The sequence below is a fragment of the Methanomassiliicoccaceae archaeon genome (assembly GCA_034928305.1).
Classification (GTDB): Archaea; Thermoplasmatota; Thermoplasmata; order Methanomassiliicoccales; family Methanomethylophilaceae; genus VadinCA11.
The window spans coordinates 57,672-114,348 of sequence record JAYFOZ010000001.1 but is presented as its reverse complement, the minus strand read 5'-3'; the positions used below and the strand labels follow the sequence as shown (position 1 = coordinate 114,348).

The 56,677-nt window shown below is 52.7% G+C and carries 62 protein-coding genes, 3 tRNA genes and 1 CRISPR repeat array (2 of these 66 only partly in view); of the genes, 33 read left to right on the top strand and 32 right to left on the bottom strand.

Annotation, left to right across the window (positions count from 1 at the left end; translation table 11 throughout):
* Both VB016_00635 and VB016_00630 read right to left on the bottom strand, forming a co-directional pair.
* Positions 1–243, bottom strand: the start of a protein-coding gene (locus VB016_00635) for an archaeosine biosynthesis radical SAM protein RaSEA (GenBank protein ID MEA4977051.1). The gene continues 747 nt to the left of window position 1, outside the view; the window shows 243 of its 990 coding nt (coding positions 1–243); it begins with the start codon at positions 241–243; its stop codon lies off the left edge, out of view.
* Between the two features lie 70 nt (positions 244–313).
* The gene (locus VB016_00630; protein MEA4977050.1) at positions 314–604 is read right to left on the bottom strand and encodes a GNAT family N-acetyltransferase; all 291 of its coding nucleotides are present in this window, start codon (positions 602–604) and stop codon (positions 314–316) included.
* Between the two features lie 96 nt (positions 605–700).
* Here VB016_00630 and VB016_00625 point away from each other — a divergent pair, with 96 nt between their 5' ends.
* Positions 701–2,050: an FAD-dependent oxidoreductase gene (locus tag VB016_00625; protein ID MEA4977049.1), complete on the top strand. Its 1,350-nt coding sequence runs from the start codon at positions 701–703 to the stop codon at positions 2,048–2,050.
* Between the two features lie 5 nt (positions 2,051–2,055).
* Complete coding sequence (locus tag VB016_00620) at positions 2,056–2,826, top strand: C15orf41 family protein (protein MEA4977048.1); 771 nt, start codon at positions 2,056–2,058, stop codon at positions 2,824–2,826.
* Position 2,827: 1 nt separating this feature from the next.
* On the opposite strand, the gene mptA is transcribed toward VB016_00620, so the two are convergent.
* Positions 2,828–3,712: a GTP cyclohydrolase MptA gene (mptA, locus tag VB016_00615; protein ID MEA4977047.1), complete on the bottom strand. Its 885-nt coding sequence runs from the start codon at positions 3,710–3,712 to the stop codon at positions 2,828–2,830.
* Between the two features lie 71 nt (positions 3,713–3,783).
* Here mptA and rnhB point away from each other — a divergent pair, with 71 nt between their 5' ends.
* The 3 genes from rnhB (at position 3,784) to VB016_00600 (ending at position 4,907) form a co-directional block, all read left to right on the top strand.
* Entirely contained in the window at positions 3,784–4,428 is a 645-nt protein-coding gene (rnhB, locus tag VB016_00610; GenBank protein ID MEA4977046.1) for a ribonuclease HII, read from the top strand.
* 4 nt (positions 4,429–4,432) lie between these two features.
* Positions 4,433–4,765 (top strand): SCP2 sterol-binding domain-containing protein, encoded by a 333-nt coding sequence (locus VB016_00605; protein ID MEA4977045.1) that lies wholly within the window; start codon positions 4,433–4,435, stop codon positions 4,763–4,765.
* 64 nt (positions 4,766–4,829) lie between these two features.
* Positions 4,830–4,907 (top strand) — tRNA-Met (locus VB016_00600).
* 216 nt (positions 4,908–5,123) lie between these two features.
* On the opposite strand, the gene VB016_00595 is transcribed toward VB016_00600, so the two are convergent.
* Complete coding sequence (locus VB016_00595; protein MEA4977044.1) at positions 5,124–5,657, bottom strand: tetratricopeptide repeat protein; 534 nt, start codon at positions 5,655–5,657, stop codon at positions 5,124–5,126.
* Between the two features lie 98 nt (positions 5,658–5,755).
* Between VB016_00595 and VB016_00590 the strand changes: the two genes are divergently transcribed.
* The 4 genes from VB016_00590 to gatB are packed head-to-tail and all read left to right on the top strand — an operon-like array spanning position 5,756 to position 9,280.
* Positions 5,756–6,292, top strand: coding sequence for a DUF2284 domain-containing protein (locus VB016_00590; protein ID MEA4977043.1), 537 nt, complete (start codon positions 5,756–5,758; stop codon positions 6,290–6,292).
* Positions 6,293–6,348: 56 nt separating this feature from the next.
* Positions 6,349–6,621: an aspartyl/glutamyl-tRNA amidotransferase subunit C gene (locus VB016_00585; protein MEA4977042.1), complete on the top strand. Its 273-nt coding sequence runs from the start codon at positions 6,349–6,351 to the stop codon at positions 6,619–6,621.
* Entirely contained in the window at positions 6,618–7,943 is a 1,326-nt protein-coding gene (locus VB016_00580) for an amidase family protein (protein MEA4977041.1), read from the top strand. The genes VB016_00585 and VB016_00580 overlap by 4 nt, the downstream gene beginning before the upstream one ends.
* The gene (gatB, locus tag VB016_00575) at positions 7,940–9,280 is read left to right on the top strand and encodes an Asp-tRNA(Asn)/Glu-tRNA(Gln) amidotransferase subunit GatB (protein MEA4977040.1); all 1,341 of its coding nucleotides are present in this window, start codon (positions 7,940–7,942) and stop codon (positions 9,278–9,280) included. The genes VB016_00580 and gatB overlap by 4 nt, the downstream gene beginning before the upstream one ends.
* Here the strand turns inward: gatB and aspS are convergent, their stop codons facing one another.
* Positions 9,281–11,101, bottom strand: coding sequence for an aspartate--tRNA ligase (aspS, locus tag VB016_00570; GenBank protein ID MEA4977039.1), 1,821 nt, complete (start codon positions 11,099–11,101; stop codon positions 9,281–9,283). It lies immediately after the preceding gene.
* Positions 11,102–11,165: 64 nt separating this feature from the next.
* Positions 11,166–11,615: an Lrp/AsnC family transcriptional regulator gene (locus VB016_00565; protein MEA4977038.1), complete on the bottom strand. Its 450-nt coding sequence runs from the start codon at positions 11,613–11,615 to the stop codon at positions 11,166–11,168.
* Between the two features lie 83 nt (positions 11,616–11,698).
* Between VB016_00565 and VB016_00560 the strand changes: the two genes are divergently transcribed.
* The 3 genes from VB016_00560 to VB016_00550 are packed head-to-tail and all read left to right on the top strand — an operon-like array spanning position 11,699 to position 13,515.
* Complete coding sequence (locus tag VB016_00560) at positions 11,699–12,898, top strand: DHHA1 domain-containing protein (protein MEA4977037.1); 1,200 nt, start codon at positions 11,699–11,701, stop codon at positions 12,896–12,898.
* A gap of 25 nt (positions 12,899–12,923) precedes the next feature.
* Entirely contained in the window at positions 12,924–13,280 is a 357-nt protein-coding gene (locus VB016_00555; protein MEA4977036.1) for a nascent polypeptide-associated complex protein, read from the top strand.
* A 4-nt stretch (positions 13,281–13,284) separates the two neighbouring features.
* Positions 13,285–13,515 (top strand): HypC/HybG/HupF family hydrogenase formation chaperone, encoded by a 231-nt coding sequence (locus VB016_00550; protein ID MEA4977035.1) that lies wholly within the window; start codon positions 13,285–13,287, stop codon positions 13,513–13,515.
* Between the two features lie 2 nt (positions 13,516–13,517).
* On the opposite strand, the gene VB016_00545 is transcribed toward VB016_00550, so the two are convergent.
* Positions 13,518–14,762 (bottom strand): helicase HerA-like domain-containing protein, encoded by a 1,245-nt coding sequence (locus VB016_00545; protein ID MEA4977034.1) that lies wholly within the window; start codon positions 14,760–14,762, stop codon positions 13,518–13,520.
* On the opposite strand from VB016_00545, the gene VB016_00540 reads away from it, so the two are divergent.
* Positions 14,738–14,992 (top strand): hypothetical protein, encoded by a 255-nt coding sequence (locus VB016_00540; protein ID MEA4977033.1) that lies wholly within the window; start codon positions 14,738–14,740, stop codon positions 14,990–14,992. The genes VB016_00545 and VB016_00540 overlap by 25 nt on opposite strands.
* A 97-nt stretch (positions 14,993–15,089) precedes the next feature.
* On the opposite strand, the gene VB016_00535 is transcribed toward VB016_00540, so the two are convergent.
* On the bottom strand, positions 15,090–16,685 hold the full coding sequence (locus tag VB016_00535) for a mechanosensitive ion channel family protein (protein ID MEA4977032.1): 1,596 nt from the start codon (positions 16,683–16,685) through the stop codon (positions 15,090–15,092).
* Between the two features lie 262 nt (positions 16,686–16,947).
* On the opposite strand from VB016_00535, the gene VB016_00530 reads away from it, so the two are divergent.
* The 3 genes from VB016_00530 to VB016_00520 are packed head-to-tail and all read left to right on the top strand — an operon-like array spanning position 16,948 to position 19,759.
* Complete coding sequence (locus tag VB016_00530; GenBank protein ID MEA4977031.1) at positions 16,948–17,727, top strand: isopentenyl phosphate kinase; 780 nt, start codon at positions 16,948–16,950, stop codon at positions 17,725–17,727.
* Positions 17,724–18,779, top strand: coding sequence for a type 2 isopentenyl-diphosphate Delta-isomerase (gene fni / locus VB016_00525; GenBank protein ID MEA4977030.1), 1,056 nt, complete (start codon positions 17,724–17,726; stop codon positions 18,777–18,779). Before VB016_00530 ends, fni begins: the two co-directional genes overlap by 4 nt.
* Entirely contained in the window at positions 18,776–19,759 is a 984-nt protein-coding gene (locus VB016_00520; GenBank protein ID MEA4977029.1) for a polyprenyl synthetase family protein, read from the top strand. Before fni ends, VB016_00520 begins: the two co-directional genes overlap by 4 nt.
* A gap of 36 nt (positions 19,760–19,795) precedes the next feature.
* Here the strand turns inward: VB016_00520 and VB016_00515 are convergent, their stop codons facing one another.
* Entirely contained in the window at positions 19,796–21,478 is a 1,683-nt protein-coding gene (locus tag VB016_00515) for a mechanosensitive ion channel (GenBank protein MEA4977028.1), read from the bottom strand.
* Positions 21,479–21,530: 52 nt separating this feature from the next.
* Between VB016_00515 and VB016_00510 the strand changes: the two genes are divergently transcribed.
* Positions 21,531–22,391, top strand: a complete 861-nt coding sequence (locus VB016_00510; protein ID MEA4977027.1) for an A24 family peptidase C-terminal domain-containing protein — start codon at positions 21,531–21,533, stop codon at positions 22,389–22,391.
* On the opposite strand, the gene amrS is transcribed toward VB016_00510, so the two are convergent.
* Positions 22,384–23,397, bottom strand: coding sequence for an AmmeMemoRadiSam system radical SAM enzyme (amrS, locus tag VB016_00505; protein MEA4977026.1), 1,014 nt, complete (start codon positions 23,395–23,397; stop codon positions 22,384–22,386). The two genes, VB016_00510 and amrS, sit on opposite strands and share 8 nt — an antisense overlap.
* On the bottom strand, positions 23,384–24,322 hold the full coding sequence (gene thiL / locus VB016_00500) for a thiamine-phosphate kinase (GenBank protein ID MEA4977025.1): 939 nt from the start codon (positions 24,320–24,322) through the stop codon (positions 23,384–23,386). The genes amrS and thiL overlap by 14 nt, the downstream gene beginning before the upstream one ends.
* Positions 24,323–24,412: 90 nt before the next feature.
* Between thiL and larA the strand changes: the two genes are divergently transcribed.
* Genes larA through folP form a run of 3 tightly spaced genes read left to right on the top strand, consistent with a single transcriptional unit; the run spans position 24,413 to position 27,560 of the window.
* Positions 24,413–25,651, top strand: coding sequence for a nickel-dependent lactate racemase (larA, locus tag VB016_00495; protein ID MEA4977024.1), 1,239 nt, complete (start codon positions 24,413–24,415; stop codon positions 25,649–25,651).
* 2 nt (positions 25,652–25,653) lie between these two features.
* On the top strand, positions 25,654–26,751 hold the full coding sequence (locus VB016_00490; GenBank protein ID MEA4977023.1) for a heterodisulfide reductase-related iron-sulfur binding cluster: 1,098 nt from the start codon (positions 25,654–25,656) through the stop codon (positions 26,749–26,751).
* Between the two features lie 5 nt (positions 26,752–26,756).
* The gene (gene folP, locus VB016_00485; protein ID MEA4977022.1) at positions 26,757–27,560 is read left to right on the top strand and encodes a dihydropteroate synthase; all 804 of its coding nucleotides are present in this window, start codon (positions 26,757–26,759) and stop codon (positions 27,558–27,560) included.
* On the opposite strand, the gene VB016_00480 is transcribed toward folP, so the two are convergent.
* Positions 27,545–27,742, bottom strand: a complete 198-nt coding sequence (locus tag VB016_00480; GenBank protein MEA4977021.1) for a DUF2116 family Zn-ribbon domain-containing protein — start codon at positions 27,740–27,742, stop codon at positions 27,545–27,547. The genes folP and VB016_00480 overlap by 16 nt on opposite strands.
* Positions 27,726–27,887, bottom strand: a complete 162-nt coding sequence (locus VB016_00475) for a hypothetical protein (GenBank protein ID MEA4977020.1) — start codon at positions 27,885–27,887, stop codon at positions 27,726–27,728. Before VB016_00475 ends, VB016_00480 begins: the two co-directional genes overlap by 17 nt.
* A 107-nt stretch (positions 27,888–27,994) precedes the next feature.
* Between VB016_00475 and VB016_00470 the strand changes: the two genes are divergently transcribed.
* From VB016_00470 to VB016_00455, 4 genes are read left to right on the top strand one after another with little or no spacing between them, the layout of a single operon-like run.
* Positions 27,995–28,759 carry a ThiF family adenylyltransferase gene (locus VB016_00470; protein ID MEA4977019.1) on the top strand — a complete coding sequence of 255 codons (765 nt, stop codon included), beginning with the start codon at positions 27,995–27,997 and terminating at the stop codon, positions 28,757–28,759.
* Positions 28,756–28,998 (top strand): hypothetical protein, encoded by a 243-nt coding sequence (locus VB016_00465; protein MEA4977018.1) that lies wholly within the window; start codon positions 28,756–28,758, stop codon positions 28,996–28,998. Before VB016_00470 ends, VB016_00465 begins: the two co-directional genes overlap by 4 nt.
* Positions 28,999–29,484 carry a ubiquitin-conjugating enzyme E2 gene (locus VB016_00460; protein ID MEA4977017.1) on the top strand — a complete coding sequence of 162 codons (486 nt, stop codon included), beginning with the start codon at positions 28,999–29,001 and terminating at the stop codon, positions 29,482–29,484. It abuts the gene before it with no gap.
* A complete protein-coding gene (locus VB016_00455) occupies positions 29,477–29,983 on the top strand; it encodes a hypothetical protein (protein ID MEA4977016.1) in 507 nt (168 codons plus the stop codon). Before VB016_00460 ends, VB016_00455 begins: the two co-directional genes overlap by 8 nt.
* Here VB016_00455 and VB016_00450 read toward each other — a convergent pair whose 3' ends face one another.
* Positions 29,984–30,517 carry an SIS domain-containing protein gene (locus tag VB016_00450; GenBank protein ID MEA4977015.1) on the bottom strand — a complete coding sequence of 178 codons (534 nt, stop codon included), beginning with the start codon at positions 30,515–30,517 and terminating at the stop codon, positions 29,984–29,986. It lies immediately after the preceding gene.
* A gap of 1 nt (position 30,518) precedes the next feature.
* Positions 30,519–31,556 carry a TIM barrel protein gene (locus VB016_00445; GenBank protein MEA4977014.1) on the bottom strand — a complete coding sequence of 346 codons (1,038 nt, stop codon included), beginning with the start codon at positions 31,554–31,556 and terminating at the stop codon, positions 30,519–30,521.
* 150 nt (positions 31,557–31,706) lie between these two features.
* Here VB016_00445 and VB016_00440 point away from each other — a divergent pair, with 150 nt between their 5' ends.
* The 5 genes from VB016_00440 to VB016_00420 all read left to right on the top strand — a co-directional run bounded on the left by VB016_00440 (position 31,707) and on the right by VB016_00420 (position 33,197).
* Positions 31,707–32,069, top strand: coding sequence for a 50S ribosomal protein L18e (locus VB016_00440; GenBank protein MEA4977013.1), 363 nt, complete (start codon positions 31,707–31,709; stop codon positions 32,067–32,069).
* Positions 32,070–32,073: 4 nt separating this feature from the next.
* The gene (locus tag VB016_00435) at positions 32,074–32,499 is read left to right on the top strand and encodes a 50S ribosomal protein L13 (protein MEA4977012.1); all 426 of its coding nucleotides are present in this window, start codon (positions 32,074–32,076) and stop codon (positions 32,497–32,499) included.
* Positions 32,500–32,504: 5 nt separating this feature from the next.
* Positions 32,505–32,903: a 30S ribosomal protein S9 gene (locus VB016_00430; GenBank protein ID MEA4977011.1), complete on the top strand. Its 399-nt coding sequence runs from the start codon at positions 32,505–32,507 to the stop codon at positions 32,901–32,903.
* Between the two features lie 6 nt (positions 32,904–32,909).
* Positions 32,910–33,101: a DNA-directed RNA polymerase subunit N gene (locus VB016_00425; GenBank protein MEA4977010.1), complete on the top strand. Its 192-nt coding sequence runs from the start codon at positions 32,910–32,912 to the stop codon at positions 33,099–33,101.
* 23 nt (positions 33,102–33,124) lie between these two features.
* Positions 33,125–33,197: transfer RNA gene (locus VB016_00420), tRNA-Pro, on the top strand.
* Between the two features lie 799 nt (positions 33,198–33,996).
* Here the strand turns inward: VB016_00420 and VB016_00415 are convergent.
* The 15 genes from VB016_00415 to VB016_00345 all read right to left on the bottom strand — a co-directional run bounded on the left by VB016_00415 (position 33,997) and on the right by VB016_00345 (position 53,525).
* On the bottom strand, positions 33,997–35,358 hold the full coding sequence (locus tag VB016_00415) for an aldehyde dehydrogenase family protein (protein ID MEA4977009.1): 1,362 nt from the start codon (positions 35,356–35,358) through the stop codon (positions 33,997–33,999).
* Between the two features lie 8 nt (positions 35,359–35,366).
* The gene (locus tag VB016_00410) at positions 35,367–36,335 is read right to left on the bottom strand and encodes an isocitrate/isopropylmalate family dehydrogenase (GenBank protein MEA4977008.1); all 969 of its coding nucleotides are present in this window, start codon (positions 36,333–36,335) and stop codon (positions 35,367–35,369) included.
* Between the two features lie 52 nt (positions 36,336–36,387).
* Complete coding sequence (locus tag VB016_00405) at positions 36,388–36,858, bottom strand: 3-isopropylmalate dehydratase (protein MEA4977007.1); 471 nt, start codon at positions 36,856–36,858, stop codon at positions 36,388–36,390.
* A complete protein-coding gene (locus VB016_00400) occupies positions 36,855–38,063 on the bottom strand; it encodes a 3-isopropylmalate dehydratase/homoaconitate hydratase family large subunit (protein MEA4977006.1) in 1,209 nt (402 codons plus the stop codon). Before VB016_00400 ends, VB016_00405 begins: the two co-directional genes overlap by 4 nt.
* Positions 38,064–39,188 (bottom strand): homocitrate synthase family protein, encoded by a 1,125-nt coding sequence (locus VB016_00395; GenBank protein MEA4977005.1) that lies wholly within the window; start codon positions 39,186–39,188, stop codon positions 38,064–38,066.
* Positions 39,169–40,245, bottom strand: coding sequence for a thiamine pyrophosphate-dependent enzyme (locus tag VB016_00390; GenBank protein MEA4977004.1), 1,077 nt, complete (start codon positions 40,243–40,245; stop codon positions 39,169–39,171). Before VB016_00390 ends, VB016_00395 begins: the two co-directional genes overlap by 20 nt.
* Complete coding sequence (locus tag VB016_00385; GenBank protein ID MEA4977003.1) at positions 40,205–40,576, bottom strand: hypothetical protein; 372 nt, start codon at positions 40,574–40,576, stop codon at positions 40,205–40,207. The genes VB016_00390 and VB016_00385 overlap by 41 nt, the downstream gene beginning before the upstream one ends.
* Positions 40,577–40,587: 11 nt before the next feature.
* Positions 40,588–45,508: a CRISPR direct-repeat array (repeat unit 36 nt; unit sequence GATTGAGACCTCTATTATTTGTCAACACTCTCAAAC).
* A gap of 72 nt (positions 45,509–45,580) precedes the next feature.
* Positions 45,581–46,261, bottom strand: coding sequence for a type II-A CRISPR-associated protein Csn2 (gene csn2, locus VB016_00380; GenBank protein MEA4977002.1), 681 nt, complete (start codon positions 46,259–46,261; stop codon positions 45,581–45,583).
* Positions 46,258–46,563 carry a CRISPR-associated endonuclease Cas2 gene (cas2, locus tag VB016_00375; GenBank protein ID MEA4977001.1) on the bottom strand — a complete coding sequence of 102 codons (306 nt, stop codon included), beginning with the start codon at positions 46,561–46,563 and terminating at the stop codon, positions 46,258–46,260. Before cas2 ends, csn2 begins: the two co-directional genes overlap by 4 nt.
* Positions 46,541–47,437: a type II CRISPR-associated endonuclease Cas1 gene (cas1, locus tag VB016_00370; GenBank protein MEA4977000.1), complete on the bottom strand. Its 897-nt coding sequence runs from the start codon at positions 47,435–47,437 to the stop codon at positions 46,541–46,543. The genes cas2 and cas1 overlap by 23 nt, the downstream gene beginning before the upstream one ends.
* Entirely contained in the window at positions 47,434–51,435 is a 4,002-nt protein-coding gene (gene cas9 / locus VB016_00365) for a type II CRISPR RNA-guided endonuclease Cas9 (protein MEA4976999.1), read from the bottom strand. Before cas9 ends, cas1 begins: the two co-directional genes overlap by 4 nt.
* Before the next feature lie 477 nt (positions 51,436–51,912).
* Positions 51,913–52,314 (bottom strand): hypothetical protein, encoded by a 402-nt coding sequence (locus tag VB016_00360; GenBank protein ID MEA4976998.1) that lies wholly within the window; start codon positions 52,312–52,314, stop codon positions 51,913–51,915.
* A gap of 342 nt (positions 52,315–52,656) precedes the next feature.
* Complete coding sequence (locus VB016_00355; GenBank protein ID MEA4976997.1) at positions 52,657–52,989, bottom strand: hypothetical protein; 333 nt, start codon at positions 52,987–52,989, stop codon at positions 52,657–52,659.
* A 40-nt stretch (positions 52,990–53,029) separates the two neighbouring features.
* Positions 53,030–53,347, bottom strand: a complete 318-nt coding sequence (locus VB016_00350; GenBank protein MEA4976996.1) for a hypothetical protein — start codon at positions 53,345–53,347, stop codon at positions 53,030–53,032.
* 105 nt (positions 53,348–53,452) lie between these two features.
* Positions 53,453–53,525, bottom strand: a tRNA-Pro gene (locus tag VB016_00345).
* Between the two features lie 116 nt (positions 53,526–53,641).
* On the opposite strand from VB016_00345, the gene VB016_00340 reads away from it, so the two are divergent.
* Together VB016_00340 and VB016_00335 are read left to right on the top strand one after the other, a co-directional pair.
* Positions 53,642–54,322 (top strand): TIGR00266 family protein, encoded by a 681-nt coding sequence (locus VB016_00340; protein ID MEA4976995.1) that lies wholly within the window; start codon positions 53,642–53,644, stop codon positions 54,320–54,322.
* A gap of 9 nt (positions 54,323–54,331) precedes the next feature.
* On the top strand, positions 54,332–54,664 hold the full coding sequence (locus VB016_00335; protein MEA4976994.1) for a hypothetical protein: 333 nt from the start codon (positions 54,332–54,334) through the stop codon (positions 54,662–54,664).
* A gap of 22 nt (positions 54,665–54,686) precedes the next feature.
* Here the strand turns inward: VB016_00335 and rdgB are convergent, their stop codons facing one another.
* Both rdgB and VB016_00325 read right to left on the bottom strand, forming a co-directional pair.
* Positions 54,687–55,244 carry an RdgB/HAM1 family non-canonical purine NTP pyrophosphatase gene (gene rdgB / locus VB016_00330; protein ID MEA4976993.1) on the bottom strand — a complete coding sequence of 186 codons (558 nt, stop codon included), beginning with the start codon at positions 55,242–55,244 and terminating at the stop codon, positions 54,687–54,689.
* A complete protein-coding gene (locus tag VB016_00325; GenBank protein ID MEA4976992.1) occupies positions 55,241–55,858 on the bottom strand; it encodes a KEOPS complex kinase/ATPase Bud32 in 618 nt (205 codons plus the stop codon). The genes rdgB and VB016_00325 overlap by 4 nt, the downstream gene beginning before the upstream one ends.
* A gap of 63 nt (positions 55,859–55,921) precedes the next feature.
* Here VB016_00325 and VB016_00320 point away from each other — a divergent pair, with 63 nt between their 5' ends.
* A complete protein-coding gene (locus VB016_00320; GenBank protein MEA4976991.1) occupies positions 55,922–56,599 on the top strand; it encodes an AIM24 family protein in 678 nt (225 codons plus the stop codon).
* A 39-nt stretch (positions 56,600–56,638) separates the two neighbouring features.
* Positions 56,639–56,677, top strand: partial view of a DNA repair and recombination protein RadB gene (radB, locus tag VB016_00315; protein ID MEA4976990.1) — the start only. The gene runs 621 nt beyond the window's last position; only the first 39 of its 660 coding nucleotides appear in the window; its start codon is at positions 56,639–56,641; the stop codon falls past the right edge of the window.

Here is a 56,677-nt window from a genome sequence, read left to right as displayed (position 1 = left end):
GAATTTTACGAAGGGTTCGCCTTTGTACCTTTCGACTATATTATCTACCTGGGACATCAGGTCCGCTTCGGTCATATCGGGGATCGAGGCCTGTCTGTATCCGCACATTGTGCACCCCCCGGCCTTTGCCCAGCGGCATCCGCTGGTACGCATGATTGCCACCATGGCGTCCACTGTCTTTCCTGACGAAACGTCCTTTTCCTTCCAGACCGCTTCCGGTTCCGACGGGTTCCTTTCCTTCATATCCAGACAACCAATCGCAGCCTGCGTTATATTCTTTCCTAATACCGGAATTGTTGGTTCAAGACCTCGATTAGAGGGGCTGGCCTTGCTTTTCGAGCAGTACGCGAGCGTAAGAACAAAAAGGACGTATCTCCAAACCCTTCTCCTTAGCGTACTGAACTGCGGCCTCCACCAACGCCTTCCCCAGGCCGCAACCCCTGAAAGATGGATCTACGACCGTGTGTTCTATGTCGAATGAGCCAGAATCCAAATTGTACGAAAGGTATCCGGCCTCTTCGCCCTCTACGTAAACTTTGAATATGCAACCTGATGCGTCGTGCCCGATATCTGTGCCCATGCGGTGGCGACTGCATTGAGCGATGATATTGTTTTCTATGACTGAAAAAGACCGTTTGGTGTACGTCGCACCAGGAAACGTTAATATTGGTTTATATTAATCCCCCGTCCGGTAAGCCACATGGCTAAAAAAATAATAATCATAGGCTCAGGGGCTGCTGGCATGACTGCGGCATCCTCGGCCAGAAAATTTGATCCTGCTTCTGAGATAACAGTGATTACCGAGGACGAGGACATTGCATATTCGCCCTGCGCCATACCTTGGGTGCTCGAGGGAAAGAACAGCTGGAACAGCATTGTGATGCACGATACGGCATATTATGCCGAAAAGAAAAACATCAACGTTCTGATACAAACGAAAGTTGAATCTGTTAATGCAGAAACAAAGGAAGTCGTTGCGAAGGGTAAAAAATACGCATATGACTCTTTGGTCATAGCCACCGGCGGTAAGGTTTTCGTTCCGCCGATTCCCGGAGTGGCCCTCGAGGGAGTGTTCAATGTGAGGACCATCAGGGACGGGAAGGATATAGAAAGCCGCATGAAGAAAATAGAGAAAATCGTGGTCGCCGGCGCAGGCGTCATAGGATTGGAAATGGCCGTCGCCCTTCGAAAAGCAGGCAAGGACGTTACCGTCATAGAGATGATGGACCAAGTGATACCGCGCATAGCCGATTCCGACATGGCCGCTCCAGTGCAGAAGCACTTGGAGGACCTGGGCGTTAAAATTGTCCTCAAGGCGCCTGTCGAGGCCGTGCTGGGCGATAAGGTGGTCTCGGCAGTGAAGGCCGCAGGAAAGGAATATCCGTGCGGCATGGTCATCTTCGCTACGGGCGTCCGTGCAAACCTCGATATACCGAAGGAACTGGGACTTGACATCGGTCAGCTCGGCGCCGTGGCTGTGTCCCCGACCCTCCAGCCTTATAAGAGGGGACGCCTGGTGAAGGACATATTCCTTGCGGGAGACCTCATACAGTGCCAGTCTGCCGCAATGCCCGGCCCGACGATGAGCCAGCTCGGCTCTTCCGCAGTCAAGCAGGGCGATGTCGCAGGAAGGAACGCCGCGGGAGACCACGGAATCTTCGGAGAAACCGCCAGTCCGTGGGTCAGCGTGATCGGTGATGTTCAGATTGCCGGTACCGGGCTTTCCCAGGGGCTCGCCTCCTGGTACGGCATATCCACGGTCGAGGGGAAGGCGGAAGGATTTACAAGGGCCAGATATTCGCCGGGCGGGAAGACCCTGATCGTCAAGATAGCTGCCGACCGATCGTCCCACAGGATCGTTGGGGCACAGATAATTGCAGGAGAGGACGCCACGGGCCGCATAAATTGGCTTACTTCGGCCGTCCTCTTCGGAATAACCGCCGAAGACTTTCTCGCGACGGGCGAGAATGCATACTGTCCTCCCACCTCGATGGTCAGAGACGTAGTGCTTTCGGCTGCAGAGGACCTAGTACACAACCTTAGCGGCTGATTAAGATGGACTACGCTGAATACAAGAGAATATACAACGGCCTCAAGACGGCCGCCGATGTAAAGACATTCGAATCCGAAGGCTACGACCGAAGAATGCTCGAGTCGCTTTTCACACAGAAAACATCCAGAGACGTGAAGAAACGTTTCTATGTTGTCAAAAAGAACGCAAAATACATGCTTAAGGACTGGAAAAAGGGAAAGACGCTTATGGAGATCGCCGAAAGCAACCGCTTCCCTCCGATACTCACGGCCATGATGATATTCCAGGAGGATGGCGCCTCCAAAAAGCAGTTCTGGGAATTTGTAAAGGACCCCGATACGCTTGAAGGCGAAGATACGGCCAATGAACTGATGGAGGTCACCGAGAACGACCTGATATACTCCCCCTACGGCACTCAGAAACAGAAGGAGCGGGGAGAATGGGGCGAGAGCCTCCTTCAGAACTGGCTTAACGGCCAGGGCATAGGATACAGGACCGAGAACGACCTGCGCGGGGAATTTGAGAAGACGCCCGACAGCCTCTTGGACAAGCCGATGATGTACGAGGGCAAGAAGATCTATTGGATAGAGAGCAAAGCCTCGTTCGGCGATAATATCGAGTTCAGGTTCAACGCGCGCAAGCAACTCATACCATACACCGAGATCTTCGGTCCGGGCGTCGTGGTTTATTGGGTCGGCTGCCTGGAGGACCTGGAGTTGCCGGAAGGCATATTCGTCTCCGACATCTCGATATTGGAAAAGAAACTTGAACCGATAGAAGAACCGGTCGAGTGAATCACTCGGCCTCTTCTTTCAGCTCGCCCAGTGTGGCTTCCCTCTGGGCGAAAGCATTGTGCTTGTGTATCGATTCTTCCGATTCGCTCCTGACCATGATATCTGTATCGTCAGGAAGGCCCGGAAATCTATCGACTATCCTTTTGAGCACGCCCCTCACGACATCCTCGACGAACTTGGGGTTCTTGTGTGCGTTTATCACGACCCTCCCCTCGTCCTCCCTTTTCAGAAGTTCGTAAGTCGGGGAAGAGAACGATGCTTCGACCAGGTCTATCAGCGTATCGGCCTCGATCTCCTGGTCCTCGCCTGTGGTAACTGTCACCGTGCAGATATTCCTCTGGTTATGCGAAATTACCGGCATTGCTCCGCTGCATTCCATTATCTCCGTAACGGTCTGCTGGGCGCATGGACATGCCGTCATACCGATGACCTCGGCACCGATCGTCTTGCGGATACCTTCGTCGCGGACGGCGGTCGCCTTTGCGATCAGTTTGTAGACCTCGTAGGTCTCCCTTCCGTTAGGCGTCATGCTGGGCTTGAAGTAATCTGTGGTGATGTAAACTCCTGCGACCTTGGCGTATTCATGGTGCACCAGGAGCCTTTCGCACATGTCGGCGGCCACGACCTCCAGGCCGACCACCGGTTTGGATATGCTTTCGAGAACGACATCGGTTAGAACTGCCACGTTGCGTGACATGTGCGAGCCTTTCTGCTCTGCAGGAAGATCTACGAAAATATCGATGGTGCAGTTCAGGGCCCTGTTGAGCTCGTTATTGACTCCCTTCCTTTTCACGATTATGGGTTTTCTGACACCGGTGACACCGACTCGGGTCAATCTGAAGCCCGTGTCGGCCTTTCCGTACTGAACATCACACTTTAAATTCATGTTCTGTTCTGTAGGCACGACTTGACTTAAAATATATATGGTTACTTTTTTTCTGGTATACGGGTGATCTGGTGGTATATTGCGGAATCGATGAAGCGGGCAGAGGCTCTGTAATGGGCCCCCTCATAGTGGGCATCGTACGAACAGATAACGACGAGGGCCTGATGTCCCTCGGAGTAAAGGATTCTAAAAAACTTACTCCCAGAAGGAGGGAGTCCATATACGCCGAGCTCGTCGAGAGCTACGATACCAGTGTGATAGAGATTTCCGCCGAGGAAATAGACAGACAGCGGAATTACATTTCACTGAACGAAATTGAGCTCAACATGTTTACGGAAGCGTTCAATAAACTGTCCGCTGGAACCGTATATGCGGACTGCCCCGATATTAATGAGGGGAACTTCTCCGGATCCATGCGTTCGAAGTGCGGCGGTAGTTGCAGGGTCGTTGCCGAACACAAAGCGGACGACAGATATCCTGTTGTTTCGGCAGCATCTATCGTGGCAAAGGTTACAAGGGACCGCCGCATAACGGAGATTTCGAAAGAGTTCGGCACGAACATAGGCAGCGGTTATCCAAGCGACCGCATAACAATGGATTTTATAGAAAAGTGGATAAAAGAAAACGGACGTGCCCCCGCATATACTAGGTGTTCCTGGGAGCCGGTCAGACGCTTGATATCCCTCGCGGCGAACACCAAGATCAGCGATTGGTGAACATATGACCTTAATGGAACAGATACAGGGCCTAGTAGACAAATTCAATAAGAAAAGCGACGAGGATGAAAAGCTACGGAAAGAACTGGCACATCTCAACAAGACCTTCGCCATTGACCTCGGAACAGAGTTTTACAGCATGAAGCTACAGAATTCCAAGATCACCGATTTCAAGGCCGAGGCCGCGGGCGATTCCGATATCACCGTGATTTCCACCCCTGAGAACCTTCAAGCGATGATCGACGGAGAACTTAGGCCTATGAAAGCCTACATCACCAAGAAGATCAAGATAAAAGGCAACCTGCAGGACCTCATGTTCCTGAAAAAATTCCTCTGAATATTTAATTAATAGCTGTTAACATCATAAAAGATAAATACAGAGTACTGATAGTGCGACGTATAGCGAGGTAGGGTAGCCAGGATATCCCGTCGGGCTCATAACCCGGAGACCGATCGTTCAAATCGATCCCTCGCTACCATCTTTTTATCTAACTTTGAAAGATAATACTCAATTGGATTGCTTTTTCAACGTATGATCGACATAAACTCACCATATGTCTCCTGAGCAGTGACCATTTGCATCTTATGATATTGAATACAATAATCACTGCAAGTGACAGCAGCGGCAAGATACGCTTATTTCCATATCCTTGGTACGGCATCCGTACGCCGAATTAGAGTGTGTCCGTGCCGCTTCAAAGCAGAGATTTTGCTTCCTCGGGGGACATTTCCAACGCCTTGAGCATGTATGAGAGCGCCTTCTTCTTGTAAGGTATAAGCGCCTTGTTTACTGCCTCGGCGGCCTTCGGGTCATCGGGTATCTCGCCATAGTTGGCCATGATTATGTTGTAGTACTCGATTGCAAACTCGGAGTACAGGGAGGGCGCCCTGGATTCGTCCATCTCTGCCGCCTCGTTGTAGAGCTTCTCAGCATCGTCGAACTTGTTGACCGATATGCAGAAGAGCCCGTACGACTGATAATAATCCACGTTCTCGGGGTCAAGCTCGCATGCTTTCTCGTATGCGGTCGCTATCTCTTCCGGCTTGATCTTAGCGCCGAACATTCCGGACGCGTAGTTACCGCACTCGGCGCGAGCATACCAGCACTCGGCGTCTTCAGGGTACTCCTCTGTCAGCTTCTTGAACTGGGGGTATGCCTTCTTGAAATCGCCGTCGTCCATCAACTTCATTGCCGCGGCGATCTTTTTCTCTGCAGTAGCGTCTGCCATGTTATCGACCAGTAAGCGGGCCCTTTGCTTAAATGTTTAACCCTCGGAGTACCAGTAACCGATATATCGCCATTCGGACATACTGCACCGGGTGTCCGATGTACGAGTTCGAGGATAGACTCAGGGAAGAAGGCTTCGAAGTAACTAAGATAGATGTTCCAGAAGCCTCGCCGAAAGCAAAGGAATTCAGGACCCTTTGCGAGAAGAACGAATGCGGAGAATACGGCACTAACTGGGGATGCCCTCCGGGAGTCGGTACTCTGGAAGAATGCGCCGGAGTCCTAAGGTCATATCCGGAATCGTTCCTGGTAATGAAAAGGTATGTCCTGGATCCGAAGAACAAAAAAGAAATGAAACGTGCCAGAGACGATATCAGCGACAGCTGCAGACGGGCCGCTGACATGATCAGGCCGAACGCTCCCGTCAGGGTTCTGGGCGATGGGGGATGCCGTTACTGCGGAGTGTGCACATATCCGGGCGGAGCATGCAGATATCCTCTCCAGAAGATCGACTCGATAAGCGGATACGGCATAGATATGGAGGACCTCCTAAAGAAGATCGGAAAGAAGTTCATCTTCGAAGACAACGCTGCCACATTGAGTTCTATAATCTTTATCGGCAAGGCCAGGAAATGATGTTCCGCTCCGATAAAGGTTATAACAGGTTTGAGCCTTCGGAGGACTGACCGGCAATGGACAGAGAAACCGTGGAGAAAGTCGCACGCAGCGCTCATCTGAAGCTTACTGAAGAAGAGCTTGAAACATTCAGCAGGGACCTGAGCGACATTCTGGGATATTTCGCGTTGCTCGACGAGGCGCCGGACTGCGGGAACTTCGGCATCGACCCGATAAATGTAGCGGACATCCTGAGGGATGACGAGCCCCATATGGAAATAGACCCGGACAAACTGCTAGAGGGGATGGACACCTACGACAACTATGTCAGGGGGCCGAGGCTCCTATGAGCGCCACGTCGATTTTATCTTCACTTTCGAAGATCAACGAAAAATATCAGATGTTCAGAACCATTACCTCCGACACGGAGGTCGGCGAAGCTAAATTCCTTTTCTCCGCCAAGGACAACCTGACCTCAAAAGACATGGAGACCTGTTCGGGGTCCAAGATACTGGAGGGCTACCGCCCGCCGTTCGATGCCACCTCGATAGCCAGGATGAGGGAGGCCGGAGGAATGCTCGTAGGTAAGACCAACATGGACGAGTTCGGCTTCGGTACTTTCTCGACCAACTCGGCGTTCGGCGTTCCCAGGAACCCTTACGGCCCCGAAAGGTCCTGCGGCGGTTCTTCCGGTGGCGCTGCATGCGCGGCGGCCGTTATGGAGGGCCATGTTGCGATAGGCGTTTCCACTGGCGGGTCCATATGCTGCCCTGCGAGCTTCTGCGGCGTTTACGGCATGGTGCCCACATACGGAAGGGTTTCCAGGTACGGTCTGCTGGATTACGGCAATTCACTTGACAAGATAGGCATTATTTCTGCAAAAGCGTCCGACCTTGGAAAATACATCGGCATAATGGCGGGATCGGACCCCAAGGACCCGACATCCTGTATGCAGCCCGATATGGGCGCCCGCAGGAAGCTGAAGTCCGTTGCAGTACCGAAGGACGCTACGGAGGGCGTATCCGAAGACGTCAGAACGGCCTTCATCAACGGATTGGAAACATTGAAAAGCATGGGCGTGGACGTCGCTACCGTAGAGATGCCCTCTTTGAAATACGCCATTCCTGCCTATTATGTAATAGCGACATCCGAAGCCTCTACAAACCTGGCACGTTACTGCGGGATGAGGTACGGACATCAGGAGGGCGACCTTTCGCTAAAGTTCGATGATTACTTCACATCGTTCCGTTCGCAGTATTTCGGACAGGAAGCCAAACGCAGGATACTCCTGGGAACCTTTACCCGAATGGTAGGTTTCAGGGACCGCTATTACTCCAAGGCCCGCATGGTGCGCCAATCGATAATCGAGGAGTACCGTTCCGTCCTCGGCGAATGCGATGCCGTACTTACACCTACGATGCCTTTCGTATCCCCCAAATTCTCGGACATATCGAAAATGACCCCGCTGGAATCATACAAGGCGGACATACTCACCGGACCGCCCAACATTGCGGGGATGCCTCACGCATCGGTACCCTGCGGGTACGACCGGGACGGGATGCCCATAGGGATGCAGTTCGTTGCGGACCAATGGGACGAGGGCGTGCTGTTCTCGGCCGCCGAAGAGTGGGAGAAGAACTTTGAATCTGTCAGACCGGAGGTTTCGATATGAAGATCGGTTTGGAGGTCCACGTACAGCTTCCTACGAAATCGAAGCTTTTCTGCCCGTGCCCTACGACCGATGCTCCGGCGCCCAACACGCACGTCTGCCCCGTGTGCCTGGGATTTCCGGGCGCGAGGCCCATGATGAACGGGAAGGCGATAGAATACGGGATATTGCTCGCCAAGATGCTCGGGTGCACCGTCCGCGACACCACGTGGTTCGCCAGGAAGATATACTTCTATCCTGACAACGTGAAGAACTTCCAGATCACGCAGTACGACCGCCCTCTGGGCGAAAAGGGCATGTATTATCTAAACGGCAAGAAACCGATCCGCATCACCCGTATCCATATCGAAGAGGACCCGGGAAAAATAAAGAGGGTCGGAGACCTCTCCTCGCTCATAGATTACAACCGCTCAGGAATTCCGCTGGCGGAAATAGTTACGGAGCCCGACCTGTCCACGCCTGCAGAGGCCAGGGAGTTCCTCGGTCAGCTGATCCGCGACATACGCCACACCATCGATATCCCGGACGACGGAGAGCGCAGCATCCGCTGCGACTGCAACATTTCCGTGGGCATCGAGAGATGCGAAGTAAAGAACGTCACGGGACTGAAGAATGTCGAGAGGGCCCTCACTTACGAGCTGGTCAGGCAGACGAAGCTCCTGAAAGCAGGAGGTAAAGTGGTCCGTGAGACCAGACGCTTCGACGAGGAGCGCGGCGTCACGATCTCCGTCAGGAAAAAGGAGTTGGAGGCCGACTACGGGTACATCGACGAGCCTGACCTGGGCATATTCAACGTGAAGGAACTTGCCGAAAGATTGAAGATCAAAGAAAGCCCGCAGAACATGACATTGCGCATTTCGAAAGAATACGGGATCGACGAGAGAACAGCCAAGCAGTTCGTATCGACGTCGGTGGAACTGGCACATCTGTTCGAAGAACTTGCCGCCGCCACAGACGCGGAAACCGCCAGGATGTGGACCTCGGGTGCGGTAAGCGCAGGGTGGAAGGCCTTCGAGGCACGCGGCGGAGGAGATACGGCCGAAGTGATATCTTTGGTCGGTAAATTCAGGGCCGGGGAGATTACCGACACCGAATGCAACATCCGGATCAGAGCATTCCTTACCGGCACGGACACCGATGAAGTGAGAAGTGGTTCATCCGACCTTGACTCGATGATCGGCGAATATCTCGACGTCAACCCGTCGGTGATAGAAGACTACCGAAAGAACGAGAAGGCCGCCAACCGCGTGATCGGCCACGTCATGAAGCAGACGGGCGGAGCATGCTCATCAGCAGACATCGTGGATGCTACGAAGAGGTTGATCGAAGAAAGACTCTGATCACTCCTCTTCGCTTTCTTCCGCCGTCTCGAAATCCAGGTCGTCGATGGAAAGGGTCATTATCTGAAGCTCCTCCAGCTTGTCCTCGGGGACTTTGGCGGGAGAGTTATCCAGCAAAGATACGGCCTTCTTGTTCTTCGGGAACGCGATGACGTCGCGTATGGTCTCTTTTCCGAGGATTATTGAAATGAATCTGTCTACCCCGATGGCGATGCCCCCGTGAGGAGGTGCACCGTAACTTAGCGCCTCGACGAAGAAACCGAATTCTTCCTCGATGTCCTCGTCCGACTTGCCCAATTTCCTGAAAACCGCCTTCTGTATCTCGGGATCGTTTATCCTCAGCGATCCGGAGCCGAGCTCGTTTCCGTTCAGGCATATGTCGAAACATGCTCCTCCGCACGCCTTTTCGTCTATGTCGCCCAGAGGCTTCACGAATGGGTGGTGGAACGCATCGTGCTTTCCCGAAACCGGATCCACTTCGAACATCGGACAGTCTACGAGCCAAAAGAACTGGAACACATCCTTGGGCACCAGGTCCAGGTCTTCGGCGATCTTCCTTCTCAGGGCGCCGCCTCCCTCGTAAGTGGACTTCCATGGCCCTGCGACCAGGAAAAGAATGTCTCCCTCTTCCGCTTTCATCTCATTCTTTATGCCTTCGAGTATCTCGGGCGTGAAGTATTTTGTTATGTTGCTTGTGGGGACCCCGTCCTGGATCTTCATCCATGTGAGTCCTCCGAGGCCGACCTTCTTAGCATAGTTGATGTAACGGTCGATATCGTTCCTGCCGACCCTTCCTTTGGATAGCTCGGCCGAGACGTTGATCCCGGCCACGATACCGTCGGACTTCATGATCCTCTGGAATATCTCATACGGGACATCTTTCACGACATCTGTCAGCTTTACGAACTCCAGCCCGTACCTCATATCGGGCTTGTCTGATCCGAAGCGCTCCATCGCGTCCATATACCCTATGCGGGGGAACGGGACCTCGAGCTTCTTTCCATATAATCCGTCCCAGACGAACGAGATAAGACCTTCGATCATATCCTGGATGTCCTTCTCTTCGATGAACGACATCTCCATGTCGAGCTGGGTGAACTCCGGCTGGCGGTCCTTCCTTGAATCCTCGTCGCGGAAGCATCTTGCGAACTGGTAATAACGGTCGATGCTGCCTACCATGAGCATCTGTTTGAACAGCTGCGGCGACTGCGGCAGCGCATAGAACGTGCCCGAATGAACCCTCGACGGCACGATGAAGTCTCTGGCCCCTTCCGGAGTGGAACGTGCCAGTATCGGAGTCTCTACCTCCAGAAAATCTTTCGACTCGAGGTACTGACGGGCAAGGTGCATGAATTTGCTTCTGGTCGTCATCGCCCCGATCATCTCGGTGCGCCTGAGGTCCAGGTACCTGTACTTCATCCTGACGTCCTCGTTCGGGAGGACGCCCTCCTTCTGGTCTCCGACCTCGAACGGCGGGACCTTCGACTTTCCCAGGACCTCGGCATCGGATATCAGAACCTCTATCTCTCCGGTCGGGTTGCGGGCGTCGGCAGTGCCTTCCACCCTCTCCCTTACCACACCGTTAACGGAGACCACAGACTCACGAGTGAATTTTTTCATCACGTCGGATATACGGGACGCGTCGGTCTCTGAGGGAAGGTCTGCGGGGTCGAAGACTATCTGTGTGATCCCGTATCTGTCGGCAAGGTCGATGAAAGCGACCCCCCCGTGGTCCCTGGAGAACCTGACCCAACCCTGGAGGCAGACCTCTTTTCCCAGGTCTGATGTCCTTAACTCTCCGCAGGTGTTTGTTCTCTTCATGTGGTTGATCTCCGAATAAACTGAGGTCTGCTAAACGCAGGAATATATAATAATTATCGCTGACTCATTCATCCACTATTTCGGGTATGAAGTCGAACGGGTCCTTGGCGATGCTGAGGACCACGGCGGTGTTGGTCTTCTTGACCCCGGGCTGCGAGTTTATAAGCTTCACGGTCTCGGAAAACTCCTCTCTGTCGATGCAGGCCACCCATGCGATGGCGTCGCTGTCTCCAGTTACGTCGAATATCCCCACTACCTGAGGGACCTTGCTCAGGTTCCCGAGAACTTCAATGAGATTGTCGGCATATATGTGCACGATTCCCATATATTCGAACCCGAGTTTCATATAATCTATCTTGGCGCGGTATCCGTTTATGATCCCCTTGGCCTCCAGATTCTTGACCCTTTGGATCAGCGTCGTGGGATGGACGCCTATTTGTTTAGCCAATTGTCTATAGGAACCCTGGCTCGATGTGCAAATGAGCTCTACAATCCGCTTGTCTAAGTCATCCATATCACGAAGTCCCGACATCCGGCACCACCGATGCACAAACCCGTTCCGTATATTTATTAGATAGGGACTTGTTTTACCGAAATATGACGGAAGAATTGTTCAGGCACGACGGATACCAATTCGAATTCCAGGCGCGGGTGGCGTCTACCGATGGGGAACTGGTCGTACTTGACCGCACCGCATTCTATCCGGGGGGCGGAGGACAGGTGTGCGACACGGGGATGCTGGACGATGCCCGCGTCACAGAGGCCTTCTACGACAAGAACGGGGACGTGGCACACAGGGTGCCTGGACACAGTTACAGTGTAGGCGACGACGTATGGGGAAGCGTCGACTGGGACAGACGCTTCGACCTCATGATGGGGCACACCGCGGAACATTTGCTGTTCGGTTCCCTCCGAAGAGAGGTCCCGGAGCTGACAATATCGAAAATATTCATCTCGCCTGAAAGCAAGTATGTGATAGTTAACGAAGACATCGGCTGGGAGGACATCCGAAGGGCCGTCGTTTTCGCCAACCGCGCCATACGTGACAACCTGACGGTATCGAGGATAATGATGAGCAGGGACGACCCTGACCTCGCAGACAAGGTCAGGATAAAACTAGACCGCATACCCGAAGGAGAGGAGATCTCGGTGGTTGCGATAGGAGATATAGATTATTCGGCCTGCAGCGGGATCCATGTTATGGAGACATCGGAGCTGGGCATGATCTTCGTCGACAGAAAGGTCTCGGCCGGAAAGGACGGCGTGGCCGTTCACTTCAGGGTCGGAAATGCGGCCGCCGATTCGGCCATGGAACTTGCAGTGACGTGTCTGGAGACCGCGGAGGCCGCTGACAGCAAGCCCGAGGACATAGTAAAAGCCGTGTCTAACATGAAGAGGGAGCTTGAAAACAACCGCGCTTCGCTGAAGGAATCGTCCAAGGCTCTGCTTTCGTCCGTGGAACCCAGAGACGTGAATGGAACATTCGTATATTTCGCCATGGTCCACGGAGCCGACAGGACCGTTATGGCTGAGGCGGCCGAGAAGGTCAAGTCGAAGGGCGGCGTGGCGGCCTTCGTATCCTACGGCGAGACCGTTTCGGCAGTCGTGGCTTCGGGTTCGACCAAAACCGACTGCAGAAAGGTCCTGACCGATGTGCTTGGAAAATTCGGAGGGCGCGGAGGCGGAAAACCGGATTTCGCGCAGGGAGGGATCCCGGACCCCGATAGGGCGAAGGACCTTCTCGAATCCATGGAAGATGCGATCGTGAGATCGCTTTCCTTGAGCAATATTAATTAAACATGCGGACGGTTCAGGTGGTGATATGGCTAAGATAAATCAGCGCCAGATGAAGCAGGCGATGAAAAAAATGGGCATCAGCCAGTCCGAGGTCCCGAACGTTACCGAGATCATAATCAGGACCAGGGGCGACGAGACGGTCATCACCAACGCCCAAGTGATCTGCATCGATATGAACGGTTCCAAGAGCTACCAAATCACCGGAACCGAGATAGTTAGGCCGCTGACGTCCTCGTCGGAGGCTGCCGGACCGCAGATACCCGAGGAAGACATAGAGCTCGTCATTTCGCAGACCGGATGCAACAGAGAGAAGGCCGTAGAGGCCCTCAAAGCAACGGACGGACAGCCGGCTGAGGCAATAATAAAGATAGTTTCGGAGTGAGAATATGTGCCTTGCGATTCCTGGAAAAATTGTTAAGATAAACGATCAAACGGCAGATGTCGATTTCGGTGGCGTGATCAAACAGGCGAACGTTGCGATGGTCGATGCCGAGGTTGGGCAGTGGGCGGTCGTACATGCCGGATACGCCATTGAGATAATGGACGAGGAAGAGGCCCGGGAGACCATAGCTCTCTGGAACGAGGTCCTCGACCACGACGGCGTGAAGTACCAGTAAGCTCAGCGGAACAGCTTTTTTGACAGCATGTTGCCCAGGCCGCGCCCTATTGCGGATGCGGCGTTGCCGACCATTCTGTCGGTGGCCTTCTCGGCATACGACTTCCTTTTCCGTGTATTGGTACTTTTAGGGGAGACCTTCTGCTTTGCGTCGGCCTCCTTGACTTTTTTAATCTCGGCCTTTTCTTCGGCCTTTTCTATGGCCTCGTAGGCTGTATAATCGTCGATCCGCTCCCTGTACTTCTCGTCCAATTCGCTGCCGGATATCATCGCCCTGTAATCTTCGTCGGAGATCTGTCCCAGGAACGATTCGGGAGGCAGTACGAACGCCCTCTCCACCATGCCCGGGCTTCCTTTCTCATCGAGGAAAGAGACCAGAGCCTCCCCTGTGCCGAGCTCCATTATCGCATCCGCGGTCTTGAACTTCGGATTTGCCCGGAAAGTTTCTGCTGCCGCCTTTACAGCTTTCTGTTCTTTTGGAGTGTAAGCACGGAGCGCGTGCTGCACGCGGTTGCTTAACTGAGACAGCACCTGGTCAGGAATGTCGGAGGGGCTCTGGGATATGAAGTAGATGCCTACTCCCTTGGAACGTATCAGTTTGACTACCTGCTCCACCTTTTGTACGAGGACGGGAGGCGCATCGTCGAACAGCATATGCGCCTCGTCGAAAAAGAAAACGAGCTTTGGCTTCTCGAGATCTCCGACCTCCGGTAAGGTCGTGAAAAGATCGTTCAATAGCCACACTATGAATGTAGAATACAATTTAGGATTATGTGCCAGCTTCACGCTGTGCAGAATGTTGACGATCCCTCTGCCGTCCTTGTCCTTTCTGAACCAGTCGTCGATATCGAGAGCGGGCTCGCCGAAGAACACATCCCCGCCTATGTCCTCGAGCGCCATAACCGAGCGCTGGATCGCACCCAGGGACTGCACGCTCATCAGACCGTACTCGCCCTCGTACTCCTTCCTGTTATCCGAAATGAATCCCAACACTGCCCTGAGGTCCTTCGTGTCCACAAGCTCCCAGCCCTCGTCCTCGCATATCCTGAAAACTACTCTGAGAACGTCTTCCTGCACATCGGAGAGGCCCATCAGCCTGGTGAGCAGGTCCGGCCCCATCTCGTCGATGGTCGTCCTGACCGGATGGCCTTTCTCCCCATAGATGTCCCAGAATTCGCATGGGAATCCTGTGTAACTGAAACCGTCGACCCCCCAGCTTTTCGATGCGTTTCTGCATCCCCTCGTTATCTTTCCCGGCCCTGCAAAGGCCGCTGACGTCCCCCTTGATATCGGCCATGAAAACCGGTACGCCCATCGAACTGAACGATTCGGCCATGACTTTCAGCGTGACGGTCTTGCCTGTGCCGCTCGCACCTGCTATCAGCCCGTGCCTGTTGGCATATTTCGGGAGGAGATGGATCCTCGAGTCCCCCTTTGCGATCCAAAGCTTACCGTCGGCGTACATTTCTTTCCTCTGAGTATCGGAGCACGTTCGCGATTAACATACTTTATTCCGATTGGGACGTTTAATGATGTGGAAAATGAGTAAGAAGTTTGTGGGTTTTGATTTATAGTTCACATATCGGGATCTATCATGTTTTCCATGCTTACCCTCACGTCTATCTTCTGATAAGCAATATTTATGCCGTTCTCCCTGAACTCGGCCAGCGCCCGCTCCCTGACCGCCGCTTCGACCGCCCATGTATCCTCATAGTCGTACACAAATGCGGCCAGCCTCAGTTTTATGCCCGATTCCGTTATCTCCGTGGCACGGGCATACGGCATCATGACCGTGCCGTCCTTGATTATCTGGGGCTGGCCCAGCGCCGCATCCACCAGGATGCTCTTGGCCGATGCGAGGTCTGTATCGCGGGTCACCTCGATGAACAGGTTGAATCTGTAATACATGTTATCTCCGGTCATATTGGTGATCTCGCTTGCCGCCACCTTGTCGTTCGGCATCGATATGATCTCCTCGTTCCAGGGATTCTTGAACCATGTTGTCATTATCCCGACCTGCTTGACCTTCAGTTCCATGGATTTGTCGATCCTTACGAAATCGCCCGCTTTGAAGGGGCGGGTGGTCAGCAACGTTATTCCGCTGAAGAACTGCCTGAGCATGCTCTGAGCTCCCAGAGAAATAGCCAGTCCCGCGATTCCTGCACCTGCGACTATGCCCATGAGGTCCGCTCCCATCAATGAGAATATCGATGCGACGGCCACAGTGACGATTATTATCTGACCGATCATCCTGAACAGGGGGATCAGAGTATCGTCCACTCCTCCGGGTTTCACCTCGCGCCCCATCTTCGAAAACAGATGTTCCAGCGAAATGACGTAAGCTCTCCAGAAGATGAGCGCCCCCAATACGACATAGGATATGGCGGCTATCCTGCCCGAGACATCTATCACATACTCCGAGGACCCGAGGACCTTGAGGCTTTCATACACGCCATAGACCATTATCGCTAAAAATATCAGTTTGAAAAGTGAGCCCGTAACTATCTTTCTGGTCTCCCTGTTGCCCTTCATCGGAATGTACAACATGGCCGGGACTATGACCTTGGCCACCGATGCCGCTATTATCGCCCAAAGTGCCAGCGTTATCAATGCCGCTGCTTCGGGAGAGTCCAGGGGGCGAGGCAGGGTGTTGGGTATGATTCCCAATATCTTGTTATAATTTCCATAGGAAGAAAGGCTGGAACTGATTGTAAAATGCAGGTTCTGAGATATATGCACAGGACTGTCGCTTTCGGGACCTTCGACCGTAAGTTGGATGGTGAGGTAGTCTCCGCCCTCCCTCGTGTATCTGTCTGAGAAGAACGTCACTTCGTACGTCTTGGACTCCTTGGACTGTATCTCGACTGCTGTCGGCAGGTCTTCCGTCTTGTAATCCACTGCCGTAACGCCTATTATGTTCATAGTTACGAATCTTCTTTCAGCGGACCTGTTCTCTATTCTTATCTCAACCTCTGCTTCTTCGCCCGCGGCTATTGGGATGGGTTCGTCCACATTGGGAACTTCCCCCATTCGGTTTCCTTCATAGTAGAGGTACATCGTAACATCATTCTCGGCCGGGTCCGCGGCCTCCGACTCCGATGCAAACATCGGAACCGTCAGAAGTACCGCGCATAGGACGGCCAGAATGAAAAGCGGTGTCTTGAACTTCATATAAGTGCAATGTTCTTGTCGTATAAAGAAAAAATCTACCTGATCAATGCGATACGGACGTGATTTTTGTCATTGATATTGTGCGTGTAACATGTTTTGGTTGTTTTCTTTCTTTAGATAACAGAATATTACAAACTGACGTGCGTACAATCGCTTTCCGTTACGTATCGATTGCAGAATGAACTGAAATGAACGTCTGGGTCCGGATTAAGAACTAACGCGTGCAATAAATCTTAAACGTACAGCGAATATGTGTGACCGCATGATAATTATAAAACTGGGCGGCAGCGTCATAACCGATAAGTCCCAGTACAGAAAATTCAATCAGGAAAGAGTCTCGAAGCTCTGCAGGGAGATCAAGGATTCCGGACTCGAGGTCCTGGTGGTCCACGGGGCGGGTTCATTCGGCCACGTGCTCGCAAAGCAATACGGTCTGCAGAACGGTTTCTCGTCCAATGACCAGATAATCGCGGCGGCCCGGGTGCAGTATGACACCAGAGACCTGAGCCAGATGATAGTAAAGGAGATGATATTGGCCGGGATACCGGCCGTATCGGTTGCTCCCGGGTCCTGCTTCGTCATGAATAACGACAAATTGATCGCAACGGATACGGAAGCGATCGAAAGGCTCAATAAACTCGGGATCATGCCCGTGACCTTCGGGGATGTTGTAACAGACCGCACCAAGGGCTTCGGGATATGCTCCGGAGATCAGCTCATGGAGGTCCTGGCGGAACTTTTCGATATCAAAAAGGTGATATTCGTCTCGGACATCGACGGACTCTACACCGCAGATCCGAAAACAAACAGAGAGGCTAGATTTCTCGGCTCTGTCGACCCGGAAATGTTGCAGAGGATTAAATCGGAGAGCGGCGTAGATGACGTAACAGGAGGAGTGCTCTCCAAAATAGAGGCAATGCTCAGAATGAGCACCAAAAACCGTGACTGTGTTCTTGTTAACGGCACGGTAGATGGAAGGTTGGGTGCTTTGCTGAGAGGGGAGACGGTCACCTGTACCATAGCGAGGGGCGGAATTAAATGACACCGATCAACAACAGAAAAGCCGACCACATCAAGATCTGCCTGACGCAGCGAGTAGCTCCTGGCTACTGCTACTGGGACGATGTCAGATTTGTACACAACGCTCTGCCTGAAGTAGATGCGGACGAGATAGATACAAGCATCACTCTTTTCGGTGAGAAGCTCGACTTCCCGCTTATCGTTACCGCCATAACAGGCGGATTCAGCGGAGCTAAAAAAATCAACGCGAACATCGCAGAAGCTTGTGCCGAACTCGGCATAGGCATGGGAGTCGGCAGCGAGAGGGCAGGCGTCGGAGGCGTAGAACCGGAAAGCTACAGCGTAGTGAAAGATTACGACGTACCGCTTATGATAGGTAACATCGGCGCTCCGCAACTCATACCTCAGCACAGCAAGGACATCTTCGCTTCGGATGGCGTCGGCAGAGCTATCGATCTGATAGATGCCGACATCATAGCCGTACACCTGAACTATCTTCAAGAGGCCGTTCAACCCGAAGGGGACACGAATTCCAAAGGCTGTTACGATGCAATACGCGATCTGGCGGTAAAATACCCGATAATAGTCAAAGAGACAGGGGCCGGGATATCGAAAGACGTTGCATCGAGGCTCAAGGGTACGGGAATCCGGGGCATCGACGTGGCCGGAATGGGCGGCACGAGCTTCTCGGGGGTCGAGCTCCACAGGGCGATCGATGCCGGAGACGACATACGCACAGGAATGGGCGAGACCTTCTTCGACTGGGGGATACCGTCCCCGGTATCGCTTATCGAAGCCAGATGCGGCCTTCCTCTCATCGCTTCCGGAGGCATACTTGACGGGATACACGTCGCATGCAGCATTGCGATGGGCGCAAGCTGCGCGGGCATCGCAAACGCTGTGCTGAGAGAAGCGACTGAATCGGCTGAAGCCGTGAAGAACAAATTGACATTGATCAAAGAAGAACTTAAGGCGGCCATGCTGCTGACCGGGTGTTCAGACATCAAACAGCTTTCCAAAGCTAGGTACGTTGTGCTCGGCGAGACCAGACAATGGTTAGAGGGACTAGAATGAACGCAAAGGATTATCTTAAGAAAATTTCGGCCGAGCTGGATGCTCCGATTAAAAAATACATAGAGGATGAAGAGCCGGCAGACCTCATCGAGGCTTCCAGACAGTATCCGTATGCAGGCGGCAAGAGGATGAGGCCGGCAATGGCCATCGCATGTTGCGGTGCCGTCGGAGGAGACGCGTCGAAGGCCGTCCCGTTGGCCGTCGCGGTAGAATATATTCATAACTTCACTTTAGTCCACGACGACCTAATGGACGGGGACGAAAAGCGCAGGGGGATGACCACCATCCACATCAAATACGGAATGCCCACCGCGGTGCTGGCCGGCGATGCGTTGTTCGCCAAAGCGTTCCAGATAATCGCGGACCTGGATGTTCCGGACGATGCCATGAGGGGCATTCTGAAATACGTCACCAAAGCCGTCTGGGACCTTGCGCGCGGACAGCAGATGGACATCAACAACGAGGGGCACATCGTCACCGAGGAAGTGTACATCGAGACCATAAGACTTAAGACCAGCGTCCTTTTTGCCGCCGCGGCCGCCGGAGGTGCGATTGCCGGAGGTGCGGACGATAGAACTGTGAAGGCGATCAACGAATACGCGATCGACCTCGGACTCGGATTCCAGATGTACGACGATTACCTGGGCGTCGCCGGGGAGTCCTCCAAGACCGGAAAATCGGTAGGAAACGACATCCGCAAGGGAAAGTGCACGGTCATGATCACCCACGCGATGAGTCATATCAAGGATGCGAGGGAGCTCAAAGAGTTCAAGGGCATACTGGGAAAGATCGATGCCGACGAGAAAGAGATCGACAGGGCGCTAGAAATCCTCGAAAGGGCTGGAAGCATAAAATATGCATTGGATCTGGCCCAGAGAAGGGTCGATATGGCGATCGAGAAGATCCAGTTCCTGCCCCCGAGTGAAGAGAAAGAGTTCATGATCGAGCTCGCCCGCTTCGCGATAGACAGGGACGTCTGAAACTTCCGGGCCGGGAATTCCCGGCCTTTATTTTTTTCATTCGACCTTTGAGTCTGCTTTGAGTTCCGCTTTCGCGGTCTTTTCCTTCTTCTTGGGTTGAATGACCACTACCTTGTTGTCCTCCGCGGGCTCGGACTTCAGATGGACGTCCATCTGAGGGAATGGGATCTCTATTCCGTTCTCGAGGAACTCTCTGTACACGCGCTCCCTGATCTGCCCGTCGGTAGAGAAGCTGTCATTGTAATCGTAGACGTAAATTGAAAGTCTGAGAGTAACGCTGGAATCTGCCAATGCCGTCATCCTGACTCCGGGCATCGGCACCAAGCCGCCCTTCATGACATTGGGATTGTCGAGTGCCGCCTCCATCATTATGCTCTTCGCCTTGTCTATGTCCGAGCCGTAGGCCACTCCGAAGTAGATGTAGAAATGATAGAACAGGTTCTCCACGCTGTAATTATATATCACTGCCGAAGAGACCATGTTGTTGGGCATCGTGATGACCTGCTCGTTATCCGTATGATAGAACCTTGTGTTCATGACCCCGACGCTGTCCACCTTCAGGACGGTGCCCTCGGTACCGATCCTGACTATGTCCCCTTCTCTGAAAGGGCGGGTCAACAGAAGCGACAGCCCGCTAAAGAACTGGTTGAGCGTGCTCTGTGCGCCCAATGAAAGTGCCAGTCCTGCTATTCCCGCACCTGCGATTATTCCCATCAGATCTGCTCCGAGGGCAGAGAATATTGCGGCGACCGTAACAACGCCGATGGCGATCCTGCCTATCATCCTGAACAGAGGGATCAGCGTCTCGTCGACCCCTCCAACGGATGTGTTGGTCCCGATCTTACGGAAAACGTTGTCGATTATCACCAAGTAGAGCTTCCATGCGATTGTCGCTCCCAGCAGAATATACAGCACAAGAGATACGGTGTCGAATATCTGGATATAGTAGTCGGAAGCACCGTAGACCCTCATCGCCTGACCTATTCCCGCCACGGTGGCAAACATTACGACCATCTTGCCTATCCCGCGCGTTATCTCTCTCCTGGTCTGATTGTTGCTCCTGAGGGGCGCCCAGAGTATTGCCGGTATTACGGCATATGCGGCCACTATGCCCATGATCGCCCAGATGGCCAGCGTTATGATGGCTGCGTATGCCGGCTGATCGAAGGGCTCTCCGAGCGGATTGTTGTAGAGGCCCATGATCTTATTGTAGTAGCCCTCGCTTGAAACTGCGGAAAGAACATTGATCCCTATGTCGATCGATACTGTTTCATTGGTACCTGCGACGGGATCTCCGACCACCATGTTAAGCTTGACCTCGCCGGCCCCATGGGTGTTGGTATTGGGGGTTACGATCACTTCGAAAGTGTAGATCGGGTCCGTCGGAAGAATGGAAACGGGTCCGTCGGCGTCCGTCACGGTTACATTATCAATACGGTCGTTGAATTCCGACTGGTTGAAATAAATGGTCCTCTCGCCGGTGGCTTGTGACTTTACCGTTATGTTTATCTTCAATTCGCTTCCCGAATTGACCTCGATATCGGAACTCGCATCTTCGATGTACTCTTGAAATGTTCCGTTACCGGTGGAATAGGTAATCTCGTAATTGATATCTGCCACGGTGGCAGCGTATGCCTCCTCTGTGTCGGCCAGCGGTACCGCGACCATAACGAGCACCGAAAGCAACGCCGCAACTGCAAGAGGCAGTTTGAATCTCACGGTTGCCCAAATGGACATTGGTTATTATAATATTCTCGAACCATTGCGGGCCGTGATCGTTCCGGAGACCGTGCCGCTGATGCTTTTCATGCTCATAATTGCGGTCCTTGGGTCCGCGGCCCTAAGCGACGTGCGGAGCCGGGAGGTCCACGACCTGCATTGGGCCGCCATAGGCCTGATCGGGATCGCGTTCTGGTTGATCTCCGCCTTGTATCACGGGGCAAAATGGGAATATTTTGCGATGGCCGCAGGTTCCGGGATCATAATGTTCGACATCCTCTGGGACTCGGACCGCTCCAAGACCGTTTCCGTTGCCATATACGGTTCGATATTGGTCTTTTTCCTGCTGCCATATATTGTCTCGCGGTCTGACCCGATTGTGCAGGCGGGGATGACCATACCCGTCTTCTACATTCTGTATATGCTCATGTATCTGGCAGGGCTGCTGAGAGGCGGTGCGGATGCGAAATGCATGATATCGCTTACTGTGGCCTTCCCATTCTATCCGGTGTTCTGGAACTTTCCCATCCTGGGCGTACCGGAAGGTGTTCTCCCTCAGGTCTTCGTGTTCTCCGTCGCGGTGCTGTTCCATGCACTTCTCTTCTCGCTTACCGTGGCATTATACAATGTTTACAGGAATTTGCGGGACGGAAACAAAGGAAAGAGGATGTTCCAAGGTTATATGATGGACATAGACGAGGCCGAAACGTCCCACGTCTGGCCCATGGACGACGCCGACGGCGAAAAACTTTTCAGCACCCCCATATCCGAAGATGCCGCAGACATATATTCCAGGCTCAGAAATTACGGTGAAAGGAAGATTTGGGTCACTCCGATGATACCTTTCATTCTGCCGATATTCGCTTCTGCGCTCTTCGTCGGCCTGGCGGGGAATCTGCTGTTCCTCATCTGACCATGTTCAGCCTGTGCTTGCAGCATGCGCACCTTCTCCCGTCCAGGGCCTCGATGTCCACAAGATATCCGAGACGCTTCACCACGGCGGTGCCGCATTCCGGACAGTATGTGTCGCTTGTCCCTTCGGCCAAGATGTTGCCGATATAAACGTAGTTGAGACCTGCCGATATCGCGGTATCTCTGGCCGCTATGAGCATCTCCGGAGACGTCCACTGAACATCGTTCATCTCGTTGTCCGGATGGAATCTGGTGAAGTGGACCGGCACGTCTTCTGACAGATCGTTCCTTACCCAGACTGCGAATTCGCGTATCTCGGACATACTGTCGTTAAGCCCCGGGATCATCAGGTAGGTTAGCTCGATGTGCACTTTCTGGTCGAAAACCAGTTTTACCGATCTGAGAACGTCTTCGAGGTGCGCACCGCATATCTTCATGTAAAAATCATCGGTGAAGCCTTTGACATCGATATTCATGGCGGATGTTACCTTGCATAGGTCTTTCATGGGCTTTTCGTTAGCAAGCCCGTTCGTAACCAGTACGCAGGTAAGGTCCGGGTCCAGGTCCATGACGTCCATTATGTACTCGTACCAGATCGTCGGCTCGTTGTAGGTGAAAGATATTATGTCCAGCTTCTCGTTCCTGCACATGCCGATAAGTTTCTCGGGAGAAACATAAGTGGTGCGCTTCTTGCCCGTGGAATACTGGGCGATCGCATAGTTCTGACAGTGGCGGCATGACATGTTGCATCCGACGCTACCGACCGAAAACGTCTTGGCGCCCGGATAGAAGTGATAAAGCGGCTTCTTCTCTATGGGGTCCACGCATATTGATGAAAGTTTTCCGTATGTGTAAGCGACGAGCATGTCGTCCTCTCCGTACCTTGAACCGCACTTCCCATAGCTGCCGGGCCTGATGTGGCAGCGATGCGGGCAAAGTTCGCACTTGTAGTATCCTTCTTCCCTGGTGTAATAGGCGGCCTCGACCATCGGATTAATAGATGCCATGACCCAGCACCTCCGTTTTATCTGCGTCGGATATCTTCGGCGAGTTTCCGTTGTCCACTACGCCTATTATCGTGAATGGGGCCCCGCATCCGTAAAGCGCCTTGATCTTATCCTTCTTGAAAGTGAACATAAGCTCGTACTCCCCTCCCCAATAGAGGGTCATTTTGTCCCTGTGTATTCCAAGCAGTTCGCTGACCTCTGCGACCCCCTCGCCTTCCGGAAGGAAATCGCGATGGAACTCCATCCCGACGCGGCTCAGACCGCATATGCTCCAAGCGGCCTCGGCGAGGCCGTCGGAAAGGTCTATGCACGATGTCACGGCACCGGACCCCGAAAGGGCCATGCCTTCCTCGACCCTCGGCATGGGGACTTTGAGAGCTGTTTCGGCCTCCTCTATGTCCAGACCGTGCTTCAACGAGTGCCATCCTGCGGACGGGCCTCCGAGCGGGCCTGTTATCGCCACAAGGTCGCCGGGAACGGCGCCGTAGCGCGTCATCGGGGCCCTGTCCTCCATGCTCCCTATCGCCGTGGCCACTGCGGCGCCTTCGCCCTCCTTCGTGTCCCCTCCGATTATGAACGTGCCGCAGAACTCGGCGCACTGGTCGGCGCCGCTCATTATGTCGTATATCTGCTCCTCATCCATATCTGCAGGAACCATTAGCGAAACGACCAGCCCGTTTGGTCTCGCCCCCATCGATGCAAGATCGCTGAAATTGACGGCGGCGGCCGTCCATCCGAACTGCTCGAAGGTCATCGTATCCGGCATGTGCCTCTTGAACGTAAGTCCGTCAGAGCATATAGCCAGGCGTCCGCTGATGTCTGCAAGTGCGGCATCATCGCCTGGACCGTCTCTTCCTGAGGGACGGACCGCCCTGAGCATCCTGCGTATGATCTCCCTCTCTCCGATCTCACCGAACGACGCCATCTACCACAGTATCCGATTTAGCCCTAATATCCTTTGCACGCGCCCCTGGCGCGGATAAATTTAATAATATACTGTCGATAAGAGCACAGAATGAAGATCGACGTTAAGTATGGAAAGGGTTCGCAACCTACCGAGATACCGGACAGGAATTTCATCGGAACGTTCTATCCCAAGGACGTGAAATGCCTCCCGCCGAACGATGTGATTAGCGAGTCCATCGGAAAACCGATCGGCTCCGAATCCCTGGAATCCTTCCTTAAAGGCGGAAAGGACATCGTTTTCATAATCAACGACGGCACGCGGCCTACACCCACGGCCAAAGTACTGGATGCACTTTCCGAGATAATCGACCTGAAATGTGCCAGATACCTCATCGCGACCGGTAACCACCGTGCCCCCACAGATGAGGAATACGATTTCATGTTCGGAAAGCACTATTCCGGCCTGAAGGACCGTATCGTCGTGCACGACGGCAAGAAATCGGAATGCATCAATCTGGGCACTTCGAAGAACGGCACCCCGATGGAAATCAACAAGGTAGCAGTGGACTCCGACCGCCTCGTCATAATAACAAGCGTGGAGCCCCACTACTTCGCTGGGTACACCGGAGGACGTAAATCTTTCCTGCCCGGAGTCGCGTCGTTCAGGACCATCGAGGCCAACCACAAGATGGCGATGAAGATGGAGGCGCAGTCTCTGGCACTTGAAGGCAACCCTGTCCATGAGGACATGATGGACGCGCTCAAGGCCGTGAGGGGCAAGAAGATATTCTCCATACAGATGATCCTCGACAGGCACCAGAACATATACCGGGCTGTAAGCGGGGACCTGAACATGGCTTTCGAAAAGGCCGTGGAGTTCGCCAACGAGGTGTTCTCCGTGGGCATCCCGAGGAAGGCGGACGTCGTCATCTCGGTAGCGCCCTACCCCATGGACGTGGACCTTTACCAGTCGCAGAAGGCGCTTGACAACGGCAAGTGGGCCCTCAAAGAGGGAGGTAAGATCGTCATGGTGTCGAAATGCCGCGAAGGGACAGGCAGCGCCACGTTCCTCACCCAGCTTTCCAGCTCCAGCGACCCCGAGGTAGTTCTTGAGAACCTGAAAAAGGAATACAAGCTTGGTTACCACAAGGCGGCCAAGATGGCCGAGATCATGACATGGGCCGATGTCTGGGCGGTAACCGACCTGGACCCCGAAATACTTTCAAAAGCGAACATAATTCCTTTCAGCAAGGTACAGGACGCAGTGGACTCCGCGCTTGCGGACGACCCGGATGCGGAATTCCTTGTTTTGATGGATGGAAGCGTCACAATTCCCAGAGTTGAGTAAAGATGAGCGAATTCAAGACAGAGCACCTGGAAGAGGTAAGAAAAGCGGTCAACGTGTGCACGATGTGCGGGTTCTGCAAGAGCGTGTGCCCCTCTTTCAAAGAAATCGGATGGGACACAGCATCGTCCAGAGGAAGAATCACACTCACATACGGAATACTGAACGGGGACATCCCGATAGACGAGTCTGTCGTAAGGAACCTCTACACGTGCACCACCTGCGCCGACTGTGTCAGAAGATGTCCTTCAAAAGTAAATATCGTGGACATCGTAGAGATCTGCCGCTCGGACCTTGTGAAGAACGGCTACATGCTCGACAAGCACAAGGCGATGTGCGACAGCGTCGTCAAATACGGAAACCCGTACCGCGAGGAAAAAGGAGTTGCCGAGACCCTTGGGGTCAAAAAGCACAAGGCCGACATAGGCTACTTCGCGGGTTGCACGGCCACCTACCGTTCGAAGGAGACTTCGAGGTCCACGATGTCCGTTCTGAAAAAGCTCGGTGTCGATTTCACCGTCGTCGACGAGGTCTGCTGCGGGTCCGTACTACAGAGAGTGGGCTTCGACCAGGAGTACATCACAACGATGTTCCAGAGGAACATTGATGCCATCAAAGAGCTTGGCGTCAAGACCATAGTATTCTCCTGCGCAGGATGCTATAGGATGTTCAAGATGGAGTACCCCAAGTATGTAGACGTCCCGTTCGAAATACTGCATATCACCGAGTTCCTGGCGAAAAAGGACCTCAAACTGAAGCCCCTCAACGGAGTCAAAGCCACTTACCACGACCCCTGCCACATGGGCAGGCACTGCGGCATCTACGATGCACCGAGGGAGGTCATCGCCAAGATCCCCGGCCTGGAGTTCAAGGAAATGGAGTACAACCGCGAACTGAGCCACTGCTGCGGAGGCGGCGGAGGCGTAAGGAGCGCGTTCCCGGAAGAATCCCTGGGAATAGCCTCGACGAGGCTCGACGAGGCCTCGTTCGCAGACATGATCATCACCTCCTGTCCATTCTGCGTGAACAACCTTGCTTCCGGCAAGGGCGACCGCAAGATCGAGGTCGTGGACCTTATGGAGCTCATTGACAAATTGATGTGATACGCATGCTTCCGACAAAGTGGAGCGGTGGTTCGATAACGTACGAACGTCCCGTGATAATGGGAATACTCAACGTAACCCCCGACTCTTTTTCGGACGGCGGAGCGTACGCGAAGCTGAACTCCGCCGCAGACCATGCGTTCAGGTTGATCGACGAGGGGGCAGAGATCATCGACATCGGTGCGGAGTCCACACGTCCGGGGTGGAAACCCGTTTCGATCCGGGAAGAGATAGACCGGCTTGTACCGGTCATTAAAGAGATCGCGCCTTCGTGCGATGTCCCCATATCCGTGGACACTATGAAGACCGAAGTTGCCGAGGCCGCCATCGAAGCAGGCGCCAACATGATCAACGATGTCTACGGGCTCAGATGGGAGGGCATGCCCGAACTGGTCGCATCGACAGGCGTCCCGGCGATAATAATGCATATAAACGGCGAACTGGAAAACATGCACTCCGAGATTATGACGGGAAACGTCCTCCCGCAGATCAAATGTTTCTTCGACGAAAGGGCGAGGGTCGCATTGGATGCCGGCGTCAAAGAGAACAAGATCATTCTAGATCCGGGAATCGGCTTCGGAAAGACCGGCGCCCAGAACACGGAGATAATGCAGAGCGCATATTACTTCAGAGGCAAATATCCGATCCTGATCGCTTCATCGAGAAAAAGATTCCTCACCGCCGTCCTGGGCTCCAACGACGATACCGCTTCCGCCAAGGCCGCGGCGATAGCCGTCGACGGCGGAGCCAATATTGTGAGGGTCCATAACGTCAAAGCAGCGAAGGCCGCGCTTTATCGCAAGAGATAAAGCGCCGCGGTGATCGCCGCTACGGCCAACAGCGCCAGCGCGAAGAATCCGATCTCCTTCCTGGATTCTCTCTTGGTACGTGTCTCGTACAGCGACACGCATTCCTCGGAGCAGTATTTCTCATCGGAAGGTATCGGCTCGCCACAGAATTTACAATGCGAATGCTCAGGAAGTTCCGCCACGACGGGCAATGGCGTTCACTGTATAAATCCGGCACACTTTACATCCGAGGCCGAAACGCAGATCGTCCTTCCTGATGCTCTTACCGGACACGTACGGCTGATAGCGGCCCGTGCGCATCGTGTGTGGACCGCCGATGTGCTGCATGCCGCATATGTTCCGATAAAATATGGATCTCGAAAGACGGCGAAAAGCAGTTTGCCGGAGCTCCAACGCCGTATGATTTTTATCATCCGGCCTATTTACCCCCGTTAATGAGAGCTGATGCGCTGGATGCAGACCGGTTCGATCGGATGAGGCGCATCGGATGGATGGACATGGAGCGCATCTCCCGTTCGCGGTGCCTAGTCGTCGGCGCAGGAGCCCTGGGTAACGAGGCGGTAAAATGCATGGTCCTTGCAGGTTTCAGGAATATCGACGTCGTCGACACGGACCATGTCGTGAACTCCAACCTGAGCCGATGCGTACTTTTCCGCGAAGGGGACAACGGCCTTCCGAAATCCGAGGTGCTGGCAGAACGAGCGGCAGAACTGTGCCCGCAAGCGAACGTAAGGGCGATAACTGCGAAGGTTCAGGAACTAGACCGTTGGGACTACGACCTGGCCCTGGGATGTCTGGACAACTTCTCCGCCAGGATGCACGTCAACTCCCACACCGCTTACTTCGGAATACCTTATGTCGATGGTGCGACGGACGGCATGACGGGAAAGATGCAGGTCGTGCTCCCGGGAGGGCCTTGCCTTCAGTGCGCCAGCAACAGCAGCCACGAGAAGATCGCGGACCGGAGGTTCTCTTGCACAGGCAATTCCCATGTTTTCATTCCACATACGGCCGCCGAGATCACGACCACTTCCATAATCGCCGCAATGCAGGTGCGGGAGGCTGAAAAGTTGGCCTCCGGAAGGAGCGACCTCTGTGCCAGTGGCATAACCTATTACAACGGGGAGGCGGGTACCATGGGCAAGGTGGCCCTCGACATTGACCCGGGTTGCCCGAACCACCAGGAGAATAAAAGATGACAATTAAAGTGACAGTGGTGAACTCTGCAGCAGGAGCCTCCATAAGGATGGAGCTGGAACCTTACGAGAAAGTATCTGATATCATAGACTCGGCCGCGGACTACTGGAAAGAGGGAGCGGGTGCTTTCGTCCTCAGGAAGGGGGCGAAGCTCCTTATCGGTTCCAGGACCGTGGAAGAGGTGAATCTTTCGGACGGAGACGTCATAGAGATGATACCTGATCCGGAAGGCGGTCTCTGAATGGGGCTCGTCAGGCCCATACTCATAAAGAGGATCAATAACGAGATCCGGGAGCTGAACAGCTACCTCGGACTTTCGATATCCGAAGTTCCGGACAACGCCGAGTTCCCTGTGGTGCTGAGCATATCGCTTATGAATTCCCCCGCTAAGATCTCCGAGAGCGAGATGTCGCCGGAGCACGGGTTCGACCTCGTCCTTTCGGAAGAATATCCCTTCGAACGTCCAAGGGCAAAATGGAAGACCGAGATATTCCATCCTAACATCATGGTCCCCCGGGACGGGGGGTTCGTATGCGTGAAGACGTTGGACAACTGGAGCTTCGGTTCGAACATAACCTCGTTCGTCGTCGGCGTGGAGAACCTCCTGGCCGACCCCAATCCCATGAGCCCTTACGGCACCGACTCGTGCATGAGGGCGTCCAGGTGGTACCTGGCAAACAAACCCAGGTTCGATGCGCACGTCAGCTATGGTGGGAAGAATGCCTAAAGTGATATCCTCGGAGAAGATCGAACGCGAATACAGGAGACGCAGCGTTCCGGGCGTGCCGCTGTTCATCGGAGAGAAAGTTATATCCCGGATGGCCGACCACGCCGATATCGGGTTCGCCAAAGATAAGGAGGTCATGGGCCTGATAATGGGCCGGACCTTCAGAGATGCAGAGGGCGAGTATTCGATCGCCTGCGATATAGCGACCACGAAACTGGATTCTACCAGCATAAGCGTGAGATTCGACCACGATTCCCTGGAGGGGCTGTTCGAATCCATCGACGGGAGCGCGGGCGACAGCGTGATCGGATGGTATCATTCGCATCCCGGATTCGGATGCTACCTTTCCGACGTGGACATAAGGACGCATTCGGGGATATTCGGGGAGGGCCTCGGGTTCGCGGTGGTGCTTGACCCGGCGGACGAGACGCTGATGGTGTTCACCGTCGAAAACGGGGGCCCTAAGGTTGCTCAGATGGTGGTGGCAGAGGACGGGTGATCAGACCCAGATGGCGTGCCTGCTCTTCATCTGCGCCTCGTCGGTGTCGAATTTCTCCATTAGGTCTGCGACGAAACTGTCGAAGAACAGGAGGACGGAGCCCTCGAATATAGTTCCCAGAGGCGCGTATTTCTGATCGATCTCGCCAGATTTCATCAATATGACCATATCTGAGGCATGCGCCAGCTTGCTCTTCGGGTCCGATGTGAAACATACCACATAGGAGCCTATACGGCCGGCGATGTTGGCCGTGTTCACGACCGAAGCGGTCTCGCCTGTATTGGATACCAGGAGAGTTAGGTCGTTGCGACCGATGATCGGAGTGGCCATCTCGCCTATGAGGTGTACGTCGATGCCTAGTTGCACCAGACGGACGGCGAGGAGCTGTCCGACAAGTCCGGAGCGTCCGGAGCCATAGATGAACACCTTCCGGTTGTCCGTAACGAGCTTGGCGAGCTTTTCCCTGTCCTCGTCGGAGACCGAGGCCGCCGTCTCATGGCATTTCTCGGAAAGATATTCCAGGGCCGGATTCATTTCATTCCCCGGGGGCCTCTGCGGTCGCCTGCTTCTTCATCTCTTTGAGCATCTTGGCCACCTTCTTGCTGAGGACCCTCTCCTCTATGATCCTCATGTACATGGCATCGTGCTCCAGCAACGGGGAGCATGAGATGACCGTGATCTCCGGCCTCACTTCCGTGAGCGCATCGGCGAGCGTTTCGAACTTGAGGTCGCCTTTCTTTATCGGCGTGTATTTCTTTTCCTCGCCGTCGGCGTGCTCCACTCCCGAGAACTGGGAGTATATGCCGCCTTTGCAGTAGGGTTCGACCTTTTCGATAAGGTCTATGAAGTCCTTGATCTCCTTGAGGGACCCTCCGGTGCGCGAGTGGTGATGCGGGAAGTTGATTACGGGGACAATGCCTTCGATGTTGTCGCACATGTCCAATATCTGGTCGAGAGACCCGAATGTCTCCTGGTGGCCTGTCACCTCGATGCCGAGCCTCGGCTTGAGGTTCTCTTCCTGCCACCAGCCCATTATCGCCTCCACATTATCGAATATGCGCGATTCGGTCTCCTCCTTCGAGGCGCCGTTGTATAGGCCGAGGCTGGTAACGACCGTGTCTCCTCCGAGCGCGTTGAGAATGAGCCCGGCGTGCCTGATGCTGTCCATGCACATTTCCGCCAGCGGCGTTTCGGACCCGAGGTCCATGTAATACGGGGTGTGTATCGACATGCTGACGTCCATCCTCTTGGCTATCTCGCCCGTATTATACAGCGAACCGAAGTTGTTGGTTATGCTGGACGACATGTATATCAGCTCGTCGTCCTCCTCTATGGGCACATCGGGCGAGCATATCAGCTCGTCGTCCCTGATGATCTCGATGACGAAATCCTCGACGATATCCCTGATGGTCTTTCCGACCTCTTCGTCTTCAGGGTATCTGCTGAATCTGCTGGGCCTTACCATCTGGACCTCCATAGCGGTGAGGCTCAGGTTGTGAACATCCTCGATACCGTCCTTGAGGGTGCGGCCTTTGCACGAAAGCGGTATTCCCGCAGGTCCGAATCTAATCATGATATCAGCGGTGCTAATGCGAGGACAGTATTAAACATAACGCACATTATCCCGTACGCGTACGACATCTCCCCGCGCATCCGGATTAGACAAGTTTTATAAACAAATCCCGCATACGACAGCCTCACCCAATGTCGGGAGAGTCAGAATATGAAGGTAAGTTTCAAAACAGACCCTTCGCTGATCGCCTTGATCTTCGATCTTAAGGCGACGTCGAGGGAAAACGAAGCTGCCATCTGGCGAGACATCGCGGTTCGGCTTGAGAAACCTAAGAGGAACTGGGCCGAAACGAACCTCAGCAAAATCGAGAGATATGCAAAGGACGGGGAGACGGTTGTCGTCCCCGGGAAAGTTCTCGCAGCAGGCAGCATCACGAAGAAAGTAACAGTTGCGGCTTTCTCCTTCTCTGAGAAGGCGAAGGAAGCGATTACGGAATCCGGCGGAAAGGCCGTGAGCATAAGAGAGCTCATGGACACCAACCCAAAAGGTTCCAATGTCAGGATAATGAGGTGATTGAATGGTGACTTTTATTGACGGAAAGGACCTGATCTACGGCAGGCTTGCAAGCGTTGTCGCAGAGAGGATCATGGACGGCGAGGAGATCATCATTTTGAACTCTGAGTCCATCATAATTACAGGGGCGAAGGAAATGGTGTGCGAGAAGTTCAAGCACCGCACCGAACTTGGTGACGCCACCAAGAGAAAGGGACCTTTCTACCCCCGCAGGGCGGACCTGATATTCAAGAGGTCCGTAAGGGGAATGATCCCCTGGAAGAGCTCCAGCGGAAGGGACGCCTACAGAAGGCTCCACGTATACGTTGGAATACCCAAGCAGTTCACCGAAGTTAAAACCGAAGTGCCTGAGCTCGCTAAGAAGAAGATCACCGGCAAATACACGACCCTGGGAGCCGTCTCTAAATTCCTGGGTTCTAATGTGAGATGATCCCCATGGAATGTGTCAATACAAGTGGAAAAAGAAAGTCCGCGACCGCCAGGGCGGTAGTCGAGGAGGGTAACGGGAAGGTGACCATAAACAAGGTCCCCTTGGACATCTACTCTCCGGAGCTTGCCAGGCTCAAAATACAGGAGCCCCTTGGACTTGCGGCCGAAAAAGCCGCGAAGGTCAACATCCGTGTGACCGTCGACGGCGGCGGAGTCATGGGGCAGGCCGCGGCCGCCAGGACGGCGATCGCAAGAGGACTCGTCGAGTACTATAAAGACGAAGAACTGGAAGCACTGTTCAAAAGCTACGACAGGACCCTTATCATCAACGATACCAGGAGAAAACTGCCGAAGAACGAGCTCGGACACGGTGCACGTGCCAGAAAGCAGAAGTCGTACAGGTGATTTAACATGATAATACCGGTGAGATGTTTCACATGCGGAAAGGTGGTAGGCAGCGCCTACCCAGTATACTCGAAGCGTGTAGGGATGGGCGAGGACCCTAAAGCGGTCCTCGACGATCTGGGATTCGAAAGATACTGCTGCCGCAGGATGATAGTCTCCCACGCCGACCTCATCGGTGAGATCGCACCTCTCGGATAAACCTCTTAAAAAAACCTATTAATGGGCCCGTGGGGTAGCTTGGTATCCTCCATGCTTGGGGTGCATGATACTCCAGTTCAAATCTGGGCGGGCCCACCTAATTCTACTGGCTACTTTGTTCAGGGTTTTTCAAAATCAAAACTCCCGTCTTCCTTTTTCACGAACATCTATCCTATTCCAACGATTCTCCCGCAACCGACGGCCTGAGCGTGTGGCACTGATGATCCGTGTTCCTACGGCCACGCCCTTACGGCGGACCCCGGAGATTGTGGAGGATCGGATAGACGATTACCGCCTCGTCTCCAAATCGGGATCGATTGGCTCGCGATACTCATTCTGGCGATCGGCCAAAGATCCGCGATATACGACCGTTAAGGATGATCGGATAACTTAATCAAAGAAAACATGCCGGGGAGATTGTCGCCGCAGAATTCCTCCAATCCCATCCCTGTTCTCGGATTTTCCCTGCGGCTCTGTATCTTGCCATCCAAAAGGCTTCTTTGCTCACATTGTAATCTTTATGCAATGCAATTTCCGCTTTGCCGTAGTTTAGATGGAGCAACGGACCTCGTCCTGCAATCTGAACATATGTCCATGGGCATTCCTCCGGGGTACTCCCGACCGTGCCGGCCGATTCGGAATGGACCGGGGCGACGGGTTTGTACCATTCGAGCGCGTCCCTCCCTTCTATGTCGGCCCCATCTCCCTTGGCATATCTCCAAAGAAGTTCGAAGCAGAAGTCAACGTCTCTTCTCCCATTTGATTGGATTATCGTATGCTTCGACTGTTGAAGATCGTATTATGGGTCGCGTTCCCGCGCGCCCTCTCCTCTTTCCGCCGAAGCGCCTCCGGCGCGGAGGCAGCACCCCCGCTGTCCGATGCACGGTGCCGATCGTCAGGGCGAGATGATCACGGTCTTCTCGACCAGATACCCGTCCAACGCGTTCTGGCCGTTCTCGCGGCCGATGCCGCTGCCCTTGACCCCTCCGAAGGGGACTTCGGGAGGTATCCTCGAGTGCCTGTTGACCCATAATATGCCCGACTTCACGCCGTCCACGGCCTTGGACGCATTCCTCATGTCATTGGTCCATATCGACGCGCCCAGGCCGAACCTGGTAGAGTTCGCCATCTCTATGGCTTCATCCAGATCACCGAACCTGACTATCGGGAGCACGGGGCCGAAGACCTCCTCGGTCAGCAGCCTCGAATCCGGTTCCAGGTCCGTTATGAGAGTGGGGGCGTAGAAGTTCCCCCGGCCCTCGGGCCTCCTGGCACCTGTTATGACCTTCGCGGAGCCCGTGCTGTCCTCGACCATCCTCTCTATCCTGTGCAGCCCCTCGCTGCTGTTCAAAGGGCCGATATCGGTCCCCTCGACGGCCCCGTCCCCCACCCTGAGCCTCTCTGTCGCGGCTTTCAGCCTCTCCGTGAACCCGTCCGCCACGCTGTCCGCCACGAAGAGCCTCTTGACGGCCGTGCATATCTGACCGCAGTTGTAGAATCTGCCGGCCACCGCCCCTGCCACCGCCCTGTCCAGGTCGGCATCGCCGCAAACTATCATCGGGTCGCTCCCTCCGAGTTCCAGGGTGAGCCTGACTCTTCCTGCGTCGACCATCCTGGAGATCTTCCCCCCGGTCTCGACCGACCCCGTGAATGACAGATGCCTGATATCCTTATTCCCGACTATGGCGGCGCCCGTGGTCTCGCCGCCGCCGGTGACGACCGCGAGGACGTCCTCGGGAATGCCGGCAGAATACAGTATCTTCGCCATCTCGGTGTTCGTGAACGGGGTCGTCTCTGCGGGTTTCACAACGATTGTATTGCCGGTCACAACGGCGGGCCCGACCTTCCACGCCATTATCAGCGCCGGCATGTTCCACGGGATTATCGCACCGCACACCCCCAGGGGGGACTTGCTCGTGAACGCGTACCCGTAATCGGACTTCGGCGCCGTGCTTCCTCCCACGGTCCCGGCGATCGACGCGTAGAACTCGAAGACCGCGGCGGCGCCCAGGATCTCGTTCCTCGCCTCGGCGCGCGGCTTTCCCTGCTCCGCGGTCAGGATCGACGAGAGCCTGTCCGTGTCCGCCCTCATAATCTCCGCCGCCCTGTATAGCACCATGCCTCTGGAGGCCGGCCTCATGGCCGACCATCCGGGGAACCCTGCCGCGAGCCCCTCTATCGTACTCGCGACCTCCTCTCCGGTGAACTCCTTAACTTCTCCGATCTTCTCGTTCCTGGCGGGATTATAGACATCCATCTTCGTGTTCACCTCTTTCCGAGCCTCTTCAGTATCTCTTTCCCGAACAGCTCCGTTCCGGAGTCCCCGCCGAGGTCCGGAGTCCCGGCCCCCGACGAGACAGCCCCGGATATTGCCCTCTCGATCTCCTCTTCGCACATTATGCCCGCGGCGTGCTCAAGGAGCATTCCCGCGCTCCTTATCGCCGCCACCGGGTTCGCGATCCCCTTCCCGGCGATGTCGGGGGCGCTGCCGTGCACCGGCTCGAAGAGGGCGCATTCTCCGCCGATGTTGGCGCTCGGGAGCATCCCGAGGCCGCCGGCCACATGGCCAAGGGCGTCGCTCAATATGTCTCCGAACATGTTGGTGGTCACTATCACGTCGTATCTGCCGGGGTTGTGCAAGGCATCGAACGTCAGCGAATCGATGTAAGCCGTCCTGTACGGGACGCCCGTCCTCTCCGCCACCTCCATGCAGGTGTCCCTGAATAGGACGTCCGATTTCATTACGTTAGCCTTGTTGCCTATAGTGAGGGTGCCGCCCTCGAAATCCCTAAGGAGGATCTCGCACGCGCAGGCGGCTATACGCTCGCTTGCCTTCCTGGTCACCACCCTCAGGGTGGTTGACCTCTCGCTGCCGATCTCCTCTATGCCCGAGTACAGGCCCTCCGAATTCTCGCGGACGACCGTCATCCTGAAACCGTCCCCGCGTATCGGCCTTATGTTGGCGTACAGGCCGAGCTCGTGCCTGATCCTGAGCATCACGCTCTTGTAGTCCGGATCGGGAGGAGTCGTTATGGCACCGAAGAGGACGGAGTCCGCCTCCCTCATCATCTCGATGTCTCCGTCGTCGCATCCTTTGCCTGTCCTCTCCCATTTCCCGTAGCCCACCTCGATCCCGAGGTACTCCGCATCCGGAATGTAGTGCTCCAGAACCTTCACGGCCACAGGTACGACCTCCTTGCCTATGCCGTCCCCTTCGACGACCGCTATCTTCACGGGGCGGCCCTCCGAACGTTCCCGCCGGCGTGGCCGGCGGCCTCTCCGGACCTCATCGGTCCCTCCTCCTCAGCTCTATGATCCCGCCGGCGTCTATGATCTCCATCATCCTGTCCGACAGCCTGAGGGATCCGTATCTCTTGCCCCCGGTCTCCACATAGGATCCCTCCAGCGAGACAGCGATCTCATCTCCGTCATCGCATTCCATCGGGCCCTCGACCTCGAACAGGGGGATGCCCCTGTTTATGGCGTTCCTGAAGAATATCCTGGCGAAACTTTTCGCGACCACCGCCACCGCTCCCGCCTCCTTCAGAGCTATGGCCGCCTGCTCGCGCGACGACCCGCATCCGAAGTTCTTCCCCGCGACGATGACACTGCCCGGGAGACGTGACGACATGCCCGGGTCGAGGTCCTCGAAAGCATGCTCCGCCCAGAGCGACCTGTCCTTCGTCCTCAGGTACCTTCCGGCTATTATGAGGTCCGTATCGATGTCGTCGCCGACCCTCACGACCTTTCCCTTCACAACCTTTCCCCCGGTGATGCGATCTCACCCTTGAGCGCGGAGAACGCGGCCGTCGTCGGCGACGACAGATAGTATTCCGCTCCGACGCCCATGCGGTTCTTGAAGTTCCTGTTGGCAGTGGAGAGTCCGACCTCCCCTTCCCCGAGCACGCCCTGGTGGGCGCCCAGGCACGGTCCGCACCCCGGCGTGCCTATTGCGGCCCCCGACTCCACGATGTCCCTCAGAACGCCGGTCTCCATCGCCCTGAGCAGCACGGCCCTGGAAGCCGGGACGACGACCGTCCTGACCTTCACCCGCTTGCCTTTGACCACGTCCGCGAAGCGTTTCAGGTCCTCGTACCTGCCGTTGGTGCACGTGCCGACGAAGACCTGGTCGAGGGGGGTCCCTTCCAGGTCGGACACCGGCCTGACCATGTCGACCCTGTGCGGCACGGCGAGTACGGGCTCCACATCGTCCAGCTCTATGGTCTCCTCCCTGACGTAGCCGCAGTCCTCCGCCTTCTGCGGCTCGGCATCCAACCCATATCCCTTCAGATAGCGGCAGGTCTCCCCGTCGGCGTAGAACAGGCCCGTCTTGGCCCCGGCCTCGACAGCCATGTTGGATATCGTCAGCCTCCCCTCCATCCGGATATCGTTGTCGCCGGTGAACTCTATGGCCTTGTAGGTCGCGCCGTCCGCCCCGAGCATGCCCACATATCTCAGCGCCACATCCTTGGGCTCCGAGAACCGGGGGAGTCTTCCTTCCAGCCTGATGTTGATCGTCTCCGGCACCTTCAGCCAGGTCCCGCCGGTGGCCCAGATGGACGCCATGTCCGATGCCCCCACCCCCGTGGCGAACGCCCCGAAGGCTCCCATGGTACATGTGTGAGAGTCTGCTCCCACCACGACCTCCCCGGGCAGGACCCTGCCCTCGCTCATGACCTGATGGCACACGCCGGACCCTATGTCGTGGAAATCGAGACCTTTCTCGAGGGTAAATCTTCTGAGCTCCGCCTGCAGGTCCGCCGTGGTCGAATTGTTCGCCGGGACTATGTGGTCGTAAATTATCGTTATCCTCTCAGGATGCCGTATCTCCTCCGCCTCCATCTCGCGGAAAGCCGTCAATGCCTGGATCCCCGAACCGTCATGGGCCATCGCCCGGTCGACCGTAACGTCGACGAAACTGCCTGCCGCCCCTCTCAGGATCCTCTCGGACAGCGTGCTCAATTACGACGTCCCCCTTGCATTCTCCACGATCTCCATCAGCACCTGGGGCGTGATCGCGCACTTGCCCTCGCCCCTCACCTTCACATCGTGCAGCACCCTGTCCATCTGGGCTTCTGTCAGCTGGTATCCGAGGGTCTTGACGATGTGCTCGAGGGCCTTTCTGCCCGTGTGCTTGCCTAGTATGAACTTCTGCTCCCCTCCCACCATCTTCGGGGGGAAGTACTCGTAGGTGGAGCTGTCCACGATCAGGGCGGCTATGTGTATGCCGCTCTCGTGCGAGAATGCGTTCTCGCCGACGACGGCCTTCGTCTTCGATACCGGTACCCCCGAATAGCGTGAGACCTTCCGGGACAGCTCCGTTAGGTGCGTGAGGTCGTATCTGTCCACGCCTCCTTTCATCCTAAGTGCCACGAGCAGCTCTTCGAGGCTGGCGTTCCCGGCCCTCTCGCCTATGCCGTTGACGGTTGTGTGGAGCTGGAACGCCCCGCATTCGGCCGCCGTGAACGCGTTCGCCGTGGCGAGGCCCATGTCGTTATGCAGGTGGACGCACAGCTTGTTGCCGAGGCCGTCCGTCAGATACCTGACGGCATCCGCGGTCTCGAGCGGGGTCAGGCATCCGACCGTGTCGGCTATGCTGCTGTACGCCGCACCGTGCTCGCAGCCCTGTCTGAACATCTCTTTCAGGAATGACAGGTCCGTCCTGGAGCCGTCCTCCGCAGAGAATCTGACCTGTATGCCGTGGCCTATGGCGTAGTCGACCATGTCTAGGGCCTGTGCCAGTACCTCTTCGCGGCTTTTCTTGTACTTGACCCTTATGTGCAGGTCTGAGGTGGCGATGAATATGCTGACCAGGTCAACGTCGCAATCGATCGCCGCGTCGACGTCGGACTTTACCGCCCTGGAAAGACAGCATATCCTGGCATCGAGTCCGGCCTTCGTTATCTCCTTTATGCTTTTCCTCTCGTCCTCGCTGACACTCGGGAAGCCCGCCTCTATGACCTCGACGCCGATGGCGTCAAGGCCGCGTGCGATGTCGAGCTTCTCCTCGCATGTGAAGGAGACCCCGGGAGTCTGCTCGCCGTCCCTGAGTGTCACATCACAGATCTCAATATCCAATTTCTTCATGTATTTCACCCTCCGGACATTCCGTCTCTATCACTATCGTTCTCGGGCCGGTAACAGATCCCTTCATGATCCCGATGGCCTCTTCGACCCCCATCCTCTCGGGCCCGGCCCAGGAGATGTACCTCTCCACGTCGAAGCACCCCTCCCCTCCCGTCATGCCCAGCCTTCCGTTCTTCAGTATTATGGTCAGCAGCGGGGTGCCCCTCTCATAGACGTCTATCAGCGAATTGATCCCAGAATGGAGGAAAGCATAGTCTCCGATGACCGCTATCCCCGTGGACTTCGCGGCGACGGCTATGGAGGACCCCAGGCCGTAATTGGCCACCCCTATGTTGTAGGGCCTCTTCCTGGCGAGGATCACGCATCCGGTGTCGATTATGACCTCGATGCCCTCGTCCGATATGAATTGCAGAAGGGGTTTGTACGGGCAGTTCCTGCACAGGCCCAATGTGCGGCCTCCGCTCTCGACGGCCTCCGGGACTTCTCCCTTTCCCTTGAAGATCCTATCCGCACGGTCGGCGCATCCTTTAGCCGTCAGTGCCCTGTCCGCGAGCCTCCCGTAACGGCGGTCCGCCTGCATCAGGGGCGGCCCCTCGCCTGTCGCGCTGTAGAGGGCGACGTCGGTGACCCTCAGGATCGCCACCCTGGAATACTTCTCGGATTCGGCGAACGCCATCTCGAGGCCCTGGCGGACGGCGCCCGTGTCGAGCTCCACCAGCGGGACCGATGCCACCTCCGCGTACGGCCTGGTATCCTGGCGGACCTGGGTCCCCCTGACTTCGGTGTCGTCCCCGGATATCAGCACAACTCCCCCCATGATGCCCTGGGTGGAGGCCATCACGAGAGGGTCCGCAAGCGCATTGACTCCCACGTTCTTCACTATGACCGTCGACCTCTTCTTAGAGAGGGAGTCCCCCAGCGCGTACTCCAATGCGGTCTTCTCGTTTATCGTGTTGACCGATCCCGCTGCCTTCGCGAGGTCCGTTATAGGATAGCCGTGCACCGTATAGGACGTGTCACTCATCGATCTTATGCATTCCGCAAGCAATCCCCACACGGTCCGCCCTTCCTCTGCGGCGGCATCGGCGCCCGCCTTCGAAAACCCTCTCTTCGATTTCTCGTTCGTTATGCTCGCACTTCCCTTCGCGGCCGGTCCGCGTTGAACCGTATCTTATTCTCATGCTTAATGCCTCTTCATAGTACGCACCCGCGAGATGGCGGATCGCAAAACCATAGCCGCGGCCCCTCCGCAACGTGCTCGAACAGGATGCGCCGGTCCGATTCAGACTGGGTGCAAGAAAGAATGTCGTCCGTTCCCTTCCCGCCGCACCCTTCATGGAGCGGGTCCGTTCCGACGCCGCGGGGTCGGAGGAGGCGGGCGTTCCCACGTCGGATATGAGATTAAGGCTTCTAATGTTTGTCAACACTCTCAAACGTTACGACCGTCATGCCCCGACATAGCGTCGATTGGGACCTCTATTATTTGTCAACACTCTCAAACAGTGCTTCACCTTTGTATCCCTTATGCAATGATTGAGACCTCTATTATTTGTCAACACTCTCAAACTTCGGCGATGGTGGTATCGATAAAAAATTAGATTGAGACCTCTATTATTTGTCAACACTCTCAAACAATCGGCACACCACCACCTCGCCCGCGGAGGATTGAGACCTCTATTATTTGTCAACACTCTCAAACATTATAGACCTCTAGGAGACGCTCTATCGTGATTGAGACCTCTATTATTTGTCAACACTCTCAAACGGAGATGGCGAAGTCACCAAGCTCAAGTTCGATTGAGACCTCTATTATTTGTCAACACTCTCAAACCCATCCTGACTTCAAGATCGTTAAGGTTCAGATTGAGACCTCTATTATTTGTCAACACTCTCAAACAACCTTACAGGCGACAACTGTCGGGGGATAGATTGAGACCTCTATTATTTGTCAACACTCTCAAACATAGATCATAAACATAACGGCATTGCGTATGATTGAGACCTCTATTATTTGTCAACACTCTCAAACTGAGGAGGTCAGTGCGTCGCAGGCGGCCTTGATTGAGACCTCTATTATTTGTCAACACTCTCAAACACAAACTAACGTACCATACGATACGCCACAGATTGAGACCTCTATTATTTGTCAACACTCTCAAACGGTGGGTTCAACGTCGGGCTCGGGGGCAATGATTGAGACCTCTATTATTTGTCAACACTCTCAAACTACGACTGGACTGGCATGCTCCCCAAGGCCGATTGAGACCTCTATTATTTGTCAACACTCTCAAACTATCAGTCCGGCAGTTACCGTCGGGTCCGCGATTGAGACCTCTATTATTTGTCAACACTCTCAAACCAACACATCCCACATCTCACCGCGCGCTTTGATTGAGACCTCTATTATTTGTCAACACTCTCAAACCTGTGAGTCTACCGTCGAGATAACCCTTGTGATTGAGACCTCTATTATTTGTCAACACTCTCAAACCGGACGTCCATCAGATAATCGACGAATATGGATTGAGACCTCTATTATTTGTCAACACTCTCAAACGTCAGAGATTCCCAGCTCGGTTACGCTTAAGATTGAGACCTCTATTATTTGTCAACACTCTCAAACATTGTACACTTCGAGCAAACGCTCTATTGTGATTGAGACCTCTATTATTTGTCAACACTCTCAAACAGAGCGGAAGCGCTCACAGTCCGCTTTATTGATTGAGACCTCTATTATTTGTCAACACTCTCAAACATCGCTTGCTTGACGTTATACGGCACGTCAGATTGAGACCTCTATTATTTGTCAACACTCTCAAACTCTTCTTGATACCCGACCCTCTGACGAAGTGATTGAGACCTCTATTATTTGTCAACACTCTCAAACTTTTCTTGCCTGCTCGTTGTAGTAGCTTTCGATTGAGACCTCTATTATTTGTCAACACTCTCAAACTCAAGAGATTCAGTTCCGGAGACTTCCCAGGATTGAGACCTCTATTATTTGTCAACACTCTCAAACCATCAGAGAACTTCGACGGCATCTTCGAACGATTGAGACCTCTATTATTTGTCAACACTCTCAAACATTATTCCTGTCCTCCATATAACATCTGTAGATTGAGACCTCTATTATTTGTCAACACTCTCAAACCTGCTATGTCGGAGGTGCTGATCCGTGCGGGATTGAGACCTCTATTATTTGTCAACACTCTCAAACTCGCGCGCGACACTACTCTCCACACCTGATGATTGAGACCTCTATTATTTGTCAACACTCTCAAACTATCCCAGGTACCGCTCGCATAGGTAGTGTGATTGAGACCTCTATTATTTGTCAACACTCTCAAACCCAAGGCCTCGATAACTCGCCGATACGAATGATTGAGACCTCTATTATTTGTCAACACTCTCAAACCCCGCCACCAGCCCGCACGGGCCGTTTTTGGATTGAGACCTCTATTATTTGTCAACACTCTCAAACACAACCCCGCCAGCTTTCTCATATGGCTTAGATTGAGACCTCTATTATTTGTCAACACTCTCAAACGCGATAAGATGGGTGTGGAGATCGGCGACAGATTGAGACCTCTATTATTTGTCAACACTCTCAAACCCACGGGCCTCTTGTGGCCGTTTTCCCCCAGATTGAGACCTCTATTATTTGTCAACACTCTCAAACGGACGTCGTAGTAGTCGATGATTCGATATTGATTGAGACCTCTATTATTTGTCAACACTCTCAAACCTGGCCCAGCGTGTGCGCCCTATTACATAGGATTGAGACCTCTATTATTTGTCAACACTCTCAAACTGTGTAAATACTATCCCAAGTGTGGGGGCGGATTGAGACCTCTATTATTTGTCAACACTCTCAAACACGTTCGACAATGAAGATATTAGCAAAATCGATTGAGACCTCTATTATTTGTCAACACTCTCAAACATTCCCATAATCTTACTCTCCTATGTAGCGGATTGAGACCTCTATTATTTGTCAACACTCTCAAACGTTTCCATCGGTCTGAACGACGAAATTTATGATTGAGACCTCTATTATTTGTCAACACTCTCAAACATAGCATTCGTTCTGGACGAATCGCAGAACGATTGAGACCTCTATTATTTGTCAACACTCTCAAACCACGCCCGCAGGCAGGACCTCATCGACCAGGATTGAGACCTCTATTATTTGTCAACACTCTCAAACCATATCTGATAAGATACCCTTCGGAGACCTGATTGAGACCTCTATTATTTGTCAACACTCTCAAACTAATACACTTGTATGCCTCCTATCTTCGCGGATTGAGACCTCTATTATTTGTCAACACTCTCAAACAGCATTACTTGCATGTGTAAACGTCCTGTGGATTGAGACCTCTATTATTTGTCAACACTCTCAAACAGGTCAGATATCATGTCGTTGTAGGACTTCGATTGAGACCTCTATTATTTGTCAACACTCTCAAACTTATTTTTTCCCACTCTCTCAATGTGTGTTGATTGAGACCTCTATTATTTGTCAACACTCTCAAACATGCAAGACAGGAAATAAACGGTGAGACGTGATTGAGACCTCTATTATTTGTCAACACTCTCAAACCATCATACCATCCTGCAACTCGCGCCGGTTGATTGAGACCTCTATTATTTGTCAACACTCTCAAACGATTAGTTCCCTCTCAAATTCGGCCACAGCGATTGAGACCTCTATTATTTGTCAACACTCTCAAACCCTCCAGGGCCGATATGCCGAGTATGGTCGGATTGAGACCTCTATTATTTGTCAACACTCTCAAACGTTACTGAAGGCCTCTATCTCGCAGTTTCCGATTGAGACCTCTATTATTTGTCAACACTCTCAAACCCGGCCCGTCGATACTGGATGATCTGTGTGGATTGAGACCTCTATTATTTGTCAACACTCTCAAACGTATACTGCAGTATCGAAACCCCGGCCGGAGATTGAGACCTCTATTATTTGTCAACACTCTCAAACGCAGACCCTGCAACGATGGCCATCCCTGTCGATTGAGACCTCTATTATTTGTCAACACTCTCAAACAGCCATCCCAAACGCTCAAACTCATGAGTAGATTGAGACCTCTATTATTTGTCAACACTCTCAAACGATGGACTTACAGTATTTCACGCCGAATATGATTGAGACCTCTATTATTTGTCAACACTCTCAAACATATTCGTCGGTGTTGTTGTGATCTACTTTGATTGAGACCTCTATTATTTGTCAACACTCTCAAACTTATGTCCTTGTATCCCAGTGCAGGGATATGATTGAGACCTCTATTATTTGTCAACACTCTCAAACATCGGTACCCACGCTATGCTCGCGCCCAGGGATTGAGACCTCTATTATTTGTCAACACTCTCAAACCATCCTCTCTATCGATTCCTGTGTTTCTGAAGATTGAGACCTCTATTATTTGTCAACACTCTCAAACCATCATTATCGGCTACTCCATCGGCTATTCGATTGAGACCTCTATTATTTGTCAACACTCTCAAACTGCTATAAGGTACGTCAGCGATCACTTCGAGATTGAGACCTCTATTATTTGTCAACACTCTCAAACCCACCTCTCTATTTTAATTCTTACTCCCCAGATTGAGACCTCTATTATTTGTCAACACTCTCAAACGATGATAAGCCGACGTCTAGATCTAAATCAGATTGAGACCTCTATTATTTGTCAACACTCTCAAACTATCGCGTACTCTTTCTCTAAGAAATCGGGGATTGAGACCTCTATTATTTGTCAACACTCTCAAACAATCATCTTGGACAGACGCGCGTTATGTGCGATTGAGACCTCTATTATTTGTCAACACTCTCAAACTGGGGAATCCCTCAACAGCGGTTATGGGTGGATTGAGACCTCTATTATTTGTCAACACTCTCAAACTCAGTTTGGGCCTCATTATAAATATGACACGATTGAGACCTCTATTATTTGTCAACACTCTCAAACACAGGTTTAAACGCATTGCCTCAAATGTGTGATTGAGACCTCTATTATTTGTCAACACTCTCAAACACCCACCCACGTTAATATTGTAGGACCTAAGATTGAGACCTCTATTATTTGTCAACACTCTCAAACGATCTAGGAATCTGCGTGCTGTCTGCTTACGATTGAGACCTCTATTATTTGTCAACACTCTCAAACCATTTTTCCACCTTGTGATTTCTATTCTTAGATTGAGACCTCTATTATTTGTCAACACTCTCAAACATTACTTTGGCTCTTGTTGTCTTGCCCATCGATTGAGACCTCTATTATTTGTCAACACTCTCAAACCTCAAATAGTTTTCCGATTGTGTTTTTTTGCATATTTCAAACAAAAACTTCTCTTTGAAGATTTCAAAAAAGTTATCCGCGTTTATGAATTTCACACAAGTCTTCGTCGACAATTATGATTCTTTCCCCTTTGAGTGAGTGCGAGTCGCATCCTTCTATGAAAAGTACTTTTTGCTTCTGGTAAGAAATATGATCGTACAGCAGCGATAAATCTTCAGAATTCAGATATGATTTGATATTTACAAAAATAAAAAGCTTGATTTTTGAATATTTTGTAACGACTGCCAGATAATCACAGATGGATTCGAGCAACGATTCACCAGATATGATGAATTTTACGCCGAGAGACTTCAAAATATTTGATATGTTGATTTCGTCGGTAACTTTTAAAAGATCATCCTGTTCGTCCAGCAGATGGACGATATGGCTTTCGATACCAGCGAGCATGGCATTAGTTTCAATATAATGGGCCTCGTCTTTTGATCTATTACTCAAAGCGCCATAGACTGAATTAATTGCTTCACGAGAATTAGGATTAAGTGAAAATGGATCGAGCAACAGATCTACTTTCTCGGACATCGTCACCGGTCTATCGGCCTCCGACAATACGAATTCTCCTTCGAAACCGTCGATCTGCGACTTTATATCTGATATGTATTTGGACATCTGCCGAGGATTTTCTACCACTAGGACGTTGATGATTCCGTCTTCGAAGGAAATTGGATACTCCAGCGTGCTGTGGGACAACTTCATAGTACAACCAACCTTTGCTGGGTGTCAATAACTTCTTTCTGCCCTTCCCCGATCAAATATTCAATGCTCTGAAATTGCCTCTCCGTTATTGTCAGAATCTGAATGACTCCATCGGGCGGCTTGTGCCCACTCAGATTTTTTATAACAGTATCCGAAGCTGTTCCGTTCAAAGTGATTTTTGAATATACTGACTTCTGCATCATCACGAAACCTTCACCGATCAAATATTTTCTGAATCTGCTGTAGTGAATCCTGTTTTGCTTTGTCAGCACTGGAAGGTCAAAGAAAACCATTACTCTCATGAATCTCATCCTCATAGAACATCATCTTCGAGATATCGTCGGCGTCTATAGAATCGAAAAACGATTTTGTGTAAATTTTAATGGCGTTGATAAGATAGTTGTTGTTATGACCGATCGATACTTTCTTATTCAAAATATCTACCAGTTTCCTCTTCTCCTCGGGCCCTAATAAATCGCATCCCATATCTAGTACACATTCATCGACCAGCGGCCTGAATGGCTCCATCAGATCGCTGGCCAAATTGAACGGATTAAACATGTTGTCATGAAATATCCCTAGTTGAGTCGAATACCCATTTGATGAGATTTCTCTGTTGAACGCAGAAAGTAAAATGGAATATCCATAATTCAGACATGCGTTAATCACATTGTCCGCATCCCTGGAGAAATCCTTGCCGAAAAGGGCATTAAAGTAGACCTTAGCTGCGTGCCCCTCTCGATTTGTTGTGTCGTTCACTGTCATATCCTCAATATAACCGGCAAGCATTGAAGCCTGATCGGAATGACCTCTCTTTAAAAGCAGGTTCATTTGTTTTATGATTTTATTTCTAACAATCTCGGTCCACTGAAGACATGTCTTTTCGGGGTTCCACTTTATCTGCTTTCTTAATTTGTCAACAGAATCGTGCGATCCGTAATATGGTGTAAGTTCGCCATATGGGTTGCGCCTTTCATCACAGAAAATAATCTTTACCTTTCTTTTCGTCAGCTCACATATCAAGGAAGCAGTCATTGAGATCATCGTGTTCTCGAGTATCAGCACCGCTATCTCTGAAACGTGTACCCGCCTTGTCTCCTCTCCTCTGACGACCATGTAATTTAGCTTCAACTCCAACTTGCAGTTGCTGGCTATCTCGACTATTCTCCATGTCATATCGTTTTAAGGTCCGTTCTGGTCTCAAATAATCCGGAAGGTGATTGGTTGATCATGAAAAACGATCTATATTTGAGAACATTATTATTCAACACTAGCGCCCCCACGTTCTTCCCGCCGCCTATTTCGCGAAGATCTGCTTTATTTGAGTTACACTGGAAAATCGACAGTATCTCGCTGAGGACGTTTGCCTGCGTTTCTAAATCTTTTCCCATGAATGCTTCACGCCCGGACATCAACGTCTTTTGTTGGGTAGAGAGAGGGAGCAAACCAGCATATCTGCCATTTAGCTTCCCCATCAGAACATCATATGTCGCATTGTTCATTTCCGAAGTGATTCTGTAGTCTGATGCACGCACTTTGTTGCGTGTGGCTTTTTTGGCATCGACGAAATTATAGATCGACCTGCAGTAATCATAAACATCATATGGTAATATCAATTGCTCGGCGCCCATGGATATTATACGTTCGTTGGATCTTCCGGTTATTGTGGCCCTGAATCCGTTGATTTCCATCATGGCGTCCATCTTGATGCATTCGATGCGCACGTCCGGTTCTACAAGGCCTGACGACCTGAAGAATTCATTCAATTCTTCACGTCCCATTTCTTTGGATGCTAAAAGTACCGGGACACTTTCCAGGGTCCTTTTACGTTTTCCCTTATCGCCATGTTCAACGAGCGCAAAGTGAGATCCGCTCACCTTGTTGTATCCGCCGTATCTGTCGATCGGCAGACCCGTGCTTATCGGGTACTGGCCGAGTCCCTTCTTCATTATGTTCACGTCGAATAACTTCCCGGTATTCTTGTACGGGCTTCTGGTGTATCGGATGTTGTTGCGGCGCATGTATTTTGATACCGTCGCTCCTGTCCCGCTTTCACCTGATATCCAGGCGGTCACGCCGTTCCTTCTGACATCGTAATCGAACATCCGGTTAAGGTTGTACTTCTCTCCTGTAATGATTCTTATCGGATTTTTCGTAAACTTCACGTCGTAGACGTTTCCCACGACAATGTTCAGGTATGCGTCTTTGGCATGATGATAGTCGTTCACGTTGCGGGCCTTGACATAACCGTATTCCTGTCTGAATCTGCTTACGTTGCCACCTTTGACATAGACTATATCCGAATCTTTACCGAATACCTGCTTCGTGACCTCCGCCACCGCTTTCACCGACTGGCTGGTTTCCACCAACTGTCTGTTGATAAAGTCGCTCAGTTCCGAATCTGTAAGCTCACTATTGCGAGTGAGCCTGCTGTATTTTTCTTTGGAGATGAGGCCGCATTCGAGCAGATATTTCCAATGAGCGCCCATCTTGTTCTGCCATTCCTGCGGTATCGGGTACTTATCGCTTTTGCTCATATTGCAGTTTTTGCAGACCAGCACCATGTTGTTATGGACGCTGTCGTCGGTCTTCTTCGACTGAGGGAATATATGGTCCATATCGCTGTCGTCGCTGCCCAGACTGTTGAGGTCAATGCTCTTGCCGCAATACATGCATCTTCCCATCTGCGTATAGTATGCGTAAAGCTTCTTGCCACGGAATCTGCCCTCGTCTATTCCGCCGATCTCGGCCGCCCAATCGCGCTCCTGGTCCTTGCAATTTTTATAAAGACGGATAAGATTCTCTTTCCTGGAGTCCGGTTTCTTCTTGATTGCCTGGTCTTCGCGTGTGGTCTCTATAAACACCTTTTTGGGAGGACGTCCGGTTATCTTCAGGATTTCATTTATTATTGAAAGCGCCCTCCATATTCCACGTTTTACGGCAGGGGAGCAGTAAAGATCTTCCACCATATCGTATGAGATCTGCCCGGAATGCTTTTCTCCGCGCTGTGAATTGATCGCATCGATCTGCTCGGCATATGTGTAGTCTTTGGACAGCAACTCCATAAGGTTGCGGTTCGTCTGCTCGAGAGCGTTCAGAATGTTGAGCGATTGACCGTCGTTCCATTTGTGGACTATCCCTGTCAGTAACCGCTCCGATAGTCTGCCCCAATCTTCGTATTTCAGCTTAGACAGCGATTCGATTTCCTGCTTCGACAACAACTCTGAATAATCGGATTCTAGTCTTGCCCTGAGCCTCTTGCGTTCGTCGCCGAATATTGTGATGCATCGAATGATGTCCTCTGCCATCTGTATATTCTTGGATTTGTCTCCGATTATTTTGCGAATCTGCATTTCAGAGCGCAGGTTAGCCTTTACGTTGACATCTATGCCCTCGATCGCTGCACCTTTAATCCCGGTTTTCGCACTTATGAACTCGCCAAGTGTTTTCACTGTGACCTTTTTGGGACGATCTGTTTCGAAGAGCTCGCGTACGATTTCCAATTTGAGCTTGGGATCTATGCGCTCGCCGTTAACTTTGATATTGTTAAGTTCGTTGTATAGCATATACCTGGAGTAAATGATGGATTGTTTTGGCACGACTTTTTCGCCATGGAGATATGAGCATTTGCCGATCAACCGGTCGATGAATTTGACAGAGCTTTCCTCCAGATCGATCACCTGTTCAAAATTCCACGGCGTGACGCGTTCCCCCGACTTGCGGACGGCCCATGCGCGTTCCGAATCCGGATTCAGCGGTCCGACGAAATACGGTATACGGAAAGAGCACATGATCTCAATCTTTTCTTTGACGGATAAACCAGAATCGTCCTTCTCGAGAAGGAACGGATAATGCTTCGAAGCTTTGTCCAAGATCGCTGTAAGCTCCTTTTTGTGCAGAATGTTGGGTATCACACTATTTTCCTTTGATACCTGTTTGGGCATGAATGTCTTGTTGCCTATGCGCTCGCCCATAATCCTGGTCGCTTCATTCTGACCGAAGTCGAATCCTTCTAGTTTTTTTGACAGGGATGTGCAGAAATCATCCTGAGTACACTTTTCGTTCTTAAAGTCCTGCAGTTTTTTGGTGACCCCTGAATAAAAACAATAATTATTCTCGATATCCGACTTGAAAATCTCGTTATAAAGTCGCATATCTCCATATTTGTTCATGGAATGTTCGCGGACGACCGATTTAAGCTGTTTGAGGTCGATCCTGTGCTGATTGTACTGTTTAATCTTGGCCTCGGATATTGTATTGCTTTCGGAAAGCAACCCCGATAAAATCGACCAATCAAAAATCTGCTTCATTAGATTCAATAGTTGCATCTTCTCCGGGCCGAGGAAGTCTTCGAGCTCCGAACGACTGTCCTCGAACGATGTGCCCTTGAACGTAACCTTGATTTCTTTAAGCTCTTCGTCCTGGAACAGCTTATCCATGGATACTGTCCCTCCCGCCAGAAGTGTAGCTACCGCTTTTTGCTCTGCAGATTCGACAGAAAATAGCCTCTGCAGCATGCGGCCTTTATCGGTTATTCCTGCAGACCTGTCCAGAAGAGCACTTTTTATCTCGCCTATGTTCTCTTTCACCGACATCTCTATCCCGAATTCATCTGTCAGGTATGCCTGGAATTCATCGAAAATCGTATTGAAATCCGGTATTTCGGCATTATCCGAAAGGCCGTCGAATAAGAAGTGGCCCCGGTTTTTGATGATGTGATGTGCAGCCATGTAAACTAATCTAATGTCGGGCTTGGCATCAGATGTCATAAGGTCGTGGCGAAGATGATAGATTGTAGGATATTTTTTGTTCAGATATGGGTCCTGAAGGCCGATTTCGCTCAAAAAAGTACCTTTGTCTATATCGTTCCGATCTTCCGACTGCAGACGGCTGCTGTCCAATCTATCATAAAAGCCCGGATCTACAGCATTGATCTCATCCCTGAAGAGGTCCCTGAGCAATGATATCCTCTGTTTCCGTCTCTGAAGCCTGCGACGAGCGGTCCTTAGTGAGCGCCTTTTTTCGGCAGTCTCTCCGCTCTTGAAGAGGTGGATCCCCCACATCGCTTTTCTGTTGAATTCGAGTATATTATAATCCGGATCGGTCACTGCCCAACCGACAGAGTCTGTTCCTATGTCCAGCCCAAGATAATAATCGCCAAAAATCTTCTTCATATTGAATCTCCCATAACTTTTTAACCGATGATCGCCATGGTCTGGTGTCAACACGAGTTCAAATAAGGCATAGCCGAATCCGTCCCTCGGGACTCCGCACTTGGCGGGATATCATGTCGTGCAACCGCTGACGTAATCAACAGCACTTGTTTTGCCTTAAATGTTTTTGCGTGAATCTTATACGCTGGCTAAAGATATTTGTGATTTTCAGTGAAGAGTGGAAATTGCTCCCCTCTTGTTCTATTGAAAAAATCGTGCACTGAACTGTGAATGGACCACGCTGATCGACCTCCTTCCTTCAAAGCATATTTTTCATCAGACATCGATGGCTTTCGAAACATATCTGCATATATCGCCTGCATTCTATGCGACCTTCCCATTCGCCCGCGCATTGGCCGCCGATCATATGCGGTCCCGATGAGAAAGATGGCAGGAAAGATGGCCGAACATCTACTCCGTTGCGTGCTGGTTGCGGAGTTAAAGAACAAATTCGGTCCTCCCGAGACGTGTTTTTCCAAACTCCAGTATCTCATCTATAGCAGGAATCAGTTTATCATATTCATCTATTAGGAGCTCGGGAATATCTAATCTGTTCATCTTCATCATCCATTTTCTCGCGAGGTTGGATGCCGCCATCATCGAGTACAGGAGCTCGTACATGTCGTCATCGAAACCTCCTCTCATGATGTCGTTACACTTTCCTTGGGTTTCATTTATGAGTTCATTCATAAAATCGAATTCGCGCCTGATGTTTTTAACTACTTTTTCAAATGCCATTCTTGCAGTATCCAGCATCATTCCCCTTCCTACAAGACTCGACCTCTTTTCGTATGCCGCCGGCCTACGCCCGGTCCTGCATCGTCTCAAGTTCTCTTGCATTTATGATATGCCATTTCCTTGATATTAAAGATATAACGTTATATGTGTTATAGCTGTTATGGTTTGAAATGAAATTACCAGTAACGTAAATGCTAACAAAACGAGGTCCTCTCGCCAAAAAAGACCTTGTCGGCATCCTGGTCCGCAGCCTTCCGGACCGTCCATTACGCGTCCTCTAAGGAGTTAAATAGATATTTTTATGAAACAGAGGGCCCTCGATGATCTTTGGTTTGTTTTCAAGATATATGTCCGCGCCCTACAATCCGTAGATTGCTTAGACTTCTGCGGGGGCGGGGGCGTTCGCATAAGGATACGGGGGCCCTCTTCATAGGCTCGGCCCGATCACCGGAATATCTTCTTAAAACATGCCGGCACCTGATGGCACAGGTCCTGCCCGCAGTACACGCGCGTCGGCCCCTTCGCGGCGGAACGCACGGCCTCCTCCCAGTCCGGATGGTCCATTACGGAATAGATGATCACGCAGTCGCCGCCGACCATCTCCCGCTCCAGAAACACGGGGAGTCCTTCTGGCGGAACTCCTTTTACCCTTATTACCTTCGATCCGGGATATGCGCGTTCCGCGAGGTCGGCGACGTCGTCCACCAACGAGTTGCGCCCCATGCGCCTCTTTCCGGTGATCGCCCCGCCATCTGGGCCCCGCACGAATGCAGACATCTTTTCCGACGTCGGAGAACAGCTGTAACATCCGGGCATGTCACTTGATCTCGATCGTCACATCCCGCTTGAGCCCCATGTCCGAAGCGACCTCGATCGCCTTCAGGAACGCACAGGGGACCGGGCATGCTGTGTGGACTATCGTTTCGTCGGCTTTCCTGTAGATGTCCGATTCCGATAGCTTGACCCCCACGTTCTGCATCGGGTCCAACGGCCCCAGGGACGATGCCATCTTGCGTACGTTGGGGCACTCGCTCTCCACTTCGAATACGACCTTCCACTCGTCGTTGGTTACCGCTTTTATCTTCGTCCTGAGTCTGCACACTCCGGGCTGCACGTCTATATTGCACTCGCTCATGCCCCTTCACACTGTTTATTCGCGTATAAAATTATCGTCGAGGGGCATCGCAGAGGAACCATATGGTCTACAGGAATGAAGGTCGGACCTGCCGGATGCGATAGGTGGGACTGCCCGGATTTGAACCGGGGTCAATGGCTCCCAAAGCCACAAGTATACCAGGCTAGCCCACAGTCCCTGGGCTGTGATTGTCGTTTCGTTAATAATTATATCGCTGATTTCTGGGTATTGATTTTTTGGCCCTTGCGTCGTCTTTTTATCCGCACGTGCTGATGTTGGTGCGGAGGCCATACTCTGAAATATACGATCACAGGAGACAACCTGCAGTTCGCCAACATAGAACTGCAACCGGGCGAGGCCATACGGGCCACGCCTGGCAATATGAAATACATGAGCGGCAACACCCGTATGGACACCAACATGGACGGCGGGCTGTGGAAGGGACTTAAGAGATCTGTTTCCGGCGCATCGCTCTTCCTGGTTACCTTCACGACCGAGGGCGGGACAGGTGTGGTCGGACTCGGTGGCAACGTTCCGGGAAAGATCATCGACCTGAAGGTCGTACCGGGCAAGAACTGGATACTCCAGAGGTCCGCGTACATCGCATCCCAGCCGTCCGTCGATATCGACATAGCGTTCCAGAAGAAGCTGGGCAGCGTGTTCTTCGGCGGAGAGGGGCTCATATTGCAGAGGATAAGCGGCAGCGGCGTCGCATGGGCTTCGGCCTGCGGAGACTTCAACGTCGTGGATCTGAAACCTGGAGAGATGTACAAGGTATCGACGGCCAACGCCGTCGGATGGGAGGAGTCCGTCAATTATGACATCACTTCGGTCGGCGGAGTGAAGAACGTTCTTTTCGGCGGAGAGGGCCTGTTCGTCACCACCCTGACCGGACCCGGAAAAATAATCATACAGTCCATGACCGTCGGAGAACTGGCCATGTCGATCGCACCGTATCTTCCGAACAAGGGATGAGTGATTTAAATGGATGCATCCAACTTACAGAAAAAGAAAACGGGGCCCTCGGCGCTGCTTTTATTGGCACTGGTGGCGGCCGTGGTCGTCCTCATAGCCCTGGCGGCCTACGCGCTGACTTTCCCGGGCGTACTGGAATCCCTGCTCAAGGTCGGGCTTATGATCCTCGGTGCGGCGGTGGCCGTCATAGTGATAATCTATGTCGTGATGATCATAATCGCGGTTCCGATGTACGCCTACAAGGGCGAGTCCTACCAGAAGGACGTTTCCTACGACCTTAAGGGAGTCAAATCCGTCAAGGAGAAATCGTCAGAGGACGATGAGGAAGAAGAGAACAAATAAACGCTGAACCAAGCCGTCCCGCTCAGGCGGGGCGGCGCTTTATCATTTCCTCCGCAAGCATCCGCGCCGCGTTCCCGCGATGGGATATCGAATTTTTCTCGTCCAGCGGCAATTCCGAGAATGTGCGGACCCCGTCGTGCGTGAATATCGGATCATAGCCGAATCCCTCCGCGCCACGCTCTTCTTCCGTTATTTTTCCCCTGCATACGCCGGTAACGACTATCGTCTCTCCCCCGATATCGCATCCGATGCATGTCCTGAACTCGGCCCCGCGGTCGCTTGCACCTTCCATCAGCCTGAGTATGCCCGGATTTCCTATCGTCTTCTGGACGTATGCCGACCACACTCCCGGGAACCCTTTGAGCGCATCTATGAACAGCCCCGTATCGTCTATTATGAAATCCGTTATGCCCCCGGAGCGTATAGCCAGCATGCCCTTCCTGACCACCTCTTCGAGGTCTGCCGTCTGAACCTCGTCGTATGGGAACGGATAGTGCTCCATCTCTATACCCAGATGCGCGAATTCGCTCTGATATTCGGCAACCTTGCCCGGATTCGAAGTTATGACTTTAAGTTTCATGTATAACGCGCCCTGTTCCTGATCTCCTCGACTTTGCTCATCACGGTGCCGGCATCTGTTTTTTTATTTACGTATGCGTCCATTACCGCTTCGAAGCCGCCTTCTACGGCGGAATGCGCGGAGGAAAATGCCCTCTGAAGCAGACGTATGTCCACGCCCATCTCCTCGATTCCGACGTTGATGCCGCCCAGTGAAAAATCTATAATGCAGAGCTTTCCGTCCTTCATGAGTATCATGTTGGATGTGGTGAAATCGCCGTGGGAGATACCGCGGTTATGCATTTCTGCCAGAACCTCTCCTATCATGCGGCATACGCCTTCGGAGGACGACGGGGCGCCGTCGAGCAGCTCCTTGACCCTCGAACCTTCTATGAACTCCATCGTGATGCTGCATTCGGACATGTCCACATCGTATATCACAGGTGTCCTTACATTTTCAGATCTGGCACTGCGCATGACCCGGACCTCGTTCCTGGTCCTTGAAGAACGGATGCGGAGGTCGAGGTCGCCGTGCCTGTATCCCTTGGGGACCCTGGTCTTTACAACCGCCTTCCTGCCGAGAAATTCTGATGCCGTGACCACGGCCTCTGCTCCCACTGCGATCTGGACGTCCATGTCGGCTGATGTCCGCCATTGCGTATATAATTAATATCGAATCCCGATTTCAACCGGGGAAAAATGAGATACGAATTCAGCGGCGACAATCTGCAGTTTGCGAACGTGATCATGAGCGAGGGGGAATCGCTCGAGGTCGTCGCGGGTTCCGTAGCATACTCACGCGGCGACTTCGAGGTCGGCAAGAACGGCGGCGGAGTTATCGGCGGCATCAGGAAGGCCATAGGCGGGTCGTCCATCGACACTGTGAGCTACGGCCCCAGGAAGGGCATGGGAACCCTGGGGCTCGGCGGCCGTCTGCCTGGGAAGATGATGGACATAAACATCGAAGGCATGGGCTGGGTGGCCCAGAAGGACGCGTTCGTTGCTTGCCAGCCCACAGTCAGGATCGAACAGGAGTACCAGAAGAAACTGGGCAGCGCGTTCGGCGATGATGGCCTGGTACTTGCCAAGTTCAGCGGCAAGGGCATGCTGTTCCTTTTCTCGCTGGGCGACTATAATGTTTTCGCATTGCAGAAGGGGGAGGAGTTCACCGTGGCCACCGATAAGGCGGTCGCCTGGGAGATGTCCGTGAAGTACAGGATCGATGTGGACAAGGACCTCAAGAGCACTTTCCGCGGCAAGGATGGGCCTTACATAACCACTCTCACCGGCCCGGGCAGGATAGTGGTCCAATCGATGTCTCTGCTGCGGATGGTCGAAGCGTTCCTGCCTCTGCTGCCCGAGCCCGAGACACGGTGATTCAGAAACACTTAATAACGGTCGGGCATTTGAGAATCCGTGAAGCGCGTACCCTTGGGAAGCCAATCTGTAGACGAT

Excerpts from the sequence above, each read along its gene's own strand:
- VB016_00625 (MEA4977049.1), top strand. The coding sequence starts at position 701 with ATGGCTAAAAAAATAATAATCATAGGCTCAGGGGCTGCTGGCATGACT.
- VB016_00620 (MEA4977048.1), top strand. The coding sequence starts at position 2,056 with ATGGACTACGCTGAATACAAGAGAATATACAACGGCCTCAAGACGGCC.
- mptA (MEA4977047.1), bottom strand. The coding sequence starts at position 3,712 with ATGAATTTAAAGTGTGATGTTCAGTACGGAAAGGCCGACACGGGCTTC.
- VB016_00605 (MEA4977045.1), top strand. The coding sequence starts at position 4,433 with ATGACCTTAATGGAACAGATACAGGGCCTAGTAGACAAATTCAATAAG.
- VB016_00595 (MEA4977044.1), bottom strand. The coding sequence starts at position 5,657 with ATGGCAGACGCTACTGCAGAGAAAAAGATCGCCGCGGCAATGAAGTTG.
- VB016_00590 (MEA4977043.1), top strand. The coding sequence starts at position 5,756 with ATGTACGAGTTCGAGGATAGACTCAGGGAAGAAGGCTTCGAAGTAACT.
- VB016_00585 (MEA4977042.1), top strand. The coding sequence starts at position 6,349 with ATGGACAGAGAAACCGTGGAGAAAGTCGCACGCAGCGCTCATCTGAAG.
- VB016_00580 (MEA4977041.1), top strand. The coding sequence starts at position 6,618 with ATGAGCGCCACGTCGATTTTATCTTCACTTTCGAAGATCAACGAAAAA.
- gatB (MEA4977040.1), top strand. The coding sequence starts at position 7,940 with ATGAAGATCGGTTTGGAGGTCCACGTACAGCTTCCTACGAAATCGAAG.
- aspS (MEA4977039.1), bottom strand. The coding sequence starts at position 11,101 with ATGAAGAGAACAAACACCTGCGGAGAGTTAAGGACATCAGACCTGGGA.
- VB016_00565 (MEA4977038.1), bottom strand. The coding sequence starts at position 11,615 with ATGGATGACTTAGACAAGCGGATTGTAGAGCTCATTTGCACATCGAGC.
- VB016_00560 (MEA4977037.1), top strand. The coding sequence starts at position 11,699 with ATGACGGAAGAATTGTTCAGGCACGACGGATACCAATTCGAATTCCAG.
- VB016_00555 (MEA4977036.1), top strand. The coding sequence starts at position 12,924 with ATGGCTAAGATAAATCAGCGCCAGATGAAGCAGGCGATGAAAAAAATG.
- VB016_00550 (MEA4977035.1), top strand. The coding sequence starts at position 13,285 with ATGTGCCTTGCGATTCCTGGAAAAATTGTTAAGATAAACGATCAAACG.
- VB016_00540 (MEA4977033.1), top strand. The coding sequence starts at position 14,738 with ATGCGTTTCTGCATCCCCTCGTTATCTTTCCCGGCCCTGCAAAGGCCG.
- VB016_00535 (MEA4977032.1), bottom strand. The coding sequence starts at position 16,685 with ATGAAGTTCAAGACACCGCTTTTCATTCTGGCCGTCCTATGCGCGGTA.
- VB016_00530 (MEA4977031.1), top strand. The coding sequence starts at position 16,948 with ATGATAATTATAAAACTGGGCGGCAGCGTCATAACCGATAAGTCCCAG.
- fni (MEA4977030.1), top strand. The coding sequence starts at position 17,724 with ATGACACCGATCAACAACAGAAAAGCCGACCACATCAAGATCTGCCTG.
- VB016_00520 (MEA4977029.1), top strand. The coding sequence starts at position 18,776 with ATGAACGCAAAGGATTATCTTAAGAAAATTTCGGCCGAGCTGGATGCT.
- amrS (MEA4977026.1), bottom strand. The coding sequence starts at position 23,397 with ATGGCATCTATTAATCCGATGGTCGAGGCCGCCTATTACACCAGGGAA.
- thiL (MEA4977025.1), bottom strand. The coding sequence starts at position 24,322 with ATGGCGTCGTTCGGTGAGATCGGAGAGAGGGAGATCATACGCAGGATG.
- larA (MEA4977024.1), top strand. The coding sequence starts at position 24,413 with ATGAAGATCGACGTTAAGTATGGAAAGGGTTCGCAACCTACCGAGATA.
- VB016_00490 (MEA4977023.1), top strand. The coding sequence starts at position 25,654 with ATGAGCGAATTCAAGACAGAGCACCTGGAAGAGGTAAGAAAAGCGGTC.
- folP (MEA4977022.1), top strand. The coding sequence starts at position 26,757 with ATGCTTCCGACAAAGTGGAGCGGTGGTTCGATAACGTACGAACGTCCC.
- VB016_00475 (MEA4977020.1), bottom strand. The coding sequence starts at position 27,887 with ATGCAGCACATCGGCGGTCCACACACGATGCGCACGGGCCGCTATCAG.
- VB016_00470 (MEA4977019.1), top strand. The coding sequence starts at position 27,995 with ATGAGAGCTGATGCGCTGGATGCAGACCGGTTCGATCGGATGAGGCGC.
- VB016_00465 (MEA4977018.1), top strand. The coding sequence starts at position 28,756 with ATGACAATTAAAGTGACAGTGGTGAACTCTGCAGCAGGAGCCTCCATA.
- VB016_00460 (MEA4977017.1), top strand. The coding sequence starts at position 28,999 with ATGGGGCTCGTCAGGCCCATACTCATAAAGAGGATCAATAACGAGATC.
- VB016_00455 (MEA4977016.1), top strand. The coding sequence starts at position 29,477 with ATGCCTAAAGTGATATCCTCGGAGAAGATCGAACGCGAATACAGGAGA.
- VB016_00450 (MEA4977015.1), bottom strand. The coding sequence starts at position 30,517 with ATGAATCCGGCCCTGGAATATCTTTCCGAGAAATGCCATGAGACGGCG.
- VB016_00445 (MEA4977014.1), bottom strand. The coding sequence starts at position 31,556 with ATGATTAGATTCGGACCTGCGGGAATACCGCTTTCGTGCAAAGGCCGC.
- VB016_00440 (MEA4977013.1), top strand. The coding sequence starts at position 31,707 with ATGAAGGTAAGTTTCAAAACAGACCCTTCGCTGATCGCCTTGATCTTC.
- VB016_00435 (MEA4977012.1), top strand. The coding sequence starts at position 32,074 with ATGGTGACTTTTATTGACGGAAAGGACCTGATCTACGGCAGGCTTGCA.
- VB016_00430 (MEA4977011.1), top strand. The coding sequence starts at position 32,505 with ATGGAATGTGTCAATACAAGTGGAAAAAGAAAGTCCGCGACCGCCAGG.
- VB016_00425 (MEA4977010.1), top strand. The coding sequence starts at position 32,910 with ATGATAATACCGGTGAGATGTTTCACATGCGGAAAGGTGGTAGGCAGC.
- VB016_00415 (MEA4977009.1), bottom strand. The coding sequence starts at position 35,358 with ATGGATGTCTATAATCCCGCCAGGAACGAGAAGATCGGAGAAGTTAAG.
- VB016_00395 (MEA4977005.1), bottom strand. The coding sequence starts at position 39,188 with ATGAAGAAATTGGATATTGAGATCTGTGATGTGACACTCAGGGACGGC.
- csn2 (MEA4977002.1), bottom strand. The coding sequence starts at position 46,261 with ATGAAGTTGTCCCACAGCACGCTGGAGTATCCAATTTCCTTCGAAGAC.
- cas2 (MEA4977001.1), bottom strand. The coding sequence starts at position 46,563 with ATGAGAGTAATGGTTTTCTTTGACCTTCCAGTGCTGACAAAGCAAAAC.
- cas1 (MEA4977000.1), bottom strand. The coding sequence starts at position 47,437 with ATGACATGGAGAATAGTCGAGATAGCCAGCAACTGCAAGTTGGAGTTG.
- cas9 (MEA4976999.1), bottom strand. The coding sequence starts at position 51,435 with ATGAAGAAGATTTTTGGCGATTATTATCTTGGGCTGGACATAGGAACA.
- VB016_00360 (MEA4976998.1), bottom strand. The coding sequence starts at position 52,314 with ATGCAAGAGAACTTGAGACGATGCAGGACCGGGCGTAGGCCGGCGGCA.
- VB016_00355 (MEA4976997.1), bottom strand. The coding sequence starts at position 52,989 with ATGTCTGCATTCGTGCGGGGCCCAGATGGCGGGGCGATCACCGGAAAG.
- VB016_00350 (MEA4976996.1), bottom strand. The coding sequence starts at position 53,347 with ATGAGCGAGTGCAATATAGACGTGCAGCCCGGAGTGTGCAGACTCAGG.
- VB016_00335 (MEA4976994.1), top strand. The coding sequence starts at position 54,332 with ATGGATGCATCCAACTTACAGAAAAAGAAAACGGGGCCCTCGGCGCTG.
- rdgB (MEA4976993.1), bottom strand. The coding sequence starts at position 55,244 with ATGAAACTTAAAGTCATAACTTCGAATCCGGGCAAGGTTGCCGAATAT.
- VB016_00325 (MEA4976992.1), bottom strand. The coding sequence starts at position 55,858 with ATGGACGTCCAGATCGCAGTGGGAGCAGAGGCCGTGGTCACGGCATCA.
- VB016_00320 (MEA4976991.1), top strand. The coding sequence starts at position 55,922 with ATGAGATACGAATTCAGCGGCGACAATCTGCAGTTTGCGAACGTGATC.